The following is a 57,671-nucleotide window of genomic DNA, read 5'->3' as shown; positions in this document are numbered from 1 at the left end:
TTGCATCCCCACCCACTTGGTCAACATTTAGGTTTACAAATGCGTAAGTATTAGCAGAGTCTGCTGCATTTAAAGCGTTAACGAGGTCGGCAATCGCACTAAACTCACCAAAGCCATCGTTCTCTACTTCTAGCAGACCGATAATATCGGCATCGAGCGCCGAAATTGCAGCAACCGTTTTTGCTTTTTGGCGTTCAAACTCTTCTAGATTGTCAGCGCCTCGTGACGTTGGGAAACCTGCACCTTGACCGTCACCATTGAAGTAGTTTAATACGTTGAAGCTAGCAATACGTAAATCTCCACGCACTTCTACCTGAGGTGCTTCTGTACGTAGATTAGTATGAACAAAGTTTGGTGTTGATGTTGGGTGAATACGGTATTGGCTATAACCATATCCCATTACACCCTCAAGGCCCGTCACAGAATCGCCCAGTCGTAAGGTGTTATAGGCATCAAGTGTGGGTGATGGGTAAGGAATAACCTCAGGGTTTTGTACTGATGAACCATCATCAAGTAAAATTTCTTTGCGCTTGTTCTCTGCTTCTAGCTGGTTTGCTGCATCACCAGGAGTTGCTACTTGAGTGCTTTGATACAAACGTTCAGTACCTAGGCGTACTTCGCCGTAACGTGCAAGTCCGTATGTATCGTTAACGACCAACTCATTTGAAATCGAAACCAACATGCCCTCGTAGGCTTCAAGGCCATTCTCTGCAGGTAAAGTAACGGTAGTCGCTGAAGCCGTTGCAGAACCGCATAGCTCAATTGCGTCGACGTTAATGAGTTGAGTTTGACCATACTTCTCTTCAACTTTACCACGTAATTTAACCACATCTCCTGTGCTTACTGGAGTTGCGGTATATACGACAAAAATACCTTCGGAAGTATTATTATCAGCATCATAGTCAGTGCTTTCTTCTTGAAGGAAGAAGCCGCCAAGCTCTGCATCTGATTGTAGGCTTGCAGTGACAACAGCTTGAACTTCAACCGTTTCTCCAGCCAATGGACTTGCATCGCCTGCGCCCTGAATGGCACTGATCAAGGTATTATTTTCGCCACAAATAACTGGCTCTGGCTCAGGTACGTCACCGCCATTAATGTGGATACCTAGGTTGCTAAAATCATTCTTCGCAAGTGCAAGCCATTGTCCAGTGCCAACAAATGCAGAAGTTGCATCGGTGCGGCCAGTTGTTATTGCAGGATCTCTGACAAGCGTTTTATCTTTTGTTCTAATATCGCCATCAATCCATTCACTACCTGGGTCGACACCAACCTGACCTAGGCTATCAACAACTGCACCATTGAGCGTAAGCGTCACGGCATCATCACCATTAAACCAGCTACTTGTGTTTGTTAACTGTGCTTTTGCGATGATCTCTGCTGCTGAGTCAGCATGAGCAATAACATAAGTTGATTTAGCCGCAAGTTCACCACTTAGTTCTATATTCGTGCGAGCTTCTGTTGCGCCATTAAAGAAAAAGTTGACTGAGTAACCAGTTAGATTGACAGGTGCATCACTACCATTGTAGAGCTCAATGGCTTTGTTATAACTGCTACCTTCAACATACTCAGAGATAATCACCTCTGCTTGTGCATTTAGGCAAGCTAATGCAATAGCTGAAGCAAGGATAGATTTTTTAATCATTTTTTATTTTCCCGTGTATTAGAATTATCCGAATTTTTATTCGGACGCAGTATTTTAAGCGCTATTGATGACAATTCAATTAAACTTCACGGTTTGTTTACATTGGTTTACACTAAATTGTGTGTTGAAGGACAAAAGTCGTTGAATTTTATGCCATATTCAAACGTTGCCAGTGAGCAAGTATGTGTATATTTCGTGATGCAACGGTTGCGCTATACTCAATTAGGGTCGGAGCAAACATTTATAGCAAAGTTGTCAGCCAACTTAGTTTGAAGGTAAAAGTGGGAGAGAGTAGACATGGCGATAAAAAGTTTAAGACAGTCATGCCTCCTGCTTATTGCCCTGTCGTGCACATCATCTGCAAATGATGCCATAGTGGGGGCGCATAATGTTTGGCCTCCCTATGTCATTGATGAAGATTCTGGTTTTACTGTAGATTTAGTTCGTGCGGCATTTAAGGCAGAGAATCAAGATTTTGAAATGCTTATTACGCCTTTCAGTCGTGCCATGCGAATGGTAGAGAAAGGGCAGGTCGATATTATCCCCGCATTATGGCGTTCGGACAGTCGCGATGAACGTTTTATTTTTAGCAAAGCTTATTACAGTAACCGGCTGGTACTTATTTCACGTACAGAATCTGAGATTAACTTTGAGCACTTGGAAGATCTAAAGGGGTTGAGTGTATGCGCTATTCGGGGTTTTCGTTCTGAAATTGCGCTCGCGCAGATTTCGCAAATTCGTTTAGAAAAGCTCACAAATTTGACCTCTTGTTTATCACTCCTTAATAAGCAGCGAGTAGAAGCCGTAGTAAGCGATGAGCTTGCCTTTGCCTATTTACGGAGTCAACACACTGAATTTCATCACCTTAAAGTACATCAATCGACCATTGCACAATGGCCTCTTCATATCGGTATTAGCAAATCCCATCCAAAAGCAATGGAAGTTATTGAATTGTTCGATAAAGGCCTTTTACTACTACAGACTAATGGTATTTATAAAGCGACACTTAAAAAGTATCAATTAGATGAGTGAGTAACCGAGCATGCTCGGCTCTATCGCCACAGTGCTTTATAGTGTGGTTTTTAACCTGTTCAGGTCGTTAACGTGTTATAGCTTGCCACCGACGAATTACTACAAATGCAAGGCTGAGCCAAATCAACCATACCGGCATACTACCACTATCACTCTTGTTCGTGACGGTATCAGTAGGCGCTTTGTTGACTGTAATATTCACACTACCTTGAACACTCGCTTCACCATCTGTGATTGTGTAGGTAACGGTTTCACTGCCAACAAACCCAGCATTTGACTGATAGGTTAAGCTGTAATCAGCATTAACTGCGACACTACCGTGCTGTGCCGTTGCCTCAGTTACTTGCAGCGTATCGCCATCGCTATCACTGTCGTTTGCTAGAACATTAATGGTAATTGGCTTTCCAGAAACAACTGTTGCAACATCGGAAACCGTTATGGGAGCCGTATTGGCAACTACAGTAATTACTACACTCGCTCCTGCGGTTCCTCCATTACCATCGGTTATGGCGTAACTCAGCGTATCTACTCCGACATACCCCGTGTTTGGTGTATAGTACAGAGTATTATCTGGATTAATTTGTACATCGCCAAAGCTTGCTGAAGCATTTGCTACGGTGAGCATATCTCCATCAGCATCAGTGTCATTCGCTAAAACATCGATAGTAATATTGGTGTTCCACTTCATACTAATTGTATCGTCTAGCGCTACAGGCATCTGATTATTAGATAGCAGTACACCGACACCACCTGGATCCACAATACTACCGTTTGCTTCACCATCGTCATCATTGATACCACCATCTTCTATCTGAAGTTGCACACACCAATGTCCTTCTGTCAGGCCCTCAGACCAGCTTTCATCTCCTGGAGGAGGACAAATGCCAGGCTCACCTTCCGCACTAAAGACGAGGTTATTTGCGTCTTCCACAAAGTTCACCCAAAGACCTGAGGACGCTTTAAACTTACGATATACAGCATCTCTTGGGATAGGTAGGCGCTGTGGCATCACTAGCTGATATACTTGACCTGCTTTCGGTAGCCCGTAAGCAATAAAGTCAAACAAGCCGCCAGTGATTTGTGCATCATCATCGTCACCTAGTTGTGAATTACCCTCGTCATCTGTCATCAGTAGGCCACCGGTTTCACCACTAGCAGTAAACTCGCCCTTACGTAAACAGACTCCAGGGTTACCTTCGACTAAGAAGCCGTCCTGCGTCACTACTTCCTGAGGCATAACATTACACTCGGTGATAGCGTCTTGGAAATCAGGGATCCCGTCTCCATCATCATCGGCGTAACCCTCTTGACTATCAGGGATAAGATCGCCATCCGTATCTTCCGTATCAGATAACTGTTGCAATGACTGGGTCACTTGAATAAATACGCTCTCACTATCTTGCGCACTACTAGAGTCAGTTGCTGTATGCGTGATCTTGTATGTTCCCGCTTGCAGTTCTTGAGGGTTAAAGCTTAGTTGCAGTGTGTCCTCCGTATATTGATCGGAAGTCATACCTGTTACTTTCCATGCGTTCGTCACTGTGTCGCCAGCATTTGGATCGGCCACCGTTGCAGCGACAGATACAATTCCTTCATCTTGGCTAACGGTTAATCGGTTTTGGTTATTCTGAGTCACAACTAGTGAGACATCCGGCGCAATATTTTGCTCGCTCACTGTAATAGTGGTTTCCCGTTTTGCACCAAGGTTAATACCGTTATTTAAGCTGACCGTGATCGTCTCATCGCCCTCAAACTCACCATCTGCAACTGTTTGAATTGAAATGTTGGCTTTCGTGCCCGAGCTTATCGTCACCGAGCCGCTACTCAAGTCATGATCAACACCAGATATTGCACTACCTGTTACGGTATAATCGACAGTTACAGGATATTGCGGAGCAGGGCCATTTAGTAGCACTTGAATATCTACCTTGCTGCCTTCAGCAATGACTTTATCTTTACTCAACGACACTAGCGGATTCACTCTCAACAACTGTTGATCTGTTCCTAAGTTACCGTCTGCGTCTGTTGCTTGCCAGTAGACGTTATGCTCTCCTGGTGCAAATATGGTTTTACCTTCTGTAAGCGTAACGGGTAAAGGTTCACCGCTGCTATTAAGTGCTGTCGCAGTACCCAGGTTTACCTTGGTAAATAGCCCTGTCGCATTAATCTCTAGATCTGCTGGGGCGGTGACAACAGGAGGTTCACCATTGACTGCACCACTTATTTCTAATAGTGCATTTGCTTTAGCTCGACCACCATGACCATCACGAATGGCGTAGTTCAGAGTAACAGAGCCCGCGAAGTTACTTGGCGCAGTGTACTGCAGAGCATTGCCGACTACGCTGGCGTTGCCTAAACTTGCCTTGACACCTTCAATAACGAGGGTATCACCATCTACATCGGTATCATTCGCTAGCACATCAAGGGTGAATGTATTATTAGCTGAACCATCAAGCTGGAAGCTATCACTATTCGCAATAGGTAAATCATTTACAGGTGTGATAGTCAATGTAACGGTATAGTTATCACTTTGCAGCTCTCCATCGCTTACTGAATAGGTAAAACTATCGTCCCCATTGAAGTCAGCTTCCGGTTGATATATCCAGCCTGTATCACTGCTGGTTAATGATCCATTTGTCGGCTGACTACCTATGGTCAGCGTTAAGGTATCATCTTCGGCATCTTGTAATGTCGGCAGAATAGTCAAAGAGGTATCTTCTTTAACAGTGAGCGAGAGGTTTTCACCTGCTGGTGCCGTATTCTCTGCAACCACTTCAAGGTTAAATGCTGGTAAACTCGCATTGTCAGTACCGTCACTAACGCTGATTTGAATACCGCTAGTCGTACCAATATCTGTCTCTGACGGAGTACCAGATAGCTCACCGGTTGATGCTGAGAATAGAGCCCAGCTTGGCTTATTAGTGATCGTAAAGCTTAATGTGTCCTCATCTTCATCCGTTGCAGCAGGTACAAAACTATAGTTTTCCCCCACTGTGACTTTTACGCCAGGAGTCCCACTTATCGTCGGTAAACGATTGATGTTGACTACGCTTAGCGTGAAGTTAAGGTTTGCGCTTTCATTACCATCACTAACACTGATTGTGATGTTGTATTGCTCACCACCATCATTAAAGGTAGGAGTACCTGTTAGCGTACCCGTTGTACTACTGAATGTAGCCCAATCAGGCGCGTTGGTAATGCTAAAGGAAAGGTTATCATTATCCTCATCGGAAGCACTAGGGGTGAAGCTATAAATTACTCCCTCATTCACAGTGGTTGCTGGCGTACCCGTAATGGTAGGTGCGCGATTTACATCTGTTACAGCGATTGAGAAGGTCAGATTTTGAGAGGCGCTACCGTCACTAACTGTAATGACTATGCCACTGTAAGTACCTGCCTGATTGAAGTTAGGAGTTCCAGTTAATGCTCCAGTAGTTGAACTAAATGATGCCCAGATCGGCTTATTGGCAATAGAGAAGCTTAGGTTGTCATTATCAGGGTCACTTGCGGTTGGTGTGAAATTATAAGTACCGCCTTCAAGCACTGAAGTGGATGGAGAACCACTAATTGAGGGTGAACGGTTCACATTTACAACATTAATATTAAAGTTCAGCGTTTGTGTTGCGGTACCATCGCTGACTGTTACTACAATACCGTTGTAGTCGCCAGCATCAGTAAAGCTTGGCGTGCCGCTCAAGGCTCCTGTACTGGTACTGAAAGTGGCCCAACTTGGTTTATTGGTGATACTGAAAGTAAGCGTATCTCCATCAGGATCAGAGGCTGTTGGAGTAAAGCTATAACTGCTATTTTCATCAACACTAGTCGCAGGTGTCCCACTAATACTTGGTGTGCGGTTCACGTTGGCGACAGTAATATCAAAATTTAAGGTATCACTGGCTGTGCCATCACTCACTGTAATAACAATACCATTGTATGCACCTGCATCGGTATAACTAGGTGTTCCCGTTAAACTACCGGTTGAGGTGCTAAAGGTTGCCCAGCTTGGTTTATTGGTGATGCTAAATGTTAAGGTGTCGTTATCTTCGTCGGTTGCGGTAGGCGTAAAACTATATGCAACGTTTTCGTTGACGGTCGCCGCTGGAGTACCGCTGATAACCGGTGCTTTATTTAACTCAACAACAAAGCTAAATGTTTGATTGGTAATTGCGGTAACACCGTCTTCCAAGCCATCCTCTAGTGAAAAGACAAAACTGTCACTCGCATTTTGAGAGTCGTCGTGGGCATAAAATAAGTTGCCATTTTCAATATCAGCTTGTGTGAACGTACCATTGCTGCCGAGCGCTTCACCACTGTCTAAGCTGTCATTACTGTTGGCATCAACAAAGAGGCTTCCGTGACTTGGCAAGGTAGTTACTGTGTACGTTAAACCTGTACCACTGTCATCAACATCGCTTGCAGACAGAGCTGAACTCGTGATGTTTATTGTTGTACCACCATCTAAGGTTAAACCCGTGTTAGTTGCGACAACGGGCGCATCATTGACGTTTGTAACCGTAATGGTAAAGCATTGCTCGCTGGTTTCAGTACCGTCGGAAACAATTAAACAAATATAGTGATCGCCAACATCGTCATTGCTAGGCGTACCCGTCAACGTCGTCTCTGCCGGTGATATTTTTCGAATTCGATGGTTGCCGGTATCTGCAACATAAACGATGCCATTGCTGTCTACTGCAATACCAAAGGGTTGGCTGAAGCGTGCCACACTCGCTAAACCATCTGTACTTCCTGAGACTCCGGCACTTCCTGCAAAAGTGGTTACTACGCCTGCACTGGTTATCTTGCGAATAGTGTGGCCCGTTTGCTCGGATACATAAAGGTTATCGGCGCTGTCTAGTGCGATATCGTATGGCTTATTAAAGCTTGCTTGCGTTCCTGTGCCATTAGCCGAACCCGCCGATCCCGTTCCTGCAAAAGTGGTTACAACACTTGCCGAGGTGACTTTTCGAATAGCGTGATTGTTGCGGTCCGCTATAAATAGGTCGTTGTTGCTACTACTACCGCCATTATAGGGGAAGTTGAATTTTGCCGATGTTCCTGTTGCATCAGTAAACCCAGAAGACCCTTTACTACCCGCAAACGTGGTTACGACGCCTGCAGGGGTTATTTTACGAACGATATGAGGGTTCGTTTCTACGACAAATAGATTTCCGTTGCTGTCAATCGTGATACCTGTTGGTGCAGCAAAAGTGGCTGCTGTGCCAGTTCCGTCCGTGCTGCCAGGAGAACCACTGCCTGCAAAGGTAGTTACTACTCCTGCCGGGGTGATCTTACGGATTTTATTGTTTGAAGAATCTGCAACATAAACATTGCCAGAAGCGTCAACCGTTACGGCTTTGGGAAAGTTAAATGAAGCAGCACTACCAGTGCCTTCATCAGAGCCTGCGGTTCCAGAACCTGCTAGTGTAGTGACAACGCCCTCAGGTGTAATTTTACGGATCACATGGTTACTGTAATCGGCAACATACACATTGTTGTTACTGTCGGTTGCAACGTCATAAGGAGATTTAAATGAGGCGGCAGTCCCAGTTCCATCGGCATAACCAGAGCTTTGACCTGCAAGTGTAGACACCGTTGCTTCTGTGCTTGTATTTAAGCTTAGCCAACTTGGAAGCGGGGTGCTAGCCGAGACAGAAACGGTGACATCATCTTTGTCAGGGTCGCTGGTGGCTATTGAATATTTGTACACTGAATCCTCAGTTGATGCAGTGACCGCTGTGGAAGTAAAGGTTGGCTTATCGTTGACTGCCGTGACGTTCACGGTGCTGGTTGCTGCATCACCATCAACGGTACCATCATTCGGCGTAACCGTGAGCGTCATTGCCGCTGTGTTGTCGGTTTCCGTGGTGATATTTAGCTTAGTCGTCACATCGAGATAGCTATTAAGCGCAGCCGCTGACCCACTTAAAGTCATACTTGCAGTGCCACTTCCCGCCACTGTGACGCTGCTCACTGTGCCATTACCATCGGTGCTTGCGATGGTGCCACTGTCCAGAGCCAAGGTAACCGTTAAGTTGTCATCTTCGTTATCAGCTAAGACGACCGCTGATAGATCAACCGTTGTTGCGACATCTTCTGTCACAGTAAAGCTTGCTGGTAAGTTACTAATTGTAGGTGCGGTATTGGAAATATTGGCATCTAAATAGGCTGATTCATGCCATGCGACACAAATTAAATTCAGTGCGTTGTTACAGGGCACACTGCCTATTAAGGTATACCAACTGCCATTTTGGTTGGCAACACCTTTGACAGTATTAGAAGGTGAGGTTCCGCCCGAACAGTTATTCGCAGCGTTAAAAGTGCCTCCCGAATCGGAGAAACTCCAAAAATACTTAACGTTGCCCGAATTTTCTAGCATGTCGGACGCATTACTATTAAGGGCGCTAAGTGTGCCGTTGACAAAGTCATCCCAATTGGCGTCAGCAAGTTTAGTGCCTCCGCTATTAAAAACATTAACACTAGGTAGGCTGTAATTAGTGTCAAGGCTGGCGATGTCATCGGATGCAGAGAATGAAATTACAGCATGTGCTCTAACCGGTCCATTACTTACTGCTGTTGAAGCAGAACTATCAATAATATTGTTTAGACGGTTATGCTTGCGTAGAAATTTACTTTTGCATAGGGCATCTGCTGTGGTTCTTGCTTCTGCGGCAGTTGCTCCAAAGTAGCCATTGCCCAGCTCGCTGGTCTGATCTGCGTAATCAAATACAATGAGTTTATCAGAGGCTGGGAGCTCAGTGCCGTTACTAACGTAGTAGGCTTCGAACACTTCAGGTCTTATTGAGTTACTCGCAGGCAATAACGCAACGACGCCGTTGTAGCTGGCAAGGTCACCTCCAGAGAGCGTAACATGGTAAATTGAGCTGTTACCTGAGTCGACGGTGACTTGTGTGATTGATGCGGTTGTTTTACTACCTGTATCAATAGTTGTGTCGTTATTGGTGTCTTTTTCATCGCCTAGAATCGTAAAGTCACTGGCGGTTGGCGCAACGGTATGTGCGTTAACAAAGGTGACTTTAAAGACTAATTCATCTGCATTGGTAGTTTCGTCAGTTGGTGTGAGCCTTTCGACTTTTTGCCAATTTTCGAGTGCAAATGCGGATGAGGTTAAGGCGAAAAATATACTGCCAGCTATGCAGCTGTTAGAGACAATCTTACGAACACGGCTTAAAAGTGAGCGCTGTGTAATCATAATGACCCCTGAGTGGTTCAGTTACTAGGTTGATAACATTTATAGAACTGCTTCGGATGACATCTCTGTGGGTTTTTTATACAAAGATGTCATTTGAGTGTAGTTGATGTTTTGAAGCTTGGAATGACTCTTCTAAAAATTCGTAACCTAAAACAGAAACTTAGGGAAATCCTTGTTTTATTTATAACAATAGCTTTATGTCTGTCGAAATAAAAAATAAGAAAAAAATATTATCTAATGTTGTTTTTTGTATTTTAAAGCGCGTGTTTATGTAATTATTTAATGGTTGTTGCTTTGTTAATTGCAATTTTCATGTTGTCGTATATGGCGAGCAAGGATTCAGTTGCTAGAGGAGTTCATTCATTGCTGAAGCTGAAATACTACTCGGTGTTTATGCTATTTCTTAGTAAGGCTACTTGTTAGTAAAACTAATGCATACGTATTCAGTAGATTGTTTAGCTAGGAATTCTATATTGTTAATCTTGTGTGAATAAGAGGCGCAATAATGAAAAATATAAAACTAAACCAAATTGCAGCGGGTGTGTTGTTAACATCCAGTTGCGTTACACCTGCACATGCAGCTGAAGGCGACCCAACAACATTCGTTCATTTATTCGAGTGGTCTTGGGCAGATGTTGCGACGGAGTGTGAAACATTTTTGGGGCCAAAAGGCTACGCGGCTGTGCAAGTATCGCCACCCAATGAGCATATCACAGGTGATCAATGGTGGACTCGTTATCAGCCAGTCAGTTATGAGATAGCGAGTCGTAGTGGTAGTCGAGCCGAATTTGCCGATATGGTCGCAAGGTGTAAATCTGCCGGAGTAGACATCTATGTTGATGCCGTTATAAACCACATGGCCCATGGCAGCGGCATCGGAGTTGCGGGTAACGCTTTTGGCAACAAACAATATCCTATCTATAGTCCACAAGATTTTCATAACACCTGTGCAATAAACTCTGAAGACTACGGTAATAATGCATGGCGAGTACAGCACTGCGAACTCGTAGGGCTTCATGATTTAGACACCGATGCGAGCTACGTACAAAATACCCTCGCGGGCTTTTTGAACGATTTACAGTCTCTGGGCGTGGCAGGGTTTAGGTTAGATGCAAGCAAGCACATGCCTGCAAGTGATATTGGCGATGTGTTAGCCAAGTTAAATCAACCAGCGGTCGTTTTCCAAGAGGTGATTGATCAAGGAGGTGAGGCGGTTTCTGCTTCTGAATATCATCAAAATGGCTTAGTCACCGAGTTTAAATACAGCATTAAACTGAGTGAGACATTTAAGCAAGGCAAGTTGGCTTGGTTAAAAAGCTTTGGCGAAGCTTGGGGTATGATGCCAAGTTATAAAGCCGTGGTATTTACAGACAATCATGACAACCAACGCGGGCACGGTGGTGCAGGCTCTATCGTTACCTTTCATGATGGTAAACTGTATGATTTAGCAAATGTATTCATGCTGGCATATCCTTATGGTTATCCTAAAGTGATGTCGAGTTACGAGTTTAATGGCGACACCGATGCTGGTGGCCCTTCGGTGCCTGTTCATCAAAACGCTAACCTCAACTGTACTAGTCAACTATGGCAGTGTGAGCATCGTCGCCCAATGATTGCAGGTGCGATGCAGTTTAGAAATCATACTAATGGCAATTGGACGGTGGCAAATTGGTGGGACAATGGTAATAACCAAATTGCATTTTCCCGAGGTGATTTAGGCTTTGTCGCTATTAACCGAGAATCTTCTAGTATGGGTCAAAGCCTGCAAACGGGGCTGGCAGCGGGCACCTATTGTGATGTGCTAAGTGGAGGTATCGGCCAAGGAAACTGCGCGGGTAGAAGCATCGAAGTTGATACCAATGGTTACGCACAAATTAATTTAGCTGCTATGGATGCCTTAGCCATTCATCATCAAAGTAAACTGGCAACACCACCAGAGATTGGTGATTGGCAACGCACATTAGTCTTTATTAAAGCAGAAACGCAATCTGGTCAGGATATGTTCGTCCGAGGTGGCCTTGATCATGCCGCAGCATTGCAGCGCGGGATTGATTGTAGCGCTGACCCTACGCTTTGCTCTTTACCTGTCAAACATTTGAACATGCGAAACATGACAACTGCGTCTTGGAAAGTGGCTGATAACAGGCTGGATTGGCTAGCGGCTGAAGCAGGCCAGTCTAGTGATGCCCAAGGGAGTCCTCTGGATTGGACAACCAATGTTTGGCCTGCTAGCTGGGGCGCGGAAAAGCGTTACGATAGCGATGGTTTTGGCGTCATGTCACTCAATCAATGGGGAGCGCATTACTGGTTGCTGGAAGTAGAAATGGACTGTAGCAAAACATTCAACGGTTGGTTTGAAGTAAAAGCATTCGTGAAAAATGGTCAAGGTTGGGAAGGGGATATTAACCAACAAGACACGCCATACACGAGCAATAATCACTTTGCTCAATGCGGAAAATTGAACGTGTTTGAGTTTGGCACAAACTCAGCCTCTATCTCTTCATTATAATAAAGATGGACTAGGGCTAACCTAGTCCAGATTTACATTCCTCTGTTCTGTAAAGATTACATCCGATCAATACACTAATCTTTAATATTTATATATTTCATAAGGTTATATGATGGTATTGATTCTGCATAAGTATCCGCATCTACCTCTACACCAGCAACGTATTGAAGGAGAGAATGATGACGGAGTCAGACAATATTTCAGTCGCGATCTTAGCCACTGACGGGTTCGAACAAAGTGAGCTGATTAAACCTAAGCAGGCGCTTGAAAGCGCTGGATTTAATGTTGATATCATTTCATTAAAAAAGGGAGATATTACCGCTTGGGATGAAGACAATTGGGGTGAGAAAGTCGCCGTTGATTTAACCTTGGATGAAGCCATACCCAGTAAATATGCGGGGCTCGTTTTACCAGGCGGGTTATTCAACCCAGACAGACTAAGGCAGGAGAAATCTGCGGTTAAATTTATTCAGGCCTTTTCACAGTTTGGAAATAAGCGTCCAATTGCGGCGATATGCCACGGCCCTTGGCTGTTAATCGAAGCCCAGTTGGTAGAGGGAAAAACGCTTACCTCTTTCCCAAGTATCAAAACCGATCTTAAAAATGCAGGCGCAGACTGGATTGACCTTAAAGTTGCGGTAGACGACAACTTGATCACAAGTCGCAATCCAAATGATCTTGATGCTTTTAATGAAGCAATTATTGAGGCTCTGCAACAAGATACTATCAATTAATCGAAAGAGTGGGTTTGTGCCGTTTCAAGTAGACGCTAATTGATATAAATAAGGAGAAGATAATGTCAGACATAAAGAAAACTTTTTGGGAAGCGCTAGACAGCAGCCCCAATGTGATGATTGGTTTGAGTGATGACAATAATCACCATGAGCCAATGCGAGCACAGTTGGATAAAGACGCCAACGGCGAGTTTTGGTTTTTTACCAGCAAAACAAATCGTATTGCTAAGTGTGGCAAAGCAACCGCACAATTTTCCAGTAAAGGGCATAATGTATTCGCTTGTATTCGCGGACACTTAATCGAAGAAACAAGACAAGACGTACTTGATGCCCATTGGTCAAGGCAGGCAGAGAGTTGGTTTGAAAAGGGTAAAGATGACCCAGAGCTTATCATGCTCCGATTTGAACTGGACGATGCTGAAATTTGGCATGTTAGCCCTGACTTGAGCGGCTTATTAAAACTAGCCGTGGGCAAAAATGTGGAACCGGAAGAAATGGGTGAGCGAGAAACCATCCGCTTTAGGTAGCTATATCACCCAATGTAAAGAAACAACTAGGGCGCAAAGACGGTACTTGTTTTTGCGCCTTAATTGCTTCCATTCTCTCAAAAATGTTCCCAAACGTATTGTTAGTAGTTTAAATATTTAGGACTTAGGGGAATTCTCTGGACAACGGCTAACACTGTGATAACAATGAATGTATTGATTTAAAAGTAAGCTGTTTTAGCGAATTCAGGAGTTTACATGGCCACCGAGGGTACCTTTGATAATTGGCAACACGCCTTATCTGCCAGTTACGAGCAATTAATCAATCAACTTGTGACTCATACTCCGCAACTATTGGGCGCGGCACTCATGCTGTTTGTCGGTTGGATAGTGGCTTGGCTATTGAGCAAGCTGACTATTTCGTTATTTAAGCTTTGCAATCGTGCATTGGCGGGTTTAAGTCAACGAGTGCAAACCGAACAAACGCTTCAGCTAAATCTAAAACACGCTCGATTAATAGGGAAAACCGTGTTTTGGGTCACGATGATGTTTTTTATCGCAGCGGCCACATCCAGCCTTGGCTTAAACTTCTTCAGTGATTGGATCTCCTCGCTACTCAGTTACTTACCAAATCTACTCGCTGGGATATTTATTATTGTTGGTGGTTATCTGCTTGGCAATTTGGCCAGTGCCATGGCAAGAGCCGGAGCGCAGTCCGTTGGGTTTGCGCGAGTTGAAGTCGCGGGTAACATAGCCAAGCTCGCGATTCTATTTACCGCAACGGTAATAGGTATTGAGCAATTAGGGATCAATATTCAATTTGTGACCAATATGGTGGTGGTGCTGACAGGCGTATTGTGTGCGGGAGTTGCATTGGCTTTTGGTCTTGGGAGTCGAGAGCTAATCGCAAATACTGTTGCGGCAAAACAAGCGCTGCGTCACTGTCGAATTAACGATCAAATTGAAATTGCAGGCGTTTCAGGCACGCTCACCGAAATCACGGCAACGATGTTAGTGATTGAAACCCAAAAAGGGAGAACCCTAATACCGGCAAGGCAATTTTTAAAGGACTCGGCACATATTACCGCGACACACAGTCATTCAAGTAAGCAGTAGGGAGGGCTCTATGTCAGCGTTAAACCTCAAAATTGCGCAACACTTTTTACAAGAAGAGCCAGCAGGCGCCGCGCGCTTACTTTCTTTGCAAACGCCAGATGTCGCTGCTGAGTTACTAAAAACGTTACCAAATGAAGTTGCTTTAAACGTACTTAAAGTCATGCAGCCTCGCAGTGCAGCGGAAATTCTGATAACGCAAACGGATGTGGATATTGCGAGATGGCTAGGTAAAATGAAGTTGGCTGATATTGCTGCTATCTTAAGGCATTTACAGGACGAAGAACTTGCTCGTTTTCTTAATCTCATTTCAGTAAGACGACAAACTCTCTGTAAGATGTTAATTAGCTACCCTGATTATACTGTGGGAGCGTGGGTTGAGACGGACGTATTAATTCTTGAAGAAACAATGACAGTTGAGGAGTCACTGCTGCGCTTAAAAAAACGTGACTATATCGGGTTTACGCTAGTTTATGTGGTAAATCAGCATCGCCATGTGGTGGGTCAGCTATCACTAACTCATTTGCTTCGCAAAGCGCCGCAACAGAAAATTGCAGATTTAATGGATACTCACGTTGTTTCTCTAAGTGGTTATACCGAGTTGCATAGTGCATTGAAATCGCCCGTTTGGGCGCAACAAGATCAGGTTGCGGTTGCTAATCGAAGTGGTGATTTTATTGGGGTATTGCCACATCACAGGGTGAGAAGTGCACTTGTCAGAATGGATGAAACACAAGACAAGCCAAGCGAATCTTTAGATTTGTTAGATGCCTACACCAGTTCGTTTGCCAGTATGTTAGATACATTGGTGCCAGTTAAGGTCAAGGGGAAATAAGCGATGAGCGTAGCAAAAGATACATTAGATTCAGCGGTAGAGCAGCTCAGTGATGAGTTTTTAAATAAGTTTCCGCTCAAAAGTGCGCAGCTCCTTGGCACTTTACCTCCAGATGAAGCCGCTGAATTATTACAACAGCAGGCACAACATATCATTTATCGTTTATGGAAATATTTGCCGCCGGGAGCCGCTGAACAAATTTTCCAGCAATTCCCTGTGGATTATCAAGCACAATTTATCGCGAGCCTAGATAGCCATATTGCGGTCGGGCTTTTGAATAAACAGTCGCAGGAGGCGCAGCAGGTACTACTTGCTAAATTAAAGGAGCAGCATTCAACCATAGCGAATGAACTTAGTGAGTTGCTGGTTTTTCCTGAAAATGCCGCTGCGAGAATGATGAACAAAAAGGTGCAAGCGTTTTACTCAGATACAACACTACGTGAAGTGCTCGCGCAGCTGAAGCGATTAGACGGTAAAGTGCCAGACGTCATCTACGTATTAAACGAGCAGCAGGATTTAGTGGGTGAGACTACACTCAATATCTTAGTGGGAAGCTCCTCAAGTAAAACACTAATGCAGGTTGCGACGCCGATCCGAGTCACGTTAAATGTGATGGATCATAAAGATCAGGTCGTGGAAGCGTTTGAAGGGCACAAAGTGCGAGCAATTCCAGTACTTGATGCGCAGCAACAGCTAGTTGGGCAGATCCGATTTTTTGATGCCTATCAGTCAACCAAAGAAGATTTAGCGAGTGATATGCAGACCATGGTAGGTGCAAGTAAAGACGAAAAAGCCCTATCAAGTAGTTGGTTTGCAGTAAAGAAACGGCTTCCGTGGTTACAAATTAACTTGTTAACCGCATTTGCAGCCGCTGCCGTAGTGGGGGCATTTGAGGGATTGATTGCTCAAGTTACCGCTTTAGCTATTTTGCTGCCAGTAGCAGCTGGGCAGTCGGGTAACGCAGGGGCTCAAGCTTTGGCTGTAACGATGCGAGGCTTAACACTACGAGAAATTTCAACGCGACACTGGTATCAGGTGATGCTAAAAGAAATGATGGTTGGGCTGTTAAATGGCATAGCAATAGCGGTTACTTGTGGCATTGGCGTATATTTGTGGAGTCAATCACTCGGCCTTGCACTTGTTATTGCGCTGGCGATGATATCGTCTCTTGTCATTGCGGGAAGCTCAGGTGCCATTGTACCAATAGCATTGAAAAAATTTGGACTCGATCCTGCGCAATCTTCATCAATTGTACTTACGACAATTACAGATATAGCGGGTTTTATGTCATTTTTGGGGATTGCGTTGTTACTGTCAGATATGTTGCCGAAAGGCTAAGTGAGGAGTGGGGGAGTTCGTAGAGCTAGTGCAGGCACTAGCTCTGAGCAATACGTATTAGTTAACTACTACGTTGCTTGCTTGAGGACCTTTCTGGCCTTCTTCAACTGTGAAAGACACTGATTGGCCTTCAGTTAAAGTTTTGAAACCGTCAGAAACGATAGCACGGAAATGTACGAATACATCTTTACCGCCGTTTTCTTGAGTGATGAAACCAAAACCTTTCTCTTCGTTGAACCACTTAACTGTGCCGTTTACTGTGTTAGACATAATTGAAACCTTTTTCAAAAAATTAAATATGTGGTGAAAATCACCGATAAAGCGATAGATAAAACTTAGCTAGTAACGCATTGGTATATCTATAAACGACTTTTTAAAAAAAAGAGTATCAAGAAAAAACAGTGCAGCAGTAGTAAGTGCTCTAAGTATCTAAAGCCTGCATATAGTATAGCGTTCTGACGGCGCTGTCCAATGAAGTTTGCAACTTTTTTGTTTAAAAAGTGAGCAAAAATGAATTTTGAGCGGATTTATTGGTGTAACTTTGATTGGAATGGACGAATTTGAAAGATGTGTTTTCTAGTCTTGTGTGTTTAAAAGCTACTGTTGTATAAGACTTCACTTAGCGGTATTTGAGTGAATACCTATTTGCTCGGAAGCGCTAAGATATAACGCTTCCAAACTTTTAACTACTTGTATCTGTTGATCTCGACTCGGATCACCCCATCTTCGGGCGTTGAATTAAAATAGAAGGGGTGATCTTGCCAGCGTTCATCACTCCCAAATATTTCACCAACAGCCGCTGCGGTTTCGATTGGTTCGTCTTTATTGATATATATATCCACTCGACAGGCCGTTTCACGGCAATCAATATTAGTTACGCGCAGCTTGTTTAGGATTTCGTTTTCCATGAAAAAATAATGAATTTGATCGGAAAATTCGAATGCCCAGGTTTCGTCTACAGATTGCTCGTTAAACCCTTTATCTTTTGAAGGCGTGATTGTTCTTTCGTCACTTTCTTTAGGTGTTTTAATTTCAGTATATTGGTTAGTGCTATTCTCATCTGCAAACTTACCATTAGGCTTTGGCTTGCTGATAGCTACTTCTTCGAGGTGTGGCTTTACATTGTCGGAAGCCTTAATGTTGCTGGAGAGAGCAGCGATACGCTCCTCCAAATTATCTCGCTCAAGCTCTAAGTCTGAGATTACCGTATTCAGATAGATAGAGTAAGCAGCTAATAAAATAGTCCCTATTGCTGTAAGGTATCGCATAGTAAATCCTTGTTTATTTTGTAATTATTGTATTTTTAATAGTTTTTATATCATTCAGTCATAGTAAACGGAACTGAGCTAATAGTGTTTTAGTTTCTAAACTATCAAATTGCCCACCAATATGCAGTATGTGTTGGCTAGATTTGTTAAAGATAAAAAGCTCATCAAAACTACGAGTGTTGTTGGTCAGCGATACGGCCAGCCAGTCTCCAGTGTTAAATATGGCAATGTCGTTAGGTGATGGAAGCTCATGGACTTGATAGGCAATATTGTAATCAATGGCTGGCTTATCTTTGTTTTTCAATGCGATAAAATAAGACGCAAGATCAAGTTCATACTTGCTATGTAGACCACCGGTAATATTCTCAGCCGTTTGTAACTGAAAAATGAGTTCGCCATGCTCCGTTGTGACGGTGAATGAGGGGTTTGGGCTTAACGCTGGCAATAGATGATAACTAGATACCTAACAACAAAAGCCATTACGGCTTTTGTTGTTGATCTGTTTTATGTATTACCTCATCGCCGTCATCTTCATCATCATCTTCCTGTTCGGGCCGTTGATTCTCTACAAAAATGGTGGCGAATAAGGTAGTTACAACACAAGAAAGCAGAATACTTTTTGCGTAGGGGTAACTTTTGTAAACCCAATTCCAGCTCCAGAAGGGCTTAGCCGTTGCTTCTGAGACGCCAAAGATATAATCCATATTTCGGAACAAGTTTTCTACAAACGCGGCTGAGTCTACAATGATAAATAACATGTAGATACCGTACAATAAAATGTCGGCATGGGTAATGTAAATGGCCCGCCAGTTATTTGGTTGGAAGCGGCGCATAAACAATAAAGAGTACATCACTCGTTTTCTTAGTATTAAAAGAACCGGTACATCAACACAGAAGTGCATTAAATAAATCATAAAATTCTTTTTATACGGCGGTTCCTCTCGCATATAGATGTCAATCAACTCAAATAAGGCAAACTCGATTATGGTAAAGAGAAATATCACCGTGATGATATGCACGATATTTACTTGATTTCTATAACAGGTAGCAAGAGTCGTCATCACGACAAGAGTAGCTATACCATAAAACAACTCTGTATTGAGATGTATATATGACAATAACCCAGTAAACAGCAATGCTGCAATATAGAAGAGCCAAGACGTTTTCATTATTTATTCCTTGCTGTCCTTTACTCGTTTAGTATTATTTCAAACTTTCGTCTTAGCATGAAGAGAGTTAGCTTAAACAGATAACATTGTGAAGTCACAAGGTATCGTGCTTTACCCTCTTGGATCTTCAAATTGGTGTCCACCAGAACCCCCATTGACACGCTTCAAATCTCTATCGTTTATTAGTAATCTTGTTTCACCGTGCATACTCGCAGCACCTGTATCTTCATGTTGGTGTCCTCGATAGCCCCGATTGTTCTGCTGCAGGTCCTGACAATTCAGCACAGAACTGCACTGATTGTAAACATATTCACTCTGCAAGTTTTTATAATGTTCTAAACCTGAACCACCCACTATTCGGTACAGTTGTGACTCCGCCATAGTATTACCGTTGCGATAGCACTGAGTTGCTACAGCGCGATGTTTGTTACGACTAGCGTGATTAAGTAAGCGCACGCGAATGCCTCGTTTAATTTTACTCACAAATTGTTTTATCGTGATAAAGCAAAAGGTTAGTGTGCCTGCTGTCACATTTTTGAATAGCTGCATGTTGATTTCCCTTCAGGATTATTTTCGGTGTTTTGGTTAGCACTACTCTATCGCGAAACGTCAAAAATGAGAATAACTTGTTGCTTATTTTGTAAACAAGTGAAACTAAAAATATTGTATTAAAAGGTGGATGTTAACACACTAATCTTCCTGACCTTTTTGGTTTTTGCGCTTTTTTGTAGGAGAAGGGCTTTCTCGCCAGAGCTTTACGTCTTGCATCTTTGTGCGTAGGTCCATAAAGTAGTCTGTAATTGGATTAACATCCATACCACAGTATGTACTCCATTCTAAAAAGTACTCGAATGAAAATTTCCGAATACCTTTTTCATACTCTTCATAGGTTTGTCGCCGGATCCCTACTAAGTCAGCCATCTGCTGGGTGGTTTTATCAGCCGACATGCGCAGTCTTCGAAGATCATCACCTGTACACTTAAATCGGGTTCTGCCCACTCACTTAATCCTTTTTCACTCGGGCTCGCGGATATGCGAAAGTTAAATTTTAACGCTGTTACTGTTTCTATTTTGTAAAATTTGGATTGTAACCGCATGTACCAAATTTGCAAGCTTGTTTTGTTTTTATGTTGCTAAAATGATTTTATTAAAATGTAAGTTATTGAATGATGGTGTTTATTTAAATTTTTGTTGTGAATTTTTTTGTTCGACAGAATTTTCAGGCGAAGTTTTTGATAAGCTCAGCTTTATAGAATATCGGTTGGTGACAAGGATTATTATATGGATTACTTACGTCAGTATAACGATCTTAATATTTATTATGAGGCGTTAAAAAAAGCAAGTAAGCAAGGCTCAGATGTGCCAGAGTCCACGGCTAAATGGTTAGCGTTAGTGGAGACCACACTATTTGAGCTACAAGAGCTTGCCTATATGGAGAAAGCATATATGCAAAAGTCTAAAACAATGAGTAATTTAGTCGACCTTGTTTATGCCAGTGCACCAACGATGGAGTAGTGTTTTTAAGCTAAGTATTTTCGGTGGAGGGGATGTGCATTACTGGCATCCCCTTTTTTAAAATAGGTTAGCAGTTTATTTTACTGGGGGGATTTCAAACTGCGATAAAATAAAGTGGTAACGCGCTCTTCTGGTAGCCAATTAGCATAGTTAAGATTAAGTACTTGTAGCGGACGCGCGGCTACAACTTCTTCCAAGCTTGTATTATTTTTCATTGCATCTAGCATAATCGTTTTCGCTTTTTGTAATAGTGCCAGATAATCTTGTAAACTTTGTTTATCTGTTACAGGGCCATGGCCTGGTATGACGGTGGTCTTGTCGCCTATTTTCTCTATCACATCTTGTACTGCTGCAATTATCCCGTTTAAGGAGCCGCCGCTGTCGACATCGACAAAAGGTAAGCTGCCTAAATTAAAATAGATATCGCCCATATGTACGGCATTTGCTCGGTCAAAAAAGATCACTGCATCGCCATCGGTATGGGCGTGATGATAATGCCACAAGTGAGCATGCTCTTGGTTAAAGTGGAGCTTCATATCACTGCCAAACGTCAAGGTTGGCAAGTAGTCAGAACCGTCACCATGTTTTTGTTCTAACCGCTTATATACATTGTGATGCGCGATAACATGGCTGCCCGCTTGTGCGAAATTTTCGTTGCCTCCTGTATGGTCGCCATGATGATGGGTATTAATAACAAACTCAGGTGCATTGGGTTGGATTGTTTTGATTTTTGCTTTAATTTGTTCACTGAGTTTAGCGAACTGATCATCGACGATATAAACGCCATCTGAGCCCGAACTTATGGCAATATTACCGCCTTGCCCAAATAGCACATGAAGGCCCCTTGCAACCTCTTGCAACTTAAACTCAACGTCATCAGCTTGTGCGTTTGAAATGTTTATCAATCCAAGCGCGATCGCAGTGAATGAATTTCTTACTAATTTAATCATGATCCATCCTTTTTGTTCTATTTTTTGTTTATTTCTATAAAGCAGTGGCTTAAGGTGTTTTATCATACGTGCAGATTCATTCGTCTGCCGCTGCTGCGTTGTCTATTACCTGCCTCAATGCTGCATCCATCTTTAGGATAAAATCTTGTTTAAATGGATATTTTTCTTCAAACCCTTTTAAGTACCCAATGTGGGCAGTGCGACGCATTACTATTTTATCTTCAACAATATTACTGGTGTTTAAACTTGGTGTTATCTGCGACATTTTATTAATACCAAGTAAAGTGGAAAGCCGATCATTGACGTAACAATCAACGCGCCCACGTGCGAGCTTTTCGATATTTGAACGTGTGCTTTTGTTTTCCCAAAGTTGAATAAGTCCTTGTTTTTGCGCTTCCATTAGGCTTTCATCTAAGATGATATAACCGGCATTAATGCCAATATTAAGTACTCTTTCTGGTTTTACATGAGGCAAGTGCTTTAAGGTGATCCCTTGATTGCAAAAGGCAACCACCACCTCTTCTTGAAGGGGAATGGAATACGGCCAGATATAGGGGCGTTTTTTGATATGAATATAAGGTGGCATTAATGCCATTGCTTCGCCAGATGCCATCGAGGAAACGCCTCGCTTCCATGGTACCGCTTGCAAGTTAACTTGATATTCATGACTCAGCAAACGCGCTGCTTGCTTTACAATATCGACATAGATGCCGTAAAGCTCGCCGTTAATTTGATAACTATAAGGTGGATAAGCATCGTCGACCAAAATGGTTACCTTGATAGGTGCTGAGTATTCAGGTTTATGGGGAACGGCGTTAGATAAGAGCGGCAGAAAAATACAGCAGCAAATAAAAACCAAGCGAAATAAATTCATTTTTCACTTATGTACGTAGTAGTCATTTTTTAAATATAGCCAACAAATAGCGAGTTTGTTAGGTGAGGGTACTAAACTTGTGTTATGGAGAGCTTAGGCTATAAATTCACAGTATTTACGTATTTGATATGCTTCACCAATGCTTAGATTGAAGCACTTAGGTATTGATACTGCTAAAAGTATATTTAGATCTTTTTAGGACAGATGTGTACTAAAGAAAGTTAGTTGAATAGTTTGGCAAGAGGTAGTCAAAGGAGGCTAAAGCCTCCTTTGTTTAATGTGACCGATGACTACAGTTTATTTTCAGCGAGTGCGATAAAGAAACTATAACTTAATGCGACATCGTGGATACGCTTAAAGCGACCAGACGCACCACCGTGGCCGGCTTCCATATCAGTTTTTAGAAGCAGTAGATTATCATCTGTTTTGTATTCGCGTAGCTTAGCGACCCATTTCGCAGGCTCGAAGTACTGCACCTGAGAATCATGCAAACCCGTGGTTACAAGCAGGTTTGGATATGCTTGGGCTTTAACTTGATCGTAAGGTGAGTAAGACAGCATGTAATCAAAATACGTCTTCTCATTTGGGTTGCCCCATTCGTCGTACTCATTTGTGGTCAGCGGTAGCGTTTCGTCCAGCATGGTATTGATCACGTCAACAAATGGTACAGCTGCGTGTACACCATCGTATAGTTCCGGCGCTTGGTTAATGACTGCACCCATTAATAGGCCACCTGCGCTGCCACCTCTGGCATAAATACGTGAAGCATCCCCATACTTTTGCTCAACGAGTGCTTTTGTGACATCAACAAAGTCGTTAAAGGTGTTCTTTTTATTTAATTTTTTGCCGTTATCATACCAAGGACGGCCAAGCGTTTCTGAACCACGAATATGCGCAATAGCATAGACAAAACCACGATCTAAAAGGCTTAAACGGCTTATAGAGAAAGTTGGCTCAACATTAGAACCGTATGAACCATAACCGTATTGTAGTAGCGGGTTAGAACCATCTTGCTTAAACTTATCTTTACGATAAACAATTGAAACCGGTACTTTTATGCCGTCACGTGCGGTGATAAAAATACGTTCAGATTGGTAGTTTTCAGGTGCAAAGTCACCCAATACTTTGTCTTGCTTTAATAGTGTTTTGTCTAAACTAGCAAGGTCGACATCATACACAGAAGCCGGGGTCGTCATACTCTGATAACCAATTCTTACTGCGCCTGCGTCTAAATTTGCATTACCAGTTAAATACACTGCGTAAGCCGGGTCGTTAAAGGTTAAACGCTTGCTTTCGTTATTATCTAAATTTAATACGGTGATTTGGCTAAGGCCATTTTCACGCGTTTCGTAAACAAGGTGCTGATTAAATAGCTCAAAGCTATCTAGTTTTGCATCGGCATTGTGCGGTACAACGGTTTGCCATTTTGAAATATCACTTGCATCACTGGCTTTAACGCGCATCAGCTTAAAGTTCACGGCACCTTTGTTGGTGTGGATATAGTACCAGTCGCCAAGTTTAGCAATGCTATATTCATGACCACTTTCTCTTGGAATAAAGCGCTCAGGAGTTGCTTTTGCATTATCTGCGTCTAGTAAAGAAACACCTGATGCCTCGGTGCTGGAATGGTGAATGTATATTTTGCTCTTGTCTTTACTCTTTGAGATATAGGTGTAATAGCTGTTATCTTTTTCTTCGTAAATCAGTTCATCTGTGCTTTGCGCTGTGCCTAGAGTATGACGGAATACTTGATAACCGAGCAAAGTAACCGGATCTTTTTTGATGTAATAGATGGTCTTGTTATCGTTCGCCCAAACGATAGGGCCTGACGCACCTTCGATTGTATCGTCCAGTAACTTACCTGTTGTTAAATCTTTGATTCGGATAGTATAAATTCGACGACTTACTGTATCTTCAGCAAAAGCTAATAGATTTTCGTTGGTTGAAACGGAAATACCACCAACACCGTAGTAGTTTTGACCTTCAGCGCGGATATTCGCATCAAAGATAGCTTCCGCATTTTTACCATCTTTGTGTTCACTGCGGTAATAAGTGAAGTATTCTTTGTCACCCTCAGTGGCACTAAAATAATAATAACTGCCGTTTAGTACCGGCACGCTGCGGTCATCTTTAACCACTTTGTTCTTTATTTCTTCAAATAAGGTTTGTTGTAGTTGCTCTGTGTTTACGAGCTTGCTGTCGGTATAGGCATTTTCTTTGGTTAAGTGTGACAGCACCTTTTCATTGCTTCTAGTATCGTCACGTAGCCAGTGATAATTATCGACAAGTTCTTGACCGTGAATGGTCGTCTTGTGTGGGATCTTTTCTGCAACTGGCGCCACAACGGCTGCGGACTGTTCTGCTTTAACGTCAGATGTTGCGTTTTGAGATGGCGCTTCTTGACAACCAAGTACAGCAACCAAAGATGCTGCTACTAATGTAAATTTAAATTTCTTCATTTTTATTCTTCTGTAATAAATCAATCCATCCATCGAGTCTATCTAGTTCTTATTATAAGGACAACTAATTGAGACGATATTTTATAACAATTGTAGAGACTGGGTTTAGCCATTCGAAACGTAAGCGACTTAATTAATATCAAAGCGGCCAACCAAACGCTCTAAGTCTTTGGCTAAGCTAACTAATTGGTCAGCACCTGCGTTTAATGCTGCCGTTTCTTCTCCGACTTGTCGTACGGAAACATCCACCGAGTCAATCAAACGTCTAGTGTGGCCTGCATTTTCTCCTTGTAATGAGGCTTGTGACGCTATATTTGAAACCGAAGTTTTAATTCTTGACACTGCCTGAGCGATATCAGTAAACGCTTGCTGAGCGCTTTGTGATTGTTTGATAGCCGTCTCAGACTCGCCTACGCTCGACGTCATTTGGGCCGATACCGTCCTCGTTTGTGCGATGAGGTTAGTTAACACTTGCTCTATTTCCTGTGTGGCGTCATGTGAGCGCTGCGCAAGCGTTCTTACCTCATCAGCAACCACTGCAAAGCCCCGACCTTGTTCACCTGCACGGGCAGCCTCAATCGCTGCATTTAATGCCAAAAGATTAGTTTGCTCTGCGATAGAACGGATCACCCCTAAAATATTAGTGATATCTTGGCTTTCACTTTCGAGTTGGTTCATGGCGCTGGCGGACTCAGCCAACGAATGATTAAGCCTCGCAACCTGCGATACGGTACTTTCTATTGTGCTGTTACCACGCTGAGCGTGATCGTCCGCAGTGACGACATCCTCTAAAGTATGACTGCAGCTTTCACTAATTTCGGTGGCAAGCTGCTCCACGGTTTCGGTAGTCGTAGTCGCGCTGGCGGAGTCTTCGGCCTGCGTATGGCATTGATTACGGATGTCGTTGATACTTTTTTGTGATCCTAACGCAGCATCATTCAATGTCGAGGCATTGCTTTGAATATCTTTTACGAGCGAGTTAATTGAGTCCAAAAATTTATTGAACCACGCGGCCAGCTCCCCAATTTCATCATGGGTAACGACTTTTAAACGTTTAGAAAGATTGCCTTCACCTTGTGCTATCTCTTTTAAGCCTTCAGACACCATTTCAATAGGTTCAACTATCTTATTGGCAAGCGTTATTGCAATGATAATAAACAGAATTACCATGATGAACGCGATAATAGTGATACTAATCGTCATATCGTAAGCTGAAGCCAAGATTTCATCTTCATCAATCACCGCGATAAATTGCCAGCCAAGAGTGTCGGAGCGATAAATCTTAGCGTCATAGGTTTTGTTATCAGTTTCAATGGTAAGGTAGGGTTCGTTTGTGGCGTTTCGTATAGCCTCGTAGAGTGGGCTAGTGAGATCTTTAATGTGTTTAAAGTTGTTATTTTTATTTTTAGGATCGGCAAGTACAGTGCCGTCGGCATCAAGGAGGATTAAATACCCAGACTCCCCAAGACGAATATTGCTAACAATATCGGTCAGTGTAGCGAGTGTTACATCTAATGATTGCACGCCAATCACTTTGCCATCATGCTTTATACCTGTGGCAACCGAGACCATGGCTTGCCCCGTTACCCCTTGATAAGGCTCGGTAAGGATAACTTTGCTTGGATCTTTTGAAGCATTTTGATACCAAGGGCGTTTTCTTGGATCGTAATCGCCAAGGGGCTCTGCAGGATACTGAATAAAACCACCGGAACCAGTGCCAAGATACACAAACAGTAATTCTTCATGGGTTTGCCCAAATGCGCGGTAAAGCTCAAAAATATTGGCTTCTGTTTGACCGTTTTGTAGCGGGGTCATGGGCTTCTCTGCACCAAAATAAGTAGTGGTATCTTGGCTTACTTGCTGCACGGCCTTAGACTCGGCGAGGAAGCGCGCATTTTTCTTCATCTGCTCAAAAAACAGTACAAAAGACTGTTCGGCTTGCCGTATCTCATTGCCGGATGCATCAAGAAATTTATCGAGAGAGTCACTTTTGGTCTGAGAAATGCTGACCACAGAAATCGCTAAAATAGGAATGATCACAGTGAGAACAAAGCTAATAATGAGCTTTTTGCGCATTTTCATACAGACAACCCTTAAATATCCGAGTGTTTTTATTATGCTCCTAGGAGGAGCGCATATTCTCAGGGCAAAATCTGAGCCACGGGTGTGGCTCGTTCAAATCCGTATTATAAACACTTTGCAGTGGTAAATTTGACCAATCAACGCGCTTCAGAAATTAAAACTAATTTTACCCCTCTAATAGGTTTAGCATTGGATCTCATGTTTTTTAAGTAATTTGTAAAAATCAGAGCGATTACGTTGCGCAAGTTTTGCAGCTTCCGATACATTCCCTTCGCAAAGCGCCAGTACTTTTTGGATGTAGTCATACTCAAATTGGCGTTTTGCTTCATTTAACCCCGTAAACGCATTCTGCTCTTTATCCTTAGGCAGGGCTTTTTGTACGATATCTTCAGTGATCATTTTACCCGGAGTAATAGCAACACAGTGCTCTACGATATTATGGAGCTGACGGATGTTACCTGGCCAATGATAATTCAACAAATGCGTAATACTTTGTTGGTTAAATTGCTTTTCGCCATCGCTAAGTGTACTTAAGAAGCGTGATGCAAGTAGTGGAATATCTTCCAATCGCTCTCTTAGACTTGGGATTTCAACAGATACCACGTTTAAGCGATAGTATAAATCTTCACGAAATTGCTTTTCCGCAACGGCGCTTTGAATGTTCTTGTGGCTTGCAGAGACAAAACGAACATTGACCTTATGCTCGGTTTGGCCGCCCACAGGACGAACGGTTCGTTCTTGTAAAACACGCAGTAGCTTAACTTGCAAATCAAGTGGCATATCGCCAATTTCGTCGAGGAATAGGGTGCCACCATCAGCTGCTTGTACTAAGCCTTCTTTGTCGCTCACCGCGCCGGTAAACGCGCCTTTTTTATGGCCGAATAGTTCAGACTCCAACAGGTGAGCGGGCATTGCGCCACAGTTAATTGCAATAAATGGGCCTTGCGCTTGGTTACTGGCCAAATGGATTGCTTTTGCTGTCACTTCTTTACCGGTACCGCTCTCGCCTTGGATAAGAATGTTTGCGTTGCTGCTGGCAAGCGCCTGAATTTGCTGTACCAATTGACGCATTGCGGCACTTTGGAATAACAATCCATGGAAGTTATTTGGATCTGAGGTTTGTGCGGTTCTTACTTTTCCTGCAAGCGCCTCATTGATGACATCGAGCATTTGCTGAGAGTCAATGGGTTTGGTTAAAAAGCTCACAAAGCCTTGCTGCATGGCGTCAACAGCGTCAGGAATCGAGCCGTGAGCGGTCATCATGACAACGGGCATGCCGGTATAATACTTCTTTATTTGCTCATTAAGTTCAAAGCCATTCATGTGCGCCATTTTCAAGTCGGTGATGACCAAGTCGATAGGCATTTGCTTGAGGATATTTAACGCTTGCGTACCGCGATGAGCTACTTCAACGTCGTAGCCGTGGCTTTCTAAACGCATCGCCAGTAGCTCGGTTAAAGATGTATCGTCATCCACTAAAAGTAACTTTGCGCCCTGTTGTGTTTGACTCATAGTGAATCCTCCTCAAGTGATGGGTTTTCAGAAAGATCGGTTTCTAAACGTTGTTTTTCTATGTCGGCAAGCTTTTGTTTCAGCTCGGCAAGCTGCTTTTGGGTTTGTAACAATTGCTCTTGGTGCTGTTGCGCCTTATTGTCAGAGTAATAATTACTGATTTTTTGCTCACGAAGGCTTTGGGTATGCCAAGCTAACGACTCAAACCAAATGTTGTAATCTTCTGGCCAGTAATCTTGTAGTTTTACTTCTTCAATGGCTTTAAGTTGCTTGGTTGTTGAGTCTGTACCGCAATAGGTGTGAATAAAGCCTTGTAAGTGCAGCGCACCTTTATAGTAATCGTTAAATGTCACGTTATGTTTTTTAGCGCACTGGCTGACTAAGGCTTTGATCACCTCAGCTAAAGGCACAAACTTAGCGCTGGTTTCTGTTTTTACAGGACCAATAAACTGCTTTGTCTGCTCGACCTTTTGCTCTGTTGTGGCACAACCACTGAGCAAAAATAGCGTGATACTTAATGCGATGTATTTCATTTTGGATCCCTTTTTGGAAAGGCGACTTGAATACTGGCGCCAGATTCTACTGATAGCCATTTCACATCGCCTTTTAATTGCTTCACACACTCAGAGACAATGGCTAAACCTAAGCCACTACCATTATTATTTTTATTTTTCTCACCACGAACAAACGGTTGGAATAATGAATCGGCCTCATTGACGTCGATGCCATCACCATCGTCACGGACTATCAGCAATACATCACCATTTCGCTCTTCAATTGAAATAGTGACATTGCTTTTAGCATGATCGATGGCATTGCTCACTAACTGAGTTAACACTAATTTGCACGGAAGATAAGGCACTTTTAGCTCATCATGATTTTGCCAGTTCACTATCACATCAGTCTTTCCTAGCTTATCGCTAAGATGCTTAGAGACTTCCTCTTGGATAAGATTCATTTCGGCGTCGTGATGTAGGCTATCGGGGTGACTGGCTGCACTATAGCTGAGCAAATCATCGATCAATGAGCCAAGCTTTGCAACAGAGTTTTCCATAATGATGAGAATACGTTGTTGTTTTGGATTAACATCTCCAAGCAATCCACTATTTAATAAGCTGCTTCCTTCGTTTAGCGATGCTAAAGGGGTTTTAAGCTCATGAGTAACATGGCGCAAGAAGGTTTCTTTTTGTTGTTGAATACGCTTAAGTTCGAGCCTTAACCAATTTAGCCTGTCACCCAATTGCTGCAATTCATGACTGCCAGAGAGTTCAACCGACTTATCAAAATTACCTTTACCTACCTCAGATACCGCAGATTCTACCTGATTAAGTTGCTGACAAATCCGGTTGATCAAAAAGATGCTGATCACGATAAGGGTGGGTAGCAAGATAACGAGACCAAACATAAACCATGTTTGCAGCTGCACGAAATGGGATTCTTGATCTGATAAGCGCTTATTAAGTGTTTGTTGAAAGCTTTCCTCGAATTGATTAAGCACCTTAACCAATTGTTGGAACTCTTCAGCTTTTGAAGTGGCATTGATTTCATCTGGCGCGAATTGTCGCCATTTAGCAACAAACAGCGAGTCGGGTAGATTTATTTTTAATAATTGAATGCGTTTTTTGGTATTTTGCCACTTCTGCTCGATGCTTTCTTGCAGTGTTTCACTTTGCAGCAGCTGATTATTTTGCAGTGCTTTTTCAAGCGCACTGATATCTGCTTTCACAAAATTGTATTCAAGAATAAGTTTTTGATTTTTATTATAAATATCCTGTGTTTTTTGTTGGTTTTTGGACAGTGCCTGGGCGTACCACAAAGTCAATGTGAGTATTGGAAGCACACCAATAAACATGGCAATAAGTGCCTGTTTTTGTAATGACTGAGAAAAAATTTTTTTCACGATGCTAAATCCTTAAAAAGGGTGCACAAATTTCAATCAAATGGTGTTGCGAGATTTGCAAAATTTTCTACCCAAAAATTTACCTGTTGCAAAGCTGCGACAATCTAACTTTAAGAAAAATAAAGACTTTTTATTTTTCGCTTTTTTAACTGTTGCCATTTAGCAACAGCCAGCCTTAATCCAACCTTAATCTTTTTAAGTGATTTAACTTAACTCATTGATAAACGGTATTTTTTCAATGTTGGCATCAAAGTTGGAATAGTTATCTTGAAAGCGAAAAACGAAACGCAAAAACAAATGCAAAATCAGTTTTAGCTTTAACAGCAAAATGTTTAACACAGAATTTAGTTTTTAATCTTACGAGGAAAGCACGATGAAAAATTTAGCAATCGCAGTATCAGCAGCAGTAATGACTTTGGCATCAGTAGGTGCACACGCAAACACGGATTTCGACAAATTAGACATGAATGGTGACGGTTACATCTCTATTGAAGAAGCAAAAGCAGATGAAGGCCTTCTTGCTCAATTCAACGAGCTAGACGCTGACCAAGACGGTCAACTAAGCCAAGCAGAATTTGATAACTACGAAGGTTAATTCGCCCAGTTATCACATCACTTTAATCGTTTAGGAGAAGATCATGAAAAATTTACTAGCAGCACTTTCAATTACAGGTATGACATTAGTTTCAGCATCGGCAATGGCGATGGATGACTTCGAAAAGTACGACACAGATGGCAGCGGCACGATCAGCATGAGTGAGGCGCAGGTTAACCCTAAGTTAGCTGAGCAATTCAAGACACTTGATGTTGACGGTAATAGCGAGCTAAGCGAGTCAGAGTACGAGCACTTTGAAGGCTAATTTGAAAGTTTGGTATCGGTGAGTCTTCGGACTCTCCGCCAAGACTAAATTTTAAGGAGAATATGATGAAAAATCTACTAGTAGCAGTTTCCCTTGCGGGTCTATCAATGGCCTCAGTTAATGCGATAGCTGGTGACGACTTTGCCAAATACGATGCCGATGGTAGTGGCACAATCAGCATGAGCGAAGCGAAAGTAAATCCCAATCTTGTTGAGCAATTTACTCAGCTAGACGGTAACGCTGACGGCGAGTTAAGTGAATCAGAATTCGCAAATTTTGAAGGCTAATCAATAGCCCTCCAATTTTATAAAACGAACAGTATTTAAATTTTTGAGGAATAAATGATGAAAAACATACTAATTGCACTTTCAATCACAGGTTTATCTTTTGCTTCTGTTAATGCAATGGCGGGTGAAGACTTCGCAGCGCTAGATACAGATCAAAGCGGCACAATCAGCATGAGTGAAGCACAAGCGCATACAGCACTTGCAGAGCAATTTAAAGCGCTAGACGCTGATGCAAATGGCGAGCTAAGCGAAACAGAATTCGCAAACTTTAAAGGCTAAACAGTAGCCCTCCAATTTTATAAAACGAACAGTATTTAAATTTTTGAGGAATAAATGATGAAAAACGTACTAATTGCACTTTCAATCACAGGTTTATCTTTCGCGTCTGTTAATGCAATGGCGGGTGAAGACTTCGCAGCGCTAGATACAGATCAAAGCGGCACAATCAGCATGAGTGAAGCACAAGCGCATACAGCGCTTGCAGAGCAATTTAAAGCGCTAGACGCTGATGCAAATGGCGAGCTAAGCGAAACAGAATTCGCAAACTTTAAAGGCTAAACAGTAGCCCTCCAATTTTATAAAACGAACAGTATTTAAATTTTTGAGGAATAAATGATGAAAAACGTACTAATTGCACTTTCAATCACAGGTTTATCTTTCGCTTCTGTTAATGCAATGGCGGGTGAAGACTTCGCTGCGCTAGATACAGATCAAAGCGGCACAATCAGCATGAGTGAAGCACAAGCGCATACTGCACTTGCAGAGCAATTTAAAGCGCTAGACGTTGATGCAAACGGCGAGCTAAGCGAAACAGAATTTGCAAACTTTAAAGGCTAATTAGAGCTGGAGAAGCAGATTTACCTGCGCAAGGGAGTGACAGAGGAAAAGGAACTGATGTCAGGGAGCAGGGAATAGAGTTCAAAGATTATGATTATTGTTGAGTTATTTGGCATCATTACTGATTTGTTCAACTAAGCGCCTTTTTTCGGGCAAGTTTAAACAAACTGGTATAAAGGAATACTTACAGCGAGGCATCGCTATCAGAATCTTTGAGCTCCAAATTGAGAGTTTGGATGTCATTAGGGAAGTAAAGTGAAGGATCATAGTCGGTAAGAGTAAGGCGGTTATTCGCACCGCACCCAAAGCTTGGCTTAATAGCCAAGCTTTTTTTGTTTGTTTTTCAGACTCTTCTGATCTTTAAATTTAACGACATCACAGTTACATTTGGAGTTTTTTACCTATTTTTTGGCAGCTAGATGCAGGAAATGTAAGTTACTTCTATCACTAATAGCTAAGTGATTGCTTGACCTGTGATCGTCACAAATAGAAAAATATAGATCAACTTAGCGCCTTTGATAAAAAATAAGTGTGATACGGCACGGTTTTAAGTGTTGCTTGGTTAACTTAACTGCATGTAATATCACTAGTAATACTTAAAACGGGGAAACAATTTCGGCGTTTGAAACCATTGAATGCTATGTTTTGACCAAATATTAAATCTTAAGGAAAAGTATGATTTTTTTACCTTTTCATAGAGTGAAAAGTGAGTCACTTCAAACTGTTATATGGGTATCTAGGCTCTTTTATATGGCAGGAGTTTTGTCGATGCTCTTAGGAGTGTTTAAGGAATTCTATAGTGTTTATCAGTGGATAGCTTCACCTATATATAGCGAGGATCGAACTCGCTGGACATCATACCAATATAGTTTAGATTTGCTACACCCAAATTGGCACTTTATATTTTTGGGGATAATTTTAGTTTTCTCTTCTTGTATTTTAATTACGTTAGTTGTTAAAAGCGAGTTGAATCTTAACAAGTAAGCTTCAGGTTGGATTTAGCATTGCGCTGACCTCTATATCTACCTTTTTCTAGTGTTACAGTCAGCTCATACATTTTTGCAAACAAAAAAGTCGCCCGAGGGCGACTTGGAAACGTGACATCATGTAAAAACAGGGAGAAGAGACCTCAATCGATTATTTATTTTCGATGAGATTGCCTTTGCCAATTTCAATCTTTCTCGGCTTGAGTGCTTCTGGAATTTCGCGCTCAAGGTCGATGACTAACAGGCCGTTTTCAAGTCCTGCGCCAATCACTTTGACGTGATCGCCAAGTTGAAATTTACGCTCAAAGTTACGCTCTGCGATACCTTGATGGATAAATTTACGCTCAGCTTTGTCTTCTTTGTTTTGCTTTTCGCCTTTCACTGTCAGGGTATTGTTTTCTGACTCAAGGCTAAGCTCTTGCTCGGTAAACCCGGCAACAGCCATGGTAATTTGGTATTTGTCTTCACCGGTGGCTTCGATGTTATATGGCGGAAAGCTTGGTTGCTTTTCGTTGCGTGATGCTGCATCCATTAACTGTGCTAAATGGTCAAAACCGATGAATGAACGATAAAGTGGAGATAGGTCTACTGTACGCATAATTTGTATCCTCATAAAGCGATAATTAAGCTATTTATTGCTTGTATTAAAGCCAATAAATAGCATATAAAACATTTACTTAGTTTGGGTTGGGACCCTGTCGGCGTCCTCACAATACTATCTATGGACGAGGCAAATATTTTTCAAGAAACTTTTTTAAAAAAGTTTTTATTTACCTGAATTTTATAAGATTCTTTTTCAAGAAAATTGTCTTTGCAGGTAAAGAAGCACCATCTGATGCCTCTTTTTTATTGCGTCATTTAGGACTTAAGTTTTGCTGTCTCAACATAGAGACTTGATCAAACCCTATTCCCCAGTCGTCAGTTTCAACTTCTTCTATAACGACAAAAGTAACATGTGGCGCTTTATCAAGGACATCCACCATAAGCTGAGTTGCACCTTTTATTAAGGCTTGCTTCTGAGCAGGCGTAACGCCTTCCTTCGTGATTTTAATATTGATGATTGGCATTGGTTATCTCCTACAGATCATCATACATTTTGTTGACGATACGCCATTGTCCATCTTCTTTAAGTAAACCAATAAAGTCGATATAGTGATGTTCAAACAGTGGGCAATACAGCTTGACCATTGCTTGATGGTTTACAACATCCACCGACAAAATACGGTAATTAAAAGCAGCGCTTTGGCTTTCGGGCGTTTGTCGAGATGAAACCAAATCTAGCCACTGTGATTTGGTGCGCCTCATTCCAGGAGCTTTGAGCACCGCGTCAACGTGGAAAACTGCATCCAACTTTTTAATATCTCCTTGGTGTAGCCCTTCAAAATATTGTTGAATAACCGCAGTTACTTTGTCTAAATCCTGTAGTTTGAAAATAGGCTTAGTCATATTAAGCTCATGCGTCTGTACTGTGTGCTTGTTCAGCTGCTATCGAGGCGATAAAGCTGGGCCTTGCCTCAACTGCAGCTAACATTTTGCTGACTTTTTCTGGAATGATAATGTCGACTGGAAAATAGGTGCCCCAACGCGCATATACAGCCAGCATGATATCCGCAGTGGAAACCTGATCGCCGCCTAAAAATGATTGCTGCGCTAACTTTTTCTCGACTAACACCCATAATTCGTTGATGGCAACCGCTGCCGCTTCTAAAAATGGCTGGCGTGCATGCTCATCAGCGATTGCGCCTGTGGCAAAAAACAGACGATTGTAAGCCGGGTGCATAGTAGCATTGGCAAACAGAATGTTTTCCATCGCTTGTTGCTTTTGAAGAACATTAGCTTGAGGAAGAAGGTTATTTTCGTGTTTATTGAGTAGATAAAGTAGGATTGCAGCGCCTTCTACTAAGCAGTTTTCGCCATCGTTAAGAACCGGGATTTTACCTGTTGGGTTAATGGCTAAAAAGTTATCAACACCGCGTTTGTCAACCAGTTCGAAGGGTTGTTTTAATTCTCTTAATATGACTTGCGTTGCTAGCGCACAAGCACCTGGTAAGTAATATAACGTATACATAATGGTTTTCCTCATTTGCTTCTTGGCTAAAAGACAAGCTCAGTGTATAAACTAGATGTTGTTTGATATATAGCTACAATGAGAACCAAGAGTTCACATAGTGGAAACAATAATCAAGGAAAGTATGAATAAGCTACGAGCGATAGAAATGTTTGTAAAACTGGCTGAGGTACGCAGTTTTACTCGTGTTGCAGAGCAATATAATACATCCAAATCCATGATCAGTAAGGAGATCAGCCGACTAGAAGCTGAGCTTGGTGCGCGGCTTATACATCGCACCACGCGCAATTTGCAGCTCACGCATGTGGGAGAAGGCTATTTACAACGTGCTAAGGATATTCTCAATAAGTTAGAGGATGCAGACACCTTCATACAAGAGTCGCAGCAAGCACCAAAAGGTAAGCTAAAGGTGAATGTGCCAATGGTGCTTGGGATCACTGACTTGGCAGCAATGTTCGCCGATTTTATGCAAGCGTATCCCGATGTCGACCTTGAAATACATTTAGGAGATGAGGATATCGACTTAGTAGAACAGGGATTCGATTTAGGTTTTCGGGCTTCCAGTCGCCCGTTTGACTCAAGTTATATAGGAAAAGAAATTACTCAATTTAGTTATCATGTATGCGCCTCACCACAATATTTAGCGAGTCACCCTGCAATCGAATCAGCACAAGATTTAATTCATCATAATTGTTTTGAATACAGCTATTCAAAACGCAAGAACTTATGGCCATTAGACGAAGGTGTGCGAATAAAAGGCTCCCTTAAAGTGAACAATGTCCTTTTTATGTTGCAGGCAATTAAAAGCCATTTGGGAATAGGGGTTTTACCTGAATTTGCCTGTAGAGAAGCACTTGAAAAGGGTGAGATAGTCAGTATTTTGCAGCACGCTGACAAGCCAACGCTAGCCTTATATGCACTGTATCCCGCACGCCAATTTGTGCCAGCCGCGGTACTTCAATGTATCGAGTTTTTACAGGCTTGGTTTAAGCGTGACGGGCACTGATTGTTAAGCAAATAAGGTGGTTTACATTTCTTCATTACTTTGCCACATTAACTACTGGTTTAGATGATGGAACAATCAATGAAATGTGATAAACAAAATGCCAATCGAAAAATAGGTTTGGGGCTGGCTATCGGCGCAGGAATTGGCACAGCCGTGGGCGTTGCATCTGGGCAAATCATGTACACCTTACCTATCGGCATTGCGATGGGAATATTGATTGGACGTAAGTATTTTTAATCTAATGAGCTACTCGCTACGTATCTTTGCTTTTAATTAGGGGAAGGTTAAGCAAGTGCAATTTAGTGACTCAGAAATTTCCAGGATCATTGAAATGGCGTGGGAGGATAGGACGCCATTTGAAGCTATCGAACGACAGTTTGAGCTCAGTGAACCTGAAGTGATCAAATTGATGCGTTGTAGCCTAAAACCCAGCAGTTTTAGGCTATGGCGGCAACGAGTAAATGGCCGCAACACTAAGCATATTAAACTTAGAAGCAAAGCGGTCAATCGCGGATATTGCAAAACCCAATACAAACAAAGGTAACGCGTTATCTAAACCTTTGGGTATTAGTCTTTGCTTTATTGAAGGTCGCTTGCAAGTAAGCCGAATAGTGCAGAGTCTGAGACTTCACCAGCAATTTCCCAGCGAGCACGTAAGTGACCTTCTTTAGTAAATCCAAGTTTTGTTAGCACTTTGGCTGAGCCGATATTAGCGGGATCAATTTCAGCTTCAATACGCCTCAACTGCAGTGTTGAAAAAGCATAGTTAATGAGTGCAGAGCCCGCTTCTTGAATGACACCTTGCCCCCAGTGAGATTTGGCAATACCAAAGCCAATTTCGGCGCGGCGTGACTCTTTATCCCAGCTAAAAAGTAAACATTTACCAATTAATGTTTCATCACTTTTCGAAACAATGGCCAGTGTGATCGCTTGTTTAGTAGTCAAATCTTCATGTGATTGCTTGATAAATTGCGTTGCATCGTCAAGGCATTCCCAAGGTGGCGTGTTCCAATAGCGCATGACGTCTGCGTCTGAGAATATGGCAAATAGCGCTTCGGCGTCTTGTGAGGTTAGGGATCTAAGTGTGAATCGCTCGGTGTCGAGTTGGATTGTAGTTAATTGCAATATCTTTTTCCCTGATAAAAAAGGGCGCAAATTCGCGCCCCCAAACAATAAGCTGGCTTACTTATTTATTCGCGTCTTTAACGGCTTTTAGCTTCGCCGCGTGGTCAATTTCATAATCTGGCATGTCTTTTTTGCCTTCGATTAGGTAGTTGTCCATCCAGCGCATCAAGCGCAAGCTGTAATCGTATTGAGCCGCAGCTTTGCGGTTACCGTGGCCTTCGCCTGGATAGTAAACTAGACGTACGTCTTTACCTTGCACTTTCATATAGCGATATAGCTCCATAGACTGTGCTGGGTGTACTCGCGGGTCATCTTTACCATGCATAATGAGTAATGGCGTCTTTGATTGACCAGCCCAGTAAATCGGACTGCGCTCTAGGTACCACTGCCACTTATCCCAAGGGTAAGAGCGAGCGTGCACTAAGTACATTTCGTTTGAGATATCGGTAGTACCAAACTTAGATAGTTGGTTCGTTACCCCAACAAACATCACGCTTGCTGCAAAGTGTTCGGTTAGTTTTGTAGCACCCCAAGCTGAGGCATAACCGCCGTAAGAGCCACCAGTAATACCAACACGCTTAGTGTCTACTAAACCGGTATTGACTAGGTATTCTTTCATATCTACTAAGTCGTCAAACTCTTTACCTGCGTAGTCGCCTTGGCCAAGTTTTGAGTAATCAACGCCTTTACCTGTCGAACCACGGTAGTTTGGATAGAATACCGCATAGCCGCGAGCTGCGCCCATTTGACCCGGATCTGAATAGCTCGTGAGCCAGCCATTCTTATCGTGGCTTTCAGGGCCACCGTGCACCGACATGATCAGTGGATAACGTGTACCTTCTTGGTAATCAAGTGGATATATTAATACGCCACCAATTTCAACACCATCGCGGGCTTTGAAGTTAATAGCCTCTTGTTTTGCAAAACGTTTGTTGTCTAACCACGGGTTTGAGTTTGATAGACGAGTTGCCTTGCTTGAGCGGATCACAAACACTTCATTTGGGTGCTTAGCTGTATTTGCACGTAGGGCAATGGTTTTGTCTGAGTCAGAGATAGATAGGTTCGATGCGATAAACTTACCTTCTTTGATAAGCTTCTTGTATTTGTTTGAGCCAACTTTAATTTGGCCAACAAAACTCTCAGCGCCGACGTTTGCGACAAAAGTCAGCTGGTTTTTGCGGTTTGACCACTCAAAATCACCGATGTGACCCATAAAGTTTGGGATCCACTCTTCTACTTTGCCGCTTTGTGCATCGGCAAGGTATAAGCGACCAGTTGCCGGGTCATGCTTGTCTTCAGCGCCTAAAATCGCGATGTATTTACCATCGTGAGAAAACTCCGCGGTACCAAGCTTACCTTCTGTTTTGAACGAAGTGGTAATTTGTTGTGTTTTTGCATCAAGTACATGCCATTGTGATTTCATGTACTTGTCATCAATAAGCGCTGTTGGCTGGGTTTTTACCAGTAATTTAGAGGCATCGTCAGCCCAGTTTATTTCACTAACATAACCTTCGATGTTTAGTGCCGCTGGGGTCAATGGTTTTTCTGACGCTGCAAGATCAATGATATGAAGCTGTTTGTTTTTTAAACCCAGTTCATACACTTCAGCCATAAAACCAAGCTTTTTCAGCTCTTTTTCTGACTTATCGGCAGCTGGCATTGCAAGGATTGCAACCTGTTTGCCATCAGGGCTTAGACTATAAGCCGAGATCCCAGTTCCTTTTAGTGAAAGCACTTTCTGTGCTTCCCCACCGTTTACCGCGATGCGATAAAGGGCGCGTTGCTTGTCTTCTTTTTTCTTGGTTAGGAAATAAATGAACTGACCGTCGGCCGACCAAGAGATGCTTGAGATGCTCACTTTACCGGTGATAAATGGGCGCTCTACACCTTCGTCGTCAACCACATAAAGTTCACTGTAATTAGAACCATTTTGGTCAACGTAAAGCTCGCGCGGTACCGAGCGAGTAAAAGCAACGAGTTCGCCGTCAGGACTCACCGACGTTGAGCTTACCGATTGGATCTTTGGGATGTCTTCAATAGTGATGGTATCGCTTGCGAGGCTTGCAGCACTGGTGAAGCCCATTGCTAAAGCCAAAGCAGACTTAAGTAGTTTCATTATTTATCCTAAATTTTCATTCACTTGTTGTAACTTCAAGATGAAGTTTTTAGGCATTCTACTTGTCACCAGAATAAAAACCAATGTTTGCGATTAATTGTCGGTTAAGTCTGATAAAGCAAAACCGTTATCTTTTATAGGCCAAAATTCAGCGCGCCTGAATAATCAGCCTGAAACGGCATTAGGTAATTAAGTGCATATGAAATGTTGCCTTTGTCATCCATGATGTAGATAGAAGCACCACAGTGTTTGCAAAAACCATGCTCTTGGATGGTTTGAGCTTTCGAATGCGGCACCACAAATCGTTCGAGAGATTTACAAGGATTTTCGATCAGACCGTGAGCCTGAATAAACTGCACACCAGTGCATATTTCGTTGGCTGTTGTCGTGGTGAAAATACGATAGTGGATCTGGCCGCAGTGGCACGACGTGGTGATCATGTTGATGTCCTTTGTTTTCTTTTGAGTTAAGTTTACTTTTTATTTTTAGTTAATATATATTCATTTGGTGTAAAGACTTTTTCCTAAGAGGAAATAATGAGAAAGGAATACGATAAACTTCACTTACTTAAAATATTATGTTGTGTCGCTGAGCAACACTCCTTCAGTCGAGCTGCAGAGCAGCTCGGTACCACGACTTCAGCGGTGAGTAAATCGATAGCGCAGCTAGAGTCGTCTTATGGACAAGTACTTTTAAATAGAACAACCCGTAAACTCGCCTTGTCTGATGCCGGTAAGTTGGTTTATGAAAAAGGGAAAAAGATCCTTCGCGCGCTACGCGATTTGGAAGAGGAAGTTGAACAAGTTGGTGTGCATCAATCCGGGCATCTAAAAATAACCTTTCCAAATACGATAGGGCGTATGCTACTGAGCCAAATTTGTATCGATTTTCAAAAGCGCTATCCGCAAATAAAGTTAGAGCTGATGTTTACCGCAGCAAATCAGGATTTAATCGAAGATGAGATTGATGTCGCTTTTAGGCTCTCTGCTGCACTCAAAGACAGTCAATTTTATGTCTTGAAATTAATCAATATAAACTCGACTTTTGTTGCCACGCCCAGCTATTTAGCGGCTCACGGGAAGCCTGAGCAATTAGATGAACTGAGTAGGCACAATATGTTGTTATCTAAACTTAACCATGTTGAGGATAGTTGGCATGACGGAACTCGAAGTTATGCTTTGCAAGGTAATTTGATAGCGAACAGTCGCTTTCACATTCGAGAGGCGGTGTTGGCAGGATTGGGGATTGCCATGCTACCGTCTTATTTCTGCCAACGGGATATTGATTCGGGCGCTTTGGTTGAGCTGTTTCCCGAGCAAAATAGGCCCCAAGTTACTTTGCATGCCATATATAAAGTGAAACGAGAGCACTCTGCAAAGCTAGATTTATTCTTAGGGTTTGTACAGGCGCAATTATCATGCAAATCAGAATTGGTACCTTAGCCCCGCGTAGTAGCGCCGACCATTCACATATACCCCTGTTGGTGCGTACTCATTGCGATCATAGGTGTAGATTTGTTCGTCGGTTAAATTAATAAACTCAAATTGTGCATCAAGGTTATCACTTAATTTCACCGTGAGGCTGCCGTCTAACTGACCGTAGTTATCCATCATGGTCTCGCCTACACCGGTGGCAAACTGGGTTCGATAATTATAGCTAAGCCGTGCGCTAAATTGGTGGTTCTCGTAGTAAGCGGTGAGGTTAGCGCTGTGTTTTGAGGTGCCTGGCACTTTGTTCTGTAAGCCAACGTCAGCGTTGTCACGTTCTCCATCAACATAGGTGTAATTGGCGATTAACCCAAATCCGTACGCAAGTGTCTGCTGGTAGCTTAGTTCAACGCCACGGATACTGCCGCCAGCGCCATTACTGGGCCTATCGATAGACATCAAAATACCTTCATGACGCTCAAGCTTTCGCTCAAACTCAATAAAAGACTCCACATCTTTGTTAAATAAGGCGATTGAGGCGAGTCCTGCATCGTCAAAGTACCACTCAAGGCTGGCATCAAACTGCGCCGCTCTATATGGATCTAAGCTGGCGTTACCACCTTGTCCTTGAGCTTGGGTCACGTTGTAATTAGTTGAGGGCATAAGGTGATGAAATTGCGCTCGTGACATGACGCGCGCAACGGAAAAACGGCCAACCAGACTTTCGCTTAAGTCAAACTTGATATTGGCGCTGGGTAGAATATCGATGTAATCCCGAGATTCTTCATGCCAAACATAGCTGTCGGGTGCTTCGATGGGGGAGGCGACACGTTTAAATGCGGCAGAGTCTTGAAAGGTTTTGACCACCCGTACCCCAATGTTGGCTGCATAGGATTCACCAGCGAGTTGCATTTGACCGTAAGCGGCGGCGGTTTTTTCTGTAATATGAAATCGACTGGCTTTTTCTATCTCTTGTTCAAAATTGAGCGTATCGAAGTCTTTGGCGAGCAGTGTAATATCGGCATAACTGTAGTTTTTTAAGGTGTTTGCACTACCTACGCCGCGCAAATAATCATCCACAAAAGTGCCCGGATAGGCGGCCAGTGTAGTGCCAAGCTCGCCGGCTAGACCATCAAGCCCTCCATCTTTTGAGCGATAGCGCAAAAAGTCCCGTTGATGGTCCTTGAGTTTAATGCCAAACTTAATCGCGTCGACCTGTTTAAAGTCGATATCGTACGCAAAATCGGCTTGCGCGAAGTATGATTTATCTTTGCCATCTTGGCTGTCATTTCGAGCTTCGGTGATAAACCAACTCGCCGCATCTAACGGAGAAGCCCCATAACTTGCGATGATGTTTTTTCGCATTGACGTATCAACATGAAAACGGGTGTTAGCAGAAAACTGTGACGTGACGTCTTCTTTGGTGCCACCTGAGCCGTGGCTTAGACCCACTTGAAACTGGCTTGACCAATAAATGCCATCATAGACCAAGTCTAGATGAGCACTTTTAGTGCTGATCTGCGAGTCTCGCCAAATGGCTTCCATGCTGGTATTGAACGGCGCAGCTGTGGGTAAATAGTGGGCGCTCACCAAAGTACCATCTTGTACATGTAAATCGGTTACCCCGCCGCCTAGGTCAATAGACTTTGCACTTTGCCAGAGAAAGTTTTGATTGTTGTTGTCTGCGTTTAGATGAGAATAAAGTAAGTGGCTATTTAACCTAAGCCGTGGGGAAAGCTGGAATGCGGCATTGACTGTATAAGCCTGCAACTCTCTTTGCTGCTGAAAAATCGCGGAACCCCCACCTCCTGGAAACCATAACGTCTGGCTTTTGTCTTGTGGGGTCTGCTGGGTGGCATACCAAGTATCATCATCACCTTGGTATAATGTTCTATCGTGCCACCCCCACGATTCTAGGCCGTCGCGTCTGAGGCTGCGATCTCGTCGTGTTGCGGTAAAAAGCACAGCATAGTCGCCACTTTCGCTATGGTAGTTATAAATTGCAGATAATTGTGGGTCGAGTTTATCGCTCAAGTCACTGTATTGGAACTGGGCTGTAATAACGCCATAGCCTGAAGGCGTAAGCAGAGGGTCGCGGGTTTTTATATTGATTGCACCACCTAATGAACCTTCATCCTGCATAGCTTGTGGTGTCTTGAATACCTCGAGGCTAGAGACGATTTCACTGGGTAATAAGGTAAAATTAAAGCCTCGGCTTGGCTGACTTGAGATCCACCAATCAGCGGAGGCGAGATATTGACCATTCAAATAAGTTCTATTTTGCTCAGGGGTTGTGCCTCGCACGCCGATCCGTTCACCTTCACCTTGTGCTCGAGAGAGTGAGATACCGGTGATCCGTTGTAGCGCCTCTGCGACGTTTTTATCTGGAAACTTACCTATGTCTTCAGCACTGATCGTATCTGAAACTTGTTGATTGTGACGTTTATTACTGAGAGACTTGACAACGCTGTCATGGAAGGCACGGATTTCGATGCGTTCTATGGTATTTTCAGCTGTCTGATTTTGCTCAACGGCATAACTTGCAGCTGTGATAAAGAATGCGCTACAAGAAACTGTTCGGATGAGAAATTCTGACATTGTGCTCAACTTATAATACGAGTAAGTTACCTTTAGTTGATACTCATAATACGCTTTTATTACGAGCCTAACCATAGTTTTACAAATTTTTAGTAGTTGATGGTTGAAAACCTAGAAAAACGTTTTTTAATCAATGAGATACTTGTCGACCTGAGCAATTTATCTGTGTGTGTTGACGGTTCTTGGAGAAGCATCGAAGCGAAGCATGCAGCATTATTGCGTCTATTGATTGCTAACAAGGGAGAGGTTGTTACTAGAGATGCGATCTTAGATATCGTATGGCCCGGTACTATCGTCAGTGATAATTCTGTTAGTCAACTGGTGGTACAACTACGTAAGCTGCTTGGTGATAGTTCAAACGAGCCAAAAATAATTAAAACGGTACCGCGCCTAGGTTATCAATGTATTGCACAAATCAAAAAAGCCCCGACGCTACTTGAGCAAGTAGAGGAGCTGTCTCGTGGGCGTGGTGCGCAATTTGCGCTGCTCGGGTTTTTTATGGGTCTTGTGGTATCTTTGCTTGGCGTTTTTATTACCAAGCAGTGGCAAAGTGACTTGCAACAGCAGCCCGTCACAGCAACTCGGATCACGTCCTCACCGGGTGCTGAAGTCTTTGTGCGCTTTTCTCCAAATGGTAACTATTTAGCCTACAGTTATTTAGCTGAGGGAGCCGATCAATTTGATTTGGCGGTCTATGATCTTGAGACTAAAACAACCCATACGATAAAAAGCAGCGGTTATAGTGAAGAGTCAGCAAGTTGGTCTTTAGATGGTAACTGGCTGATTTATTCGCGCTCGGATCCGGTTTCCTGTGAAGTACGGGCGTTACACGTTAAAGGTCCAATAGAAATGTGGCGACTAGCGCGCGATAGCGTGCTTGGCAGCTGTAATAGTGCACAAGACTCAGCGCCTTGGCTAGAATATCGAGCGGGCCATTTTATCACTAAGTCTTGGGATAAAGCTGGGACCTATTTGCAATCTGTAGCGGTCACTTTTGCGGATAATCAACCTAAAGTGCTCAACACCACGGCGTTGCCTATTCGCGATGTAACACATTATCAAGTTAACCAACAAACGCTGTTGTATCAGGTAAAAGAGCAGGGCGTTTATCGGCTTAATCTGGGGCAACTTGGGGACCTTGAAAGCCAAACCACCACACTCTCCAAGCAGTCTTTTTCGGCATTGAGTCATGGTTATGAGGACGATACGGTTATTATCGCCAAACAAAACTTGAGTGTACTTAAAGGTCGTGAGCAACAGTTATTATACTCCGGATTTGGTGCGATATCTGAGATTGATGTCAATGCGAACTTGCGTGCTTCGGCGCACACTGAGGGCGTGGCTGAAATTAACTTTTATCAGCTTGCTGTAGACGTACAAAGCGAAGCACAGCAAAAGCAGTTGACGTCGCCCGCTCGAATGGACCTACTTGCCGCATTGTCTGATGATGGCGCACATTTTGTGTATGCCTCGGTGACAACCAAAAATAATGATGCGCCACAATTTGAGCTGTGGCATAAACATGCTTTTCGGCCAACGTCGAGTTTGCTTGGTACGATGCCGCTGGGAGAAGTGCCTATTTTGCTATTGCTGTCGCCTAATAACGAATATCTCGCCGTATTATCAAAGTCGCACAAAGTGTATTTAATAAGCTCTTTTACTAAAGAGGTGAAAAAAGTAGTTGATAACTTTGCCAAAATTGCCGACTTGCATTGGTCACAGGATGGTAGAAACCTGTATTATCGAGCGAAGTTCTCGGCGGAAGCAAAATGGCAGGCATGGCAATTTACCGTATCTCAAGGGCGCAGTGAGCAACAACCTCTGGTAACGCACTCACCTGATTTACCTCTTACTCAAAAGAACCCTAGCTTTGTGGGGTATAAAGAACAAATTAGGGAATACCTAATTACTGCGCTCACTGAGACATTTGATGTAGAGCAGTTACGTGGGTCTTTATCTCTTTATCAGCCTGCAGTATATCGAGATGGGGTTTACTTTGTACTGAAAAGAGGCCACCAATTGGTGCTTTATCGTTATTTAAGTAGTGAAAACAAGGTCGAAGAAATTCAACCAATTGGGTTACACCTTTACGCGGGGTTCACCGAGTTACAGGTATTATCAAGCTTTGATGGCAGTCAGGTAGTATTCAATCGGATCAACAACTATGAAAGTGACATAGTATTACTGGAGTACGGTGACCGATGAAGACATCAATGTTACGAAGCCCAGGTTGGGTACAGTTAGTTAGCTAGCTTTTGCTGGAATAAGCGTATTGCTTTACTACTCCAATTGCGCTGTGATGCCGACTTCAATGCTTGTGAGGCAAGCTTCTTGGCCTCTGCCTGATTATCTGTAAGCTTGGCAGACAGTAGCAGCAGTTCAGGGTGTTCGGGATCGATGGTGAGACCATGACGCAGCCAAGCCTTTGCCTGAGTTTTGTCGTTGAGACGAGTTAAATAAGTGTTTGCTAATAGAAGTGTGGAGCGCAAATGGCCGTTGTTCGAAGCTTCGGTAAGTACTTGTAACGCACGTGGAGTATCTTGCAGCTCTGTGTTTGTAAGTAGTGATCGTGCTAAGCGATATTTTGCGATATCCATGGTTTGTGCTGCGTGTTCAAGCCAAAGTACACTAAGTCGATGCTCTCCCACATTGATAAGTTGAGTTGCTAAGCGATATTGTGCCAAGTCCAAGCCATTTTTGGCTGCAGCTAAATATAATTCATTTTCTGGTTCTTCAGCGCGCCAGTGATAGCGCAGCAGCTGATACGCGTTGTAATCTTTCATACTCAACCAGTTAGCAATATAGTATTGTACTTGCGCCACACCACGTTCTGCAGCGTCGATATTCTGCTTTAGCTGTTTTTCGTAGGCCTTCTTTTGAATGGCTAAGGTTTCGCGATATTGCTCGCCTTTATATGTCGCAAAATGGTAAATCAGCGTGTGTGCTTGCTTTGGTCCACTATATCGCCACTTCTCTACAGCATTTAACAGGCTAGCGGTGAATATATGCTTGGGGTAGCTATCTACGACCTCAATATTGGTTGCCTTACCGCTTTGGTCGATATCAAACTCTAACCAAACCCAGCCCTCAACCCCTTGTCGTACGGCCTCATCAGGATAGTCAGGTAATACATCGTGAGTTTTACTCGGCGTAGAAACGATATTGGGTTGTTTGAGCCGGGCAAGTGTTGAATCAAGTAAGTAGGTGTCTGCCAAACGATTTTTTTGAAGTGTTACGAAATCTTTTAGGCCACTTTGGTCGTCGGACTGCTGCAAAACGAGTTGCGCAGTTTGAAAGGCTTCAGCAATACCGAACTCTTTAGCCAATGAAAACCAAGCAAAGGCATTTGCGGCACTTTGTTCGGTTCCTTGACCGTACAAATACATCACCCCAAGATTATACATGGCGTCTGCATTACCTAACTGAGCTAGGCGATTGAATTCAGAAAATGCAAGAGTGAATTCTTCATTCTGATAGGCGAGGGTAGCATCATAAAGATCGGCTTTTGTCTGCCAACTTATACTCAGAAAAAATGAAAAAATAAGCCCAGAAATGAGATTGTTGCGCATTTTATTGATTACTCATCCTCGGACTGCTCTTTGGGGTTGCTGTGGCCATTTTTAATAGGCTATATAACCACAATATAAGGGAAATTTAAATAATAAAAGCTGATAGCAAACGCTATCAGCTTTTTGGAACTCCGGGCAGGGAGTTTACTAAGTCGAACCTGTGTTAGCTTGGAAGCGACTTAATTCGAGTCATGAAACTATTTCTTTACGACTAATAAGACCAGATTTAGCGGTAAAAGTTTCATTCGCTATTCGGTGTTAGAAGTTAAATCTAACCCCCGCGCTAAAACGCCTTCCATCGGCATAGACACCCGTTAGTGCTTGCTCAACTCCCTTTTCCTGATAGCTAAATGTATGTTCATCCGTCAAGTTGATGGCCTCAAGAATAAATGCCACATTCTCATTGTAGTTATAGGTAAGGTTGGCATCTACTTGACCATAATCGTCAATGTATCCTGGCCAGTCGCGACCTGTATCATACCCTGTTCTGAAGTTGTATGAGATACGGGCACTAATGAATTCGTTTTCATAATAAGAACTCAAGTTAACAGTATGCTCAGAGTTGCCTGGGATGGTGATGTCGTTACCTTCATCATCTTTGGCTTCACCATCTACATAGGTATAGTTAGCTGCAACGCCAAAACCTTCGTATAGCTCTTGTTGATAACCCACTTCTAGGCCTTGAATGCGGCCTGCTTTCCCATTAACAGGGCGGCTGATCAGCACATCTTTACCTTCGTGAGTTTCAAGTGCTGGTTGGCTCTCGATAAACGACTGAATATCTTTGTAGAAAAATACCGCAGAAAAAAGACCTGCATCGCTAAAGTACCACTCGATACCGGTATCAAACTGCGTCGCTCTATATGGGTCGATGTCAGGATTACCGCCAGTGCCGGTTTGTGTTTCTAGGTTGTATGAGGTTGATGCTGTCATATCGGCGTAATCTGGGCGAGACATAACTCGTGCCGCAGAAAAACGCATTAATAAATCGTCATCTAAGTCAATTGCCAAGTTAATGCTTGGAAGAATGTCGAAGTAGTCCTTTTCTTCCGTTGTCCATACCTCAGCACCGGACTCACCTGCAAACGCGGATGAGGTTTGTTTGGTATTTACAAGCCTTACGCCTAAATTACCGCGTAGACCATCTGCATCCAAATTCGCTTTAATGTAGCCTGCGGTAATTTTTTCATTGATATCGAAAGTACTGGCCTTCAATACTCGGTAATTCCAACCCAGCGCATCACCTTCTTGGCGTATTTTATCTGAATCAGTGATTGCATAGCTGCGCGTTGTGCCTGCTGAGCCTATGCCTGAAAGGTAATCAGAAGGCATGGCTTTAGAGTAATCAGCTAGACTCCAGTTTAAGTCGGTACGATTATCCGTTGTGTGTTTGGTATTAAAACGACTGTGATCACGATATTTAAAGCCTACTTTGATCTGGTTAAAGATAGCGACATCAATTGGGCGTTTAAAATCGGCTTGAAAATAAGTTTCATCATCTTTCGCATCATTGCTGTCATAGCGTAAAAAGCCTAAATTCCATTTATCACCATCGTTTGGATCGGCAGCGTAACTGGTCTTTACGTCTTCCTCTTGTGACGCATCAAAGCTGTGAACATAGTTGCCTTCCCAACCAACGGAGCGATCCGCTTGTGAACCACCCGAACCTTCTGTGTAACCTAAGTGATATGAAGATTCCCAAAGTTGCCCTTGATGTTCAACTTTTAAGTCGTACGATTTGGTTTTGAGCTCAGAGTTACGTACTTTGGTCTCATCCAGAATGTTATTACCATCTGGTGATAAGCCAAGCGTCCCGCCGACGGCCATCTTTCCAACTACGGGGTGGTCGATAACGGTAATGTCAGTATATTGTGAGCCGCCGTAACCGGGTAACCACAGGAAGTTTTGGTTTTCATTGTCGGCTTCAAGTGTAGAGTCTAACGCATTGAATACAATGTCCATATTTTCATTTGGACGATATTGCAAGGCGAGGTTTATACCCGTGCGCACGCGCTGCTGTGAGAACATTGCTGAGCCGCCACCGCCAGGGCTGTAGACATTGTCGACGACGGTACCGTCTTCAAGTGTGATATCACGATAGGTCCAAGACCACGCTTCAATACCATCACGACGTAAGTTGCGCTCTTGGCGCACGACAGAAATTAAGGCGCCAAAAGATTCATCATCGGTCTTAAAGTTGTACATAGCGGAAAGTTGCGGGTCGGTTTCACCTGACACTTCGCTGTGCTGTGCGATAATTGAACCTGCAATTTTATTTGCTTCTAAATCAAGCGGCTTACGTGTTCTAACAATCACGGTTCCACCAATAGAGCCTTCGTCAATATCGGCTTCTGGTGATTTGTAAACTTCAAGCCCAGAAATGATTTCAGAGGGTAACATTGTGTAGTTAAATCCACGGCTCGCCGCTGAGTTAGTCCACCAGTCCGCTGAGCCAACGGCTTGACCATTCAATAAGGTCCGGTTTTGGCTTTCACCTGTGCCTCGAATGCTAACGCGTTCACCTTCACCAAAACTACGCGTGATTGAAACTCCGGTAATTCGTTGTAGCGATTCGGCAACGTTTTGATCTGGAAATTTGCCAATGTCCTCGGCGGTTACTGCATCAACAATGGCGTCAGAGTATCTTTTTGTATTGAGTGATTGAACAACGCTGCCACGGATCCCTCTGACTTGAATAACTTCAACTTCACCATTTTTAGCTGCTTCTTGATTGTTGTTTTCTTCAGCGAGAGCTAGACCCGGTGCAAAAAGTACCGAGCCGAGCAAAGATTGGCTGATTAATACAGCCAGTTTTTTCTTGTTATTGCGAAACATAAATTCCCCTTGAGTGCATATACCAATTAGCCTTAATACTTGCTCAGTTTGAAGGAGTAAATCTGACGCTAACTGCGTTAAAAATTTCTTATTTAGAGCAACTAAATAGCAAAATTTTTGCCTTGTTATCGACAAGGTTTTCTCGCCTCAAAATAGACCACTTAATTAAGGTAATTGGTATTACTTGTGATTGAGAGGTTGACCTCGAGAAAGATTAAACACCAGCGGGGTTTGTTAAATCTTGAATTGAAATGAATAGTTATGAATTTGGTGGTTTTTTGCTTTGATTTTTCTTATTTTATTGAAATATATGGTTATAAAATAATTTTTGCTGGATTTTTTGCTGTTTAAGTTAAGTTTACTAGAGTGATTTCGCTTTGTTTTTTGTTAACATTCATAACTACAAAGAACTGGAAAGTCGCCTTTCCAGTTCTTTTTGCGCGTTATAAGCTCTTTTTAGGTGGCAGTACAACGTTTGAGAAGATAAGGCCAGCGATAAGAGACATAAATATTAAAAAGGTTTGTTGGCCAATATGGTCCGCATGAACAAAGCTTTGGCCTTCAATTAAAGAATTAAGTCCAATATAGGTTTTAGAACCAGGGACCAACACAATCAAACCTTGCATTGCAACAATGGACGCAGGGGCATTTACCACACGGTTAAAGATATTACTAAAGACACCCACTGCAAATGCACCTACAAAAGTACCAAGTGCATAATCAAAGTAAACCGCAGAGCTGATACTGGCTGCGTAGGCGATAAAGCCTGATGCGAGTGACCAACTTGCATGGCGTAACTTTGTTCTAAAGATAATAACTAGGCTGCTACAAAGTAATAGCACTGCAAGCCAAGCCGTCCAACGTGGTAATGGTGATGGTTGTATAAAATCAACTTGTCCAAAAAACGCAAACCCTAAACTGATCCCCAAAAATGCACCGAAGTAGAGCTTAAAGAGCAACATAATAGAGTCCATGACTCTAGCGGTGCCTGACACTAGATGACGAGCCGATAATTCCGCAAACCCAAGCGCCAGCGCCAAGCCAGGTATAAACACGATAATGGCCGAAAGTACCACCAAACGGATGTTGACCTGCGGGTCAATGTACACAGACACAGCGCAGGCAGCAACCGCTGATACGATGGCGACCAAAGGCTCGAGCATATGTGTTACGCGTTTGGAAATACTTGCCCAAAGCACGAATATGTAGACCACAAGCGATATTAGCGCCGACCACCAAACGTCATTCCAGCTAGTTCCCATCAGCATCGCAAATGCGCCACTTGAAGTTGCAAATGCAAGACCCGTCATTAACTTATTATAAGGGGGCTTAGCGTGCAAAATGGCTTCGAGGCATTGTTCGGCTTCTTGGATTGAAAGCTCACCAGATAACACGCGTGTTGCGACGTCATCGGTATCTGCCAATGAACCTAAATCATGATCGCCGGGATCAACACGCGCCACATGGGTATATTCTTCTTCATGACCTTCGGTCCAAATTACAAAAGTGACAGATGTCGGAGACATGACAAAGGAAGACTTTAGCCCTAGGTGAGTGGCTATTTCCATTAAATGTGCTTCGAGTCGATAGGCAGGGGTACCGTATTTGTGAAGCATTTTGCCTAACTTCACAATAAAGCGGCGTTTCTCTGTAAAGGTTGCGTTATTCAACGAAAGAGAACCTTAAATATGTAATGCCAATTCTACTGAATGAAGCGAATTGGCGAAAATGTTAAAAAAGTATGGTGTTTGAAATTAAAAAAATCAAACTGAGCTCATCATGGGTACGCGCTGCTAGTAAGGTACATATCATTGTAGATTTTAGTTATGTTTTTGCACACGAATTTGATATTCGCAACAGACTATTTGCATAGGTAAATTTGGCGACCAAGATTGCTGCGAATTCTATCCAGATTCTCAGTAATGTCTATAGTTTTGGCCGCAAATATTTGCATTTTTTATAAACAGGTATCAGCGCTACATTTATTGCTAAGCGCTAAGAGTTACGATGATTCTCTGATCTGCAATGACACATCCACCAAGGTTCTAACGGCAGGTTGCGATTTGTTTAAAATTTCGGATAACGTATGGCATGTCCGCTTACCGATGTCGTCGGCATCAATTCTAACGCTCGTTAATGCGGGTTTCATCAGCTGGGAGTCTTGCAAGTCATCAAAACCGACAACTTTGATGTCTTCACCAGGTACCAGTCCATGTTCGCGCATGGCTTCAATTGCACCGTATGCAATGACGTCACTAAAGCAAACGATAGCTTTTATCTCTTTATGGTCAGTGATGAGAGTATTAAACGCTTCTCGGCCCCCTTGGCGATTGGTTGGAGCAGCGATCGCAGGTTGCGCTTCATTTAATCCATTGAGCTTTAGAGCGCTTTGGAAACCAGACAGTCGCTCATGGTAATCTGAAATTTCGGGAGTACCACCCAGAAAAGCAATGTCTTTTATGCCTTGCTCAATGAGGTGAGTCGTTGCTAGGTGAGTCCCTTTTTTATTGTCAGGTAGAATACAGGGGGCTTTCGCGAAGGCCACTTCACGCATAATGGTAATAACTGGAAATCCAGAGTCAGCCAATTGGTCCAGCCACTCTCGTGGAGTACTTGGTGCAGGCACCATAACAAAAGCACAAACGTTGTATTCTTTAAGTGTGTTAACCACTTGGCGTTGGCGATTAAAGTCTTCGCCTGTATTTACCAGCATAGGCACCATACCTAATGCGTAAATATGCTTTTCTAATCCGACAGCAAGCTGAGCAGAGTACGGGTTAGTTAAGTCGTTGATAACAACCGCAACAAGATTAGACTTTTTACTACGTAGCGCTGCTGCGTCGCGATTATAAACATACCCCAGCTTTTCGATGGCTTTTAGTACTTTCTCTTTGCTTTTATCGCTGACTTTATCGCTATGCGTTAGGACAAGGGATACTGTTGATTTAGAAACTTGTGCCTCTTCGGCAACATCAAAAATGGTAACCTTAGCGAGTTTTTTATCGTTGTTCATGCTAATTCGTATCAATTATGGCTGGTTAAGTGACTAAGTGTACATCAAGTTTTCATCGCATTAAATCGCAAATCTCTGCACATTTCCCGATAATCGTTATATGATCACCTGCTAAACGCCGAAGATAGGTAAATACAGTGAAATTATTAAAACAAATCACATTTATCATATTAATGACTACCGTATCATATACGGTATGTGCACAAGAGCAAGGCTACATGACACCTTCTCCAGAGCTGGCAAAGCTTGTTGATGCACCATTGATCCCAACCTCTAAATTGAGTGCAAATGGTAATTGGTTGGCATTGTTACAGCGCAATAGGGTACTCACGCTCGAAGAGCTTGGACAGCCAGAGCAAGCGCTTGCGGGGATAAAGTTCAATCCGCAAACCTTTATGCGGACCTCCAGCCGCCAATATAGCTCTATTGAGTTTAAACATGTCGCAACCGGTGCCTTAATTAAGGTGACAGGTCTACCTAAAGGCAAGATCAAGTCTCCAAGCTGGAGTGCAGATAGCCGCTATCTTGCGTTTATTCTTGAACAAGAAAATAGTGCTACGCTTTGGGCCTACGATATTGAGCAGCGCAATCTTAAACAGCTTACTCAATCAACATTAAATGGCGTGGTGACTTCAACGCCATACCAGTGGTTGCCAGACAGTACTGCAATTATCGCGAATATTGCTATTAATCATGGCAAACAGCCAAGCGCAAAAGATAAATCCAGCCTAACGCCAATAATACAAACCACATCTGGCAAAAAAGCATCAACACGCACTTATCAGAATTTATTGTCTAGTCCCTATGATATTCAGCTATTTAAGTTTTATTCTGAGGGGCAGTTAATTAAGCTAAATCTGAATGCCAGCGCGCAGCAAATTGGTAATCCAACGTATCTTAAACATTTCTCTGTTTCGCCAGACTCTACCAATCTAGTGGTTGGTATGATGGCAGATCCCTTCTCATTCCAAGTGCCTTACAGCCGTTTTCCAGCGGTATGGCAAGTGTGGGGAATGCGTGGCTATCCATTATTTGAAGTTGCAAGACAACCTCTAGCCGACGCACTGCCTGCGGGCTTTGATAGCGTGAGAGAAGGGCCTCGAAAGATCCAATGGCGTGACGACCATGGCGCGACACTGATATGGGCCGAAGCGCAAGATGGTGGGGATATGAGTGTGGAGGTTGACTATCATGACCACCTTTATACGATTAGTTCGCCATTCAAAAAGGAACCTGAACTTTTCGCAAAAGTAGAGCGTCGTTTTTCAAGTATTGAATGGGCTGATAACAATGTTGCGATTTTGAATGAATGGCGCTTTGCCGATCGCAGTATTCGTTCTTCTGTATTTTCTCCGCGTAATCCAGAGCAAAATCGCATGGTGTTTTCAGAGCGCAGTTATAATGATGCATACAAAGATCCTGGCAACTTTGTATATGAAAATAGTGATTTAGGTTCAAGAGTATTGAAGTTAGTTGGAGGCAGGTATTTGTTTTTAACGGGCAACGGTGCATCTGAGAAAGGCAACATTCCTTTTTTGGACCGTTTTGACGTAAAAACCAATACTTCAACTCGTATTTGGCAGTCGAGCGAACCTTATTACGAAAGAGTGCGTGCAATGTTAGATGACGAAGGTATGCGCTTTATTACCGTGCGTGAGTCACGCCAAGAACAACCCAACTTTTTTGTCCGTGACTTACAGTTTGATACTTTGGAGCAGCTAACTAAGTTTGCGCACCCTTATCCTGCATTTAAAGGTGTTGTAAAAGAGCAAATCAAGTACAAACGTGATGATGGCGTTGAGCTATCCGGTAATCTTTATCTTCCTACAGATTATGACCCATCAAAAGGCCGTATACCTGTGTTGATGTGGGCTTATCCGCTCGAGTTTAAAGATAAAGCCGTTGCTTCGCAGGTGCGTGAATCGCCTTATCAATTCCCATATATTGGCTATTGGGGGCCAATGCCGTATTTAGCAAAAGGTATTGCTGTTTTTGATGATCCGACGATGCCGATTGTCGGGGCTGGCGACACACAACCAAATGATACATTTAGGCAGCAATTGGTTGCGAGTGCGAAAGCTGCTGTTGATACCTTAGTAGAAAAAGGTATAGCAGATCCTAAGCGCATTGCGATTGCAGGGCATTCTTATGGAGCATTTATGGTGGCTAACTTACTCGCCCATAGTGATTTGTTTGCCACTGGCATTGCACGAAGCGGGGCTTATAATCGCACCTTGACGCCATTTGGTTTCCAAGGTGAGCCGCGTAACTTCTGGGAAGCGCAAAACGTCTATGCCAGCATGTCGCCTTTCTTCCACGCGGAAAAAATCAATGAACCTATGTTGATGATCCATGGAGAGGAAGATCCAAACTCAGGTACTTTTCCTATGCAGTCTAAACGTATGTTTGCTGCAATGAATGGTTTAGGTGCCAATGCAAGGCTGGTGATGTTGCCAGAAGAAGGCCATGGGTATAAAGCACGAGAAAGTATTTTACATGTGCTTTGGGAGCAAGAGCAGTGGCTCGACAAGTATCTGTTTTCTGAGAAGGAAGACGCTGTTCTTGAAGGCGCATCAACAGAAGATGTGATACCGCTCGTAACGGAAGCGACAGTTAACTAACATAAATCGATTCAATAGAGGGAGTAGTAGATCTACTCCCTCTATTTACCCTATTTCAGTTATACGAAAATTAAGCTACCTACTCTTTACTAGACACCGAACTGCCGACGGAAGCGGTAATTACCATAAAAATGGCAAGCCATTGCCAAACAGTCAGTAACTCTCCAAGAATTAAAAAGCCAGCCAACGCCGCAACCGCAGGTTCAACGCTCATTAAAATACTAAACCCTTGTGCGGGCATTTTTCGAAGCGCTACCATTTCTAGGCTATAAGGCAGGGCGCTGGATAACAAACCAATTGCGATACCCAATGGAATAAGTGACCAATTAAGGAGGGCTACACCTTGAGACATCACGCCAAACGGTACGATAGTAAGCGCGGCAACCGTCATGCCGATTGCCACAGTCACCCCGCCGGAGCTTTCGTTGCCTGAGCGCTTACCATAGAGAATATATCCTGCCCAACAAGCGCCAGCAACCAAGGCTAAAGCAACACCTACTGGGTCTAAACCATTGACATCGCCAAGATCTGGTAACAACAGCAAAATTCCTAAAATAGCAAATGCAACCCACAAATAATCACGTTTCCGTTTAGATGAAAATAGCGCTACGGCGAGTGGCCCGGTAAACTCTAAGGCCACACCAATGCCAATAGGGATACGTTCAATGGCATAGTAAAAGGTGATATTCATGCCGCCCAAACATAGGCCATAGACGATGAGTGGTCGCCAGTTTGTCGGTAAATGACGCCAAGGCTTGAACACCAAGCACAAAATAAGAGCTGAAAATCCTAGGCGATATGCTGTGGTGCCCTCAGGCCCAACAAATGGAAATAACTGCTTGGCAATAGAGGCTCCAGATTGGATGGTGACCATAGCGCAAAGTAGGCATAAAATCGCAATGACAAAGTCGCGGCTAAGTAGTGGCATTGAGACCCCAATAAGATAAATAACAAGCTTAAAAATGGCGATATAAGGCTAGTCTAATCGTGTCTAAATAATGGCTCAATTACTTTTGTATATTTTATGCCTTTCTTGGTTTTTGAAATGGTTATTTGTTGATTTATTTACTTTTAATTTTCAGTATTTTCTTTTTGTTATCGTTCCAATTGTGCTTACGTATTCAGGTAGTTAAGCCAAGCACTTTCATGTCTTTGCATATTTTTATGCTTTTTCGAATTAAAGTGTGCAAGCCTATCGCGGTCATTGATAAAAGGGCCTGCTCTACAAATAGTACAGTAATTATCACCCAAATAATCAGGTACTTTGAGTTTTGCTCTGATGGTATGAGATGGGTTAACAGACCAGTAATAGCTAATGCCGCTGGTGTCTTTTACATGTTTATCACGGTCGACATTGCGAATTTGATACTCTGGGAAGTGTGAAATCTCAAACTGAGACTGACCGAGGTAATATTGTTCAAGTCCGTTGATCAGGCTGCCTTCTAGATTCCACTCTATATAAGGTTTTACGTCCTTAGAGGTAATGATCCCTAGCTGAGCGCCATTTGGGTCAAGTGCATAAGCCGCTGCGTTTATTAAGAATTCTCGCAGCAATTTCCGATTGAGGCTGTTAACGCTCAAAGTCTGGTTTTGGAAGCTTTCAAGCGAGTCAAACGCAGGAATGAGAGGAAACTGAAAAATTACCGCATCAAAGGCATGCGACGGCACTTTTTGCCAACAATGTGCCTCAGTGACA

At 43.0% G+C, this 57,671-nt stretch carries 49 protein-coding genes (2 of these 49 cut by a window edge); 20 read left to right on the top strand and 29 right to left on the bottom strand.

Annotated elements, in window-relative coordinates; all coding sequences use genetic code 11:
* Positions 1 to 1,642: the 5' portion of an ExeM/NucH family extracellular endonuclease gene (locus L1271_RS11535; protein ID WP_235367915.1), read on the bottom strand. Its footprint begins 965 nt before the window's first position; 1,642 of the gene's 2,607 nt are visible here — the first part of the coding sequence; its start codon is at positions 1,640 to 1,642; its stop codon lies beyond the left edge, outside the window.
* 297 nt (positions 1,643 to 1,939) lie between these two features.
* Here L1271_RS11535 and L1271_RS11530 point away from each other — a divergent pair, with 297 nt between their 5' ends.
* Positions 1,940 to 2,674, top strand: coding sequence for a substrate-binding periplasmic protein (locus L1271_RS11530; RefSeq protein ID WP_211865027.1), 735 nt, complete (start codon positions 1,940 to 1,942; stop codon positions 2,672 to 2,674).
* A gap of 67 nt (positions 2,675 to 2,741) precedes the next feature.
* Here L1271_RS11530 and L1271_RS11525 read toward each other — a convergent pair whose 3' ends face one another.
* On the bottom strand, positions 2,742 to 9,884 hold the full coding sequence (locus L1271_RS11525) for an Ig-like domain-containing protein (protein ID WP_235367914.1): 7,143 nt from the start codon (positions 9,882 to 9,884) through the stop codon (positions 2,742 to 2,744).
* A gap of 505 nt (positions 9,885 to 10,389) precedes the next feature.
* Between L1271_RS11525 and L1271_RS11520 the strand changes: the two genes are divergently transcribed.
* From L1271_RS11520 to L1271_RS11495, 6 genes are all read left to right on the top strand, one after another.
* Positions 10,390 to 12,393, top strand: coding sequence for an alpha-amylase (locus L1271_RS11520; RefSeq protein WP_235367913.1), 2,004 nt, complete (start codon positions 10,390 to 10,392; stop codon positions 12,391 to 12,393).
* 179 nt (positions 12,394 to 12,572) lie between these two features.
* The gene (locus L1271_RS11515; protein ID WP_102058483.1) at positions 12,573 to 13,127 is read left to right on the top strand and encodes a type 1 glutamine amidotransferase domain-containing protein; all 555 of its coding nucleotides are present in this window, start codon (positions 12,573 to 12,575) and stop codon (positions 13,125 to 13,127) included.
* Between the two features lie 62 nt (positions 13,128 to 13,189).
* Complete coding sequence (locus tag L1271_RS11510; RefSeq protein ID WP_010369644.1) at positions 13,190 to 13,654, top strand: pyridoxamine 5'-phosphate oxidase family protein; 465 nt, start codon at positions 13,190 to 13,192, stop codon at positions 13,652 to 13,654.
* Positions 13,655 to 13,870: 216 nt separating this feature from the next.
* A complete protein-coding gene (locus L1271_RS11505; protein WP_235367912.1) occupies positions 13,871 to 14,728 on the top strand; it encodes a mechanosensitive ion channel family protein in 858 nt (285 codons plus the stop codon).
* Positions 14,729 to 14,738: 10 nt separating this feature from the next.
* On the top strand, positions 14,739 to 15,560 hold the full coding sequence (locus tag L1271_RS11500; RefSeq protein WP_235367911.1) for a magnesium transporter MgtE N-terminal domain-containing protein: 822 nt from the start codon (positions 14,739 to 14,741) through the stop codon (positions 15,558 to 15,560).
* Between the two features lie 3 nt (positions 15,561 to 15,563).
* Complete coding sequence (locus tag L1271_RS11495; protein ID WP_235367910.1) at positions 15,564 to 16,898, top strand: magnesium transporter; 1,335 nt, start codon at positions 15,564 to 15,566, stop codon at positions 16,896 to 16,898.
* A gap of 57 nt (positions 16,899 to 16,955) precedes the next feature.
* On the opposite strand, the gene cspE is transcribed toward L1271_RS11495, so the two are convergent.
* The 6 genes from cspE to L1271_RS11465 all read right to left on the bottom strand — a co-directional run bounded on the left by cspE (position 16,956) and on the right by L1271_RS11465 (position 20,334).
* The gene (cspE, locus tag L1271_RS11490; RefSeq protein WP_010369631.1) at positions 16,956 to 17,168 is read right to left on the bottom strand and encodes a transcription antiterminator/RNA stability regulator CspE; all 213 of its coding nucleotides are present in this window, start codon (positions 17,166 to 17,168) and stop codon (positions 16,956 to 16,958) included.
* Positions 17,169 to 17,584: 416 nt separating this feature from the next.
* Positions 17,585 to 18,166, bottom strand: a complete 582-nt coding sequence (locus L1271_RS11485; protein ID WP_206472433.1) for a hypothetical protein — start codon at positions 18,164 to 18,166, stop codon at positions 17,585 to 17,587.
* A 58-nt stretch (positions 18,167 to 18,224) separates the two neighbouring features.
* Positions 18,225 to 18,611 (bottom strand): hypothetical protein, encoded by a 387-nt coding sequence (locus L1271_RS11480; protein ID WP_235367909.1) that lies wholly within the window; start codon positions 18,609 to 18,611, stop codon positions 18,225 to 18,227.
* A gap of 34 nt (positions 18,612 to 18,645) precedes the next feature.
* Positions 18,646 to 19,335, bottom strand: coding sequence for a hypothetical protein (locus L1271_RS11475; RefSeq protein ID WP_235367908.1), 690 nt, complete (start codon positions 19,333 to 19,335; stop codon positions 18,646 to 18,648).
* Between the two features lie 111 nt (positions 19,336 to 19,446).
* Complete coding sequence (locus L1271_RS11470) at positions 19,447 to 19,884, bottom strand: hypothetical protein (protein ID WP_235367907.1); 438 nt, start codon at positions 19,882 to 19,884, stop codon at positions 19,447 to 19,449.
* A gap of 141 nt (positions 19,885 to 20,025) precedes the next feature.
* Positions 20,026 to 20,334: a helix-turn-helix domain-containing protein gene (locus L1271_RS11465; protein WP_266069827.1), complete on the bottom strand. Its 309-nt coding sequence runs from the start codon at positions 20,332 to 20,334 to the stop codon at positions 20,026 to 20,028.
* A 282-nt stretch (positions 20,335 to 20,616) separates the two neighbouring features.
* Between L1271_RS11465 and L1271_RS11460 the strand changes: the two genes are divergently transcribed.
* Positions 20,617 to 20,850 (top strand): hypothetical protein, encoded by a 234-nt coding sequence (locus L1271_RS11460; RefSeq protein WP_010604282.1) that lies wholly within the window; start codon positions 20,617 to 20,619, stop codon positions 20,848 to 20,850.
* 80 nt (positions 20,851 to 20,930) lie between these two features.
* On the opposite strand, the gene L1271_RS11455 is transcribed toward L1271_RS11460, so the two are convergent.
* The 7 genes from L1271_RS11455 to L1271_RS11425 form a co-directional block, all read right to left on the bottom strand.
* On the bottom strand, positions 20,931 to 21,800 hold the full coding sequence (locus L1271_RS11455; RefSeq protein ID WP_235367905.1) for an MBL fold metallo-hydrolase: 870 nt from the start codon (positions 21,798 to 21,800) through the stop codon (positions 20,931 to 20,933).
* 76 nt (positions 21,801 to 21,876) lie between these two features.
* Positions 21,877 to 22,674 carry a substrate-binding periplasmic protein gene (locus tag L1271_RS11450; protein ID WP_102058492.1) on the bottom strand — a complete coding sequence of 266 codons (798 nt, stop codon included), beginning with the start codon at positions 22,672 to 22,674 and terminating at the stop codon, positions 21,877 to 21,879.
* 290 nt (positions 22,675 to 22,964) lie between these two features.
* Positions 22,965 to 25,133 carry a S9 family peptidase gene (locus L1271_RS11445; RefSeq protein WP_235367904.1) on the bottom strand — a complete coding sequence of 723 codons (2,169 nt, stop codon included), beginning with the start codon at positions 25,131 to 25,133 and terminating at the stop codon, positions 22,965 to 22,967.
* A gap of 129 nt (positions 25,134 to 25,262) precedes the next feature.
* Positions 25,263 to 27,215, bottom strand: coding sequence for a methyl-accepting chemotaxis protein (locus L1271_RS11440; RefSeq protein WP_102058494.1), 1,953 nt, complete (start codon positions 27,213 to 27,215; stop codon positions 25,263 to 25,265).
* A 183-nt stretch (positions 27,216 to 27,398) separates the two neighbouring features.
* Positions 27,399 to 28,727 (bottom strand): sigma-54-dependent transcriptional regulator, encoded by a 1,329-nt coding sequence (locus L1271_RS11435; protein WP_235367903.1) that lies wholly within the window; start codon positions 28,725 to 28,727, stop codon positions 27,399 to 27,401.
* Positions 28,724 to 29,260: a hypothetical protein gene (locus tag L1271_RS11430; RefSeq protein WP_010604276.1), complete on the bottom strand. Its 537-nt coding sequence runs from the start codon at positions 29,258 to 29,260 to the stop codon at positions 28,724 to 28,726. Before L1271_RS11430 ends, L1271_RS11435 begins: the two co-directional genes overlap by 4 nt.
* Positions 29,257 to 30,627 (bottom strand): sensor histidine kinase, encoded by a 1,371-nt coding sequence (locus tag L1271_RS11425; RefSeq protein ID WP_010604275.1) that lies wholly within the window; start codon positions 30,625 to 30,627, stop codon positions 29,257 to 29,259. The genes L1271_RS11430 and L1271_RS11425 overlap by 4 nt, the downstream gene beginning before the upstream one ends.
* A 373-nt stretch (positions 30,628 to 31,000) precedes the next feature.
* Between L1271_RS11425 and L1271_RS11420 the strand changes: the two genes are divergently transcribed.
* From L1271_RS11420 to L1271_RS11395, 6 genes are all read left to right on the top strand, one after another.
* Positions 31,001 to 31,222: an EF-hand domain-containing protein gene (locus tag L1271_RS11420; RefSeq protein ID WP_010369619.1), complete on the top strand. Its 222-nt coding sequence runs from the start codon at positions 31,001 to 31,003 to the stop codon at positions 31,220 to 31,222.
* A gap of 43 nt (positions 31,223 to 31,265) precedes the next feature.
* Positions 31,266 to 31,487 (top strand): EF-hand domain-containing protein, encoded by a 222-nt coding sequence (locus L1271_RS11415; RefSeq protein WP_235367902.1) that lies wholly within the window; start codon positions 31,266 to 31,268, stop codon positions 31,485 to 31,487.
* A 65-nt stretch (positions 31,488 to 31,552) separates the two neighbouring features.
* Complete coding sequence (locus tag L1271_RS11410; RefSeq protein WP_102058496.1) at positions 31,553 to 31,774, top strand: calmodulin; 222 nt, start codon at positions 31,553 to 31,555, stop codon at positions 31,772 to 31,774.
* Between the two features lie 57 nt (positions 31,775 to 31,831).
* Positions 31,832 to 32,053, top strand: a complete 222-nt coding sequence (locus L1271_RS11405; RefSeq protein WP_102058497.1) for an EF-hand domain-containing protein — start codon at positions 31,832 to 31,834, stop codon at positions 32,051 to 32,053.
* 57 nt (positions 32,054 to 32,110) lie between these two features.
* Positions 32,111 to 32,332, top strand: coding sequence for an EF-hand domain-containing protein (locus L1271_RS11400; RefSeq protein ID WP_010604272.1), 222 nt, complete (start codon positions 32,111 to 32,113; stop codon positions 32,330 to 32,332).
* Between the two features lie 57 nt (positions 32,333 to 32,389).
* Positions 32,390 to 32,611 carry an EF-hand domain-containing protein gene (locus L1271_RS11395; protein WP_017217565.1) on the top strand — a complete coding sequence of 74 codons (222 nt, stop codon included), beginning with the start codon at positions 32,390 to 32,392 and terminating at the stop codon, positions 32,609 to 32,611.
* A gap of 1,137 nt (positions 32,612 to 33,748) precedes the next feature.
* Here L1271_RS11395 and L1271_RS11390 read toward each other — a convergent pair.
* From L1271_RS11390 to L1271_RS11375, 4 genes are all read right to left on the bottom strand, one after another.
* A complete protein-coding gene (locus tag L1271_RS11390; protein WP_010379331.1) occupies positions 33,749 to 34,195 on the bottom strand; it encodes an Hsp20 family protein in 447 nt (148 codons plus the stop codon).
* A 256-nt stretch (positions 34,196 to 34,451) separates the two neighbouring features.
* Positions 34,452 to 34,664: a tautomerase family protein gene (locus L1271_RS11385; RefSeq protein ID WP_095728319.1), complete on the bottom strand. Its 213-nt coding sequence runs from the start codon at positions 34,662 to 34,664 to the stop codon at positions 34,452 to 34,454.
* A 10-nt stretch (positions 34,665 to 34,674) separates the two neighbouring features.
* Complete coding sequence (locus tag L1271_RS11380; RefSeq protein WP_010604269.1) at positions 34,675 to 35,043, bottom strand: nuclear transport factor 2 family protein; 369 nt, start codon at positions 35,041 to 35,043, stop codon at positions 34,675 to 34,677.
* A gap of 7 nt (positions 35,044 to 35,050) precedes the next feature.
* On the bottom strand, positions 35,051 to 35,665 hold the full coding sequence (locus L1271_RS11375) for a glutathione S-transferase family protein (RefSeq protein WP_235367901.1): 615 nt from the start codon (positions 35,663 to 35,665) through the stop codon (positions 35,051 to 35,053).
* Between the two features lie 124 nt (positions 35,666 to 35,789).
* Here L1271_RS11375 and L1271_RS11370 point away from each other — a divergent pair, with 124 nt between their 5' ends.
* The 3 genes from L1271_RS11370 (at position 35,790) to L1271_RS11360 (ending at position 37,215) form a co-directional block, all read left to right on the top strand.
* Positions 35,790 to 36,671, top strand: a complete 882-nt coding sequence (locus tag L1271_RS11370) for a LysR family transcriptional regulator (RefSeq protein WP_102058499.1) — start codon at positions 35,790 to 35,792, stop codon at positions 36,669 to 36,671.
* 78 nt (positions 36,672 to 36,749) lie between these two features.
* Positions 36,750 to 36,908: a hypothetical protein gene (locus L1271_RS11365; protein WP_019647622.1), complete on the top strand. Its 159-nt coding sequence runs from the start codon at positions 36,750 to 36,752 to the stop codon at positions 36,906 to 36,908.
* Positions 36,909 to 36,963: 55 nt separating this feature from the next.
* Positions 36,964 to 37,215 carry a TIGR03643 family protein gene (locus L1271_RS11360; RefSeq protein ID WP_010604266.1) on the top strand — a complete coding sequence of 84 codons (252 nt, stop codon included), beginning with the start codon at positions 36,964 to 36,966 and terminating at the stop codon, positions 37,213 to 37,215.
* Between the two features lie 35 nt (positions 37,216 to 37,250).
* On the opposite strand, the gene L1271_RS11355 is transcribed toward L1271_RS11360, so the two are convergent.
* From L1271_RS11355 to L1271_RS11345, 3 genes are all read right to left on the bottom strand, one after another.
* Entirely contained in the window at positions 37,251 to 37,796 is a 546-nt protein-coding gene (locus L1271_RS11355) for a GNAT family N-acetyltransferase (RefSeq protein ID WP_235367900.1), read from the bottom strand.
* Between the two features lie 61 nt (positions 37,797 to 37,857).
* Positions 37,858 to 39,912 (bottom strand): S9 family peptidase, encoded by a 2,055-nt coding sequence (locus tag L1271_RS11350; RefSeq protein ID WP_010604264.1) that lies wholly within the window; start codon positions 39,910 to 39,912, stop codon positions 37,858 to 37,860.
* Positions 39,913 to 40,046: 134 nt separating this feature from the next.
* Positions 40,047 to 40,352 carry a hypothetical protein gene (locus tag L1271_RS11345; RefSeq protein WP_235367899.1) on the bottom strand — a complete coding sequence of 102 codons (306 nt, stop codon included), beginning with the start codon at positions 40,350 to 40,352 and terminating at the stop codon, positions 40,047 to 40,049.
* Positions 40,353 to 40,448: 96 nt separating this feature from the next.
* On the opposite strand from L1271_RS11345, the gene L1271_RS11340 reads away from it, so the two are divergent.
* Complete coding sequence (locus tag L1271_RS11340) at positions 40,449 to 41,354, top strand: LysR family transcriptional regulator (RefSeq protein ID WP_102058501.1); 906 nt, start codon at positions 40,449 to 40,451, stop codon at positions 41,352 to 41,354.
* On the opposite strand, the gene L1271_RS11335 is transcribed toward L1271_RS11340, so the two are convergent.
* On the bottom strand, positions 41,337 to 43,937 hold the full coding sequence (locus L1271_RS11335) for a TonB-dependent receptor (RefSeq protein WP_235367898.1): 2,601 nt from the start codon (positions 43,935 to 43,937) through the stop codon (positions 41,337 to 41,339). The genes L1271_RS11340 and L1271_RS11335 overlap by 18 nt on opposite strands.
* A gap of 99 nt (positions 43,938 to 44,036) precedes the next feature.
* On the opposite strand from L1271_RS11335, the gene L1271_RS11330 reads away from it, so the two are divergent.
* On the top strand, positions 44,037 to 46,142 hold the full coding sequence (locus L1271_RS11330; protein WP_235367897.1) for a winged helix-turn-helix domain-containing protein: 2,106 nt from the start codon (positions 44,037 to 44,039) through the stop codon (positions 46,140 to 46,142).
* Positions 46,143 to 46,177: 35 nt separating this feature from the next.
* Here L1271_RS11330 and L1271_RS11325 read toward each other — a convergent pair whose 3' ends face one another.
* The 4 genes from L1271_RS11325 to L1271_RS11310 all read right to left on the bottom strand — a co-directional run bounded on the left by L1271_RS11325 (position 46,178) and on the right by L1271_RS11310 (position 53,354).
* Complete coding sequence (locus L1271_RS11325; RefSeq protein ID WP_235367896.1) at positions 46,178 to 47,506, bottom strand: TonB family protein; 1,329 nt, start codon at positions 47,504 to 47,506, stop codon at positions 46,178 to 46,180.
* A gap of 258 nt (positions 47,507 to 47,764) precedes the next feature.
* On the bottom strand, positions 47,765 to 50,341 hold the full coding sequence (locus L1271_RS11320; protein WP_235367895.1) for a TonB-dependent receptor: 2,577 nt from the start codon (positions 50,339 to 50,341) through the stop codon (positions 47,765 to 47,767).
* 443 nt (positions 50,342 to 50,784) lie between these two features.
* Positions 50,785 to 52,011 carry a threonine/serine ThrE exporter family protein gene (locus tag L1271_RS11315; protein WP_017217546.1) on the bottom strand — a complete coding sequence of 409 codons (1,227 nt, stop codon included), beginning with the start codon at positions 52,009 to 52,011 and terminating at the stop codon, positions 50,785 to 50,787.
* Between the two features lie 332 nt (positions 52,012 to 52,343).
* Positions 52,344 to 53,354 (bottom strand): LacI family DNA-binding transcriptional regulator, encoded by a 1,011-nt coding sequence (locus L1271_RS11310; RefSeq protein ID WP_235367894.1) that lies wholly within the window; start codon positions 53,352 to 53,354, stop codon positions 52,344 to 52,346.
* Between the two features lie 137 nt (positions 53,355 to 53,491).
* Here L1271_RS11310 and L1271_RS11305 point away from each other — a divergent pair, with 137 nt between their 5' ends.
* Entirely contained in the window at positions 53,492 to 55,975 is a 2,484-nt protein-coding gene (locus L1271_RS11305; protein WP_235367893.1) for a S9 family peptidase, read from the top strand.
* 79 nt (positions 55,976 to 56,054) lie between these two features.
* Here the strand turns inward: L1271_RS11305 and L1271_RS11300 are convergent, their stop codons facing one another.
* Positions 56,055 to 56,903 (bottom strand): EamA family transporter, encoded by an 849-nt coding sequence (locus L1271_RS11300; RefSeq protein ID WP_235367892.1) that lies wholly within the window; start codon positions 56,901 to 56,903, stop codon positions 56,055 to 56,057.
* A 185-nt stretch (positions 56,904 to 57,088) separates the two neighbouring features.
* Positions 57,089 to 57,671 carry the 3' portion of a Rossmann-like fold-containing protein gene (locus L1271_RS11295; RefSeq protein WP_235367891.1) on the bottom strand. The gene runs 200 nt beyond the window's last position, so only the last 583 of its 783 coding nucleotides appear in the window; its start codon lies off the right edge, out of view; it ends in the stop codon at positions 57,089 to 57,091.

It is taken from the genome of Pseudoalteromonas sp. OF5H-5 (assembly GCF_021530695.1).
Lineage (GTDB): Bacteria > Pseudomonadota > Gammaproteobacteria > Enterobacterales > Alteromonadaceae > Pseudoalteromonas.
This window is presented reverse-complemented; position numbering and strand designations above follow the sequence as displayed.

What these genes read in the sequence shown, in the direction of transcription:
- L1271_RS11485 (WP_206472433.1), bottom strand. Translation starts at nt 18,166, where the DNA reads ATGCGATACCTTACAGCAATAGGGACTATTTTATTAGCTGCTTACTCT.
- L1271_RS11495 (WP_235367910.1), top strand. Translation starts at nt 15,564, where the DNA reads ATGAGCGTAGCAAAAGATACATTAGATTCAGCGGTAGAGCAGCTCAGT.
- L1271_RS11475 (WP_235367908.1), bottom strand. Translation starts at nt 19,335, where the DNA reads ATGAAAACGTCTTGGCTCTTCTATATTGCAGCATTGCTGTTTACTGGG.
- L1271_RS11300 (WP_235367892.1), bottom strand. Translation starts at nt 56,903, where the DNA reads ATGCCACTACTTAGCCGCGACTTTGTCATTGCGATTTTATGCCTACTT.
- L1271_RS11515 (WP_102058483.1), top strand. Translation starts at nt 12,573, where the DNA reads ATGACGGAGTCAGACAATATTTCAGTCGCGATCTTAGCCACTGACGGG.
- L1271_RS11320 (WP_235367895.1), bottom strand. Translation starts at nt 50,341, where the DNA reads ATGTTTCGCAATAACAAGAAAAAACTGGCTGTATTAATCAGCCAATCT.
- L1271_RS11455 (WP_235367905.1), bottom strand. Translation starts at nt 21,800, where the DNA reads ATGATTAAATTAGTAAGAAATTCATTCACTGCGATCGCGCTTGGATTG.
- L1271_RS11365 (WP_019647622.1), top strand. Translation starts at nt 36,750, where the DNA reads ATGAAATGTGATAAACAAAATGCCAATCGAAAAATAGGTTTGGGGCTG.
- L1271_RS11525 (WP_235367914.1), bottom strand. Translation starts at nt 9,884, where the DNA reads ATGATTACACAGCGCTCACTTTTAAGCCGTGTTCGTAAGATTGTCTCT.
- L1271_RS11440 (WP_102058494.1), bottom strand. Translation starts at nt 27,215, where the DNA reads ATGAAAATGCGCAAAAAGCTCATTATTAGCTTTGTTCTCACTGTGATC.
- cspE (WP_010369631.1), bottom strand. Translation starts at nt 17,168, where the DNA reads ATGTCTAACACAGTAAACGGCACAGTTAAGTGGTTCAACGAAGAGAAA.
- L1271_RS11470 (WP_235367907.1), bottom strand. Translation starts at nt 19,884, where the DNA reads ATGCAGCTATTCAAAAATGTGACAGCAGGCACACTAACCTTTTGCTTT.
- L1271_RS11310 (WP_235367894.1), bottom strand. Translation starts at nt 53,354, where the DNA reads ATGAACAACGATAAAAAACTCGCTAAGGTTACCATTTTTGATGTTGCC.
- L1271_RS11500 (WP_235367911.1), top strand. Translation starts at nt 14,739, where the DNA reads ATGTCAGCGTTAAACCTCAAAATTGCGCAACACTTTTTACAAGAAGAG.
- L1271_RS11325 (WP_235367896.1), bottom strand. Translation starts at nt 47,506, where the DNA reads ATGCGCAACAATCTCATTTCTGGGCTTATTTTTTCATTTTTTCTGAGT.
- L1271_RS11375 (WP_235367901.1), bottom strand. Translation starts at nt 35,665, where the DNA reads ATGTATACGTTATATTACTTACCAGGTGCTTGTGCGCTAGCAACGCAA.
- L1271_RS11430 (WP_010604276.1), bottom strand. Translation starts at nt 29,260, where the DNA reads ATGAAATACATCGCATTAAGTATCACGCTATTTTTGCTCAGTGGTTGT.
- L1271_RS11370 (WP_102058499.1), top strand. Translation starts at nt 35,790, where the DNA reads ATGAATAAGCTACGAGCGATAGAAATGTTTGTAAAACTGGCTGAGGTA.
- L1271_RS11330 (WP_235367897.1), top strand. Translation starts at nt 44,037, where the DNA reads ATGGTTGAAAACCTAGAAAAACGTTTTTTAATCAATGAGATACTTGTC.
- L1271_RS11340 (WP_102058501.1), top strand. Translation starts at nt 40,449, where the DNA reads ATGAGAAAGGAATACGATAAACTTCACTTACTTAAAATATTATGTTGT.
- L1271_RS11410 (WP_102058496.1), top strand. Translation starts at nt 31,553, where the DNA reads ATGAAAAATCTACTAGTAGCAGTTTCCCTTGCGGGTCTATCAATGGCC.
- L1271_RS11435 (WP_235367903.1), bottom strand. Translation starts at nt 28,727, where the DNA reads ATGAGTCAAACACAACAGGGCGCAAAGTTACTTTTAGTGGATGACGAT.
- L1271_RS11400 (WP_010604272.1), top strand. Translation starts at nt 32,111, where the DNA reads ATGAAAAACGTACTAATTGCACTTTCAATCACAGGTTTATCTTTCGCG.
- L1271_RS11385 (WP_095728319.1), bottom strand. Translation starts at nt 34,664, where the DNA reads ATGCCAATCATCAATATTAAAATCACGAAGGAAGGCGTTACGCCTGCT.
- L1271_RS11460 (WP_010604282.1), top strand. Translation starts at nt 20,617, where the DNA reads ATGGATTACTTACGTCAGTATAACGATCTTAATATTTATTATGAGGCG.
- L1271_RS11520 (WP_235367913.1), top strand. Translation starts at nt 10,390, where the DNA reads ATGAAAAATATAAAACTAAACCAAATTGCAGCGGGTGTGTTGTTAACA.
- L1271_RS11405 (WP_102058497.1), top strand. Translation starts at nt 31,832, where the DNA reads ATGAAAAACATACTAATTGCACTTTCAATCACAGGTTTATCTTTTGCT.
- L1271_RS11415 (WP_235367902.1), top strand. Translation starts at nt 31,266, where the DNA reads ATGAAAAATTTACTAGCAGCACTTTCAATTACAGGTATGACATTAGTT.
- L1271_RS11345 (WP_235367899.1), bottom strand. Translation starts at nt 40,352, where the DNA reads ATGATCACCACGTCGTGCCACTGCGGCCAGATCCACTATCGTATTTTC.
- L1271_RS11445 (WP_235367904.1), bottom strand. Translation starts at nt 25,133, where the DNA reads ATGAAGAAATTTAAATTTACATTAGTAGCAGCATCTTTGGTTGCTGTA.
- L1271_RS11395 (WP_017217565.1), top strand. Translation starts at nt 32,390, where the DNA reads ATGAAAAACGTACTAATTGCACTTTCAATCACAGGTTTATCTTTCGCT.
- L1271_RS11530 (WP_211865027.1), top strand. Translation starts at nt 1,940, where the DNA reads ATGGCGATAAAAAGTTTAAGACAGTCATGCCTCCTGCTTATTGCCCTG.
- L1271_RS11390 (WP_010379331.1), bottom strand. Translation starts at nt 34,195, where the DNA reads ATGCGTACAGTAGACCTATCTCCACTTTATCGTTCATTCATCGGTTTT.
- L1271_RS11450 (WP_102058492.1), bottom strand. Translation starts at nt 22,674, where the DNA reads ATGAATTTATTTCGCTTGGTTTTTATTTGCTGCTGTATTTTTCTGCCG.
- L1271_RS11350 (WP_010604264.1), bottom strand. Translation starts at nt 39,912, where the DNA reads ATGAAACTACTTAAGTCTGCTTTGGCTTTAGCAATGGGCTTCACCAGT.
- L1271_RS11505 (WP_235367912.1), top strand. Translation starts at nt 13,871, where the DNA reads ATGGCCACCGAGGGTACCTTTGATAATTGGCAACACGCCTTATCTGCC.
- L1271_RS11335 (WP_235367898.1), bottom strand. Translation starts at nt 43,937, where the DNA reads ATGTCAGAATTTCTCATCCGAACAGTTTCTTGTAGCGCATTCTTTATC.
- L1271_RS11380 (WP_010604269.1), bottom strand. Translation starts at nt 35,043, where the DNA reads ATGACTAAGCCTATTTTCAAACTACAGGATTTAGACAAAGTAACTGCG.
- L1271_RS11510 (WP_010369644.1), top strand. Translation starts at nt 13,190, where the DNA reads ATGTCAGACATAAAGAAAACTTTTTGGGAAGCGCTAGACAGCAGCCCC.
- L1271_RS11420 (WP_010369619.1), top strand. Translation starts at nt 31,001, where the DNA reads ATGAAAAATTTAGCAATCGCAGTATCAGCAGCAGTAATGACTTTGGCA.